This window comes from Streptomyces sp. NPDC054849 (assembly GCF_053610945.1).
In genome coordinates this window covers 1-43,954 of record NZ_JBSGZI010000067.1, presented here as the reverse complement: position 1 = coordinate 43,954, position 43,954 = coordinate 1, and the positions used below count along the sequence as shown (strand labels likewise).

41 protein-coding genes are annotated in these 43,954 nt (G+C 72.8%); 11 read left to right on the top strand and 30 right to left on the bottom strand.

Going from position 1 to position 43,954, the window contains the following annotated elements:
* A partial coding sequence (locus ACWGIF_RS25535; protein ID WP_453500827.1) for a hypothetical protein occupies positions 1 to 210 on the top strand: 210 nt, incomplete at its 5' end.
* Between the two features lie 171 nt (positions 211 to 381).
* Here the strand turns inward: ACWGIF_RS25535 and ACWGIF_RS25530 are convergent.
* Complete coding sequence (locus ACWGIF_RS25530; RefSeq protein ID WP_453500826.1) at positions 382 to 1,110, bottom strand: LysM peptidoglycan-binding domain-containing protein; 729 nt, start codon at positions 1,108 to 1,110, stop codon at positions 382 to 384.
* 296 nt (positions 1,111 to 1,406) lie between these two features.
* Between ACWGIF_RS25530 and ACWGIF_RS25525 the strand changes: the two genes are divergently transcribed.
* Both ACWGIF_RS25525 and ACWGIF_RS25520 read left to right on the top strand, forming a co-directional pair.
* Positions 1,407 to 2,222, top strand: coding sequence for a hypothetical protein (locus ACWGIF_RS25525; protein ID WP_453500825.1), 816 nt, complete (start codon positions 1,407 to 1,409; stop codon positions 2,220 to 2,222).
* 155 nt (positions 2,223 to 2,377) lie between these two features.
* The gene (locus ACWGIF_RS25520; RefSeq protein ID WP_453500824.1) at positions 2,378 to 2,809 is read left to right on the top strand and encodes a hypothetical protein; all 432 of its coding nucleotides are present in this window, start codon (positions 2,378 to 2,380) and stop codon (positions 2,807 to 2,809) included.
* A gap of 22 nt (positions 2,810 to 2,831) precedes the next feature.
* Here the strand turns inward: ACWGIF_RS25520 and der are convergent, their stop codons facing one another.
* The 4 genes from der to ACWGIF_RS25500 form a co-directional block, all read right to left on the bottom strand.
* Positions 2,832 to 4,295 carry a ribosome biogenesis GTPase Der gene (gene der, locus ACWGIF_RS25515; RefSeq protein WP_453500823.1) on the bottom strand — a complete coding sequence of 488 codons (1,464 nt, stop codon included), beginning with the start codon at positions 4,293 to 4,295 and terminating at the stop codon, positions 2,832 to 2,834.
* Positions 4,296 to 4,370: 75 nt separating this feature from the next.
* On the bottom strand, positions 4,371 to 4,958 hold the full coding sequence (locus ACWGIF_RS25510; RefSeq protein WP_453500833.1) for a lysophospholipid acyltransferase family protein: 588 nt from the start codon (positions 4,956 to 4,958) through the stop codon (positions 4,371 to 4,373).
* A 56-nt stretch (positions 4,959 to 5,014) separates the two neighbouring features.
* The gene (gene cmk, locus ACWGIF_RS25505; RefSeq protein WP_453500822.1) at positions 5,015 to 5,722 is read right to left on the bottom strand and encodes a (d)CMP kinase; all 708 of its coding nucleotides are present in this window, start codon (positions 5,720 to 5,722) and stop codon (positions 5,015 to 5,017) included.
* A gap of 244 nt (positions 5,723 to 5,966) precedes the next feature.
* Positions 5,967 to 7,055: a prephenate dehydrogenase gene (locus tag ACWGIF_RS25500; RefSeq protein WP_453500821.1), complete on the bottom strand. Its 1,089-nt coding sequence runs from the start codon at positions 7,053 to 7,055 to the stop codon at positions 5,967 to 5,969.
* Positions 7,056 to 7,360: 305 nt separating this feature from the next.
* Between ACWGIF_RS25500 and ACWGIF_RS25495 the strand changes: the two genes are divergently transcribed.
* The 3 genes from ACWGIF_RS25495 (at position 7,361) to ACWGIF_RS25485 (ending at position 8,967) form a co-directional block, all read left to right on the top strand.
* Entirely contained in the window at positions 7,361 to 7,702 is a 342-nt protein-coding gene (locus tag ACWGIF_RS25495; RefSeq protein WP_453500820.1) for a DUF952 domain-containing protein, read from the top strand.
* Positions 7,703 to 7,787: 85 nt separating this feature from the next.
* The gene (locus ACWGIF_RS25490; RefSeq protein WP_453500819.1) at positions 7,788 to 8,258 is read left to right on the top strand and encodes a Rieske (2Fe-2S) protein; all 471 of its coding nucleotides are present in this window, start codon (positions 7,788 to 7,790) and stop codon (positions 8,256 to 8,258) included.
* 28 nt (positions 8,259 to 8,286) lie between these two features.
* A complete protein-coding gene (locus tag ACWGIF_RS25485) occupies positions 8,287 to 8,967 on the top strand; it encodes a nucleotidyltransferase domain-containing protein (RefSeq protein WP_453500818.1) in 681 nt (226 codons plus the stop codon).
* On the opposite strand, the gene ACWGIF_RS25480 is transcribed toward ACWGIF_RS25485, so the two are convergent.
* The 14 genes from ACWGIF_RS25480 to ACWGIF_RS25415 all read right to left on the bottom strand — a co-directional run bounded on the left by ACWGIF_RS25480 (position 8,956) and on the right by ACWGIF_RS25415 (position 24,614).
* Complete coding sequence (locus tag ACWGIF_RS25480; protein WP_453500817.1) at positions 8,956 to 9,714, bottom strand: nucleotidyltransferase domain-containing protein; 759 nt, start codon at positions 9,712 to 9,714, stop codon at positions 8,956 to 8,958. The genes ACWGIF_RS25485 and ACWGIF_RS25480 overlap by 12 nt on opposite strands.
* 3 nt (positions 9,715 to 9,717) lie before the next feature.
* Entirely contained in the window at positions 9,718 to 10,737 is a 1,020-nt protein-coding gene (locus ACWGIF_RS25475; RefSeq protein WP_453500816.1) for an ADP-ribosylglycohydrolase family protein, read from the bottom strand.
* On the bottom strand, positions 10,734 to 11,474 hold the full coding sequence (locus ACWGIF_RS25470) for an NUDIX hydrolase (protein ID WP_453500815.1): 741 nt from the start codon (positions 11,472 to 11,474) through the stop codon (positions 10,734 to 10,736). The genes ACWGIF_RS25475 and ACWGIF_RS25470 overlap by 4 nt, the downstream gene beginning before the upstream one ends.
* Positions 11,471 to 12,550, bottom strand: a complete 1,080-nt coding sequence (locus tag ACWGIF_RS25465) for an AAA family ATPase (RefSeq protein WP_453500814.1) — start codon at positions 12,548 to 12,550, stop codon at positions 11,471 to 11,473. The genes ACWGIF_RS25470 and ACWGIF_RS25465 overlap by 4 nt, the downstream gene beginning before the upstream one ends.
* Positions 12,547 to 13,143 (bottom strand): nicotinamide riboside transporter PnuC, encoded by a 597-nt coding sequence (gene pnuC, locus ACWGIF_RS25460; protein WP_453500813.1) that lies wholly within the window; start codon positions 13,141 to 13,143, stop codon positions 12,547 to 12,549. Before pnuC ends, ACWGIF_RS25465 begins: the two co-directional genes overlap by 4 nt.
* Positions 13,144 to 13,263: 120 nt before the next feature.
* Positions 13,264 to 14,691 (bottom strand): pseudouridine synthase, encoded by a 1,428-nt coding sequence (locus ACWGIF_RS25455; RefSeq protein WP_453500812.1) that lies wholly within the window; start codon positions 14,689 to 14,691, stop codon positions 13,264 to 13,266.
* Complete coding sequence (scpB, locus tag ACWGIF_RS25450; RefSeq protein WP_453500811.1) at positions 14,691 to 15,323, bottom strand: SMC-Scp complex subunit ScpB; 633 nt, start codon at positions 15,321 to 15,323, stop codon at positions 14,691 to 14,693. The genes ACWGIF_RS25455 and scpB overlap by 1 nt, the downstream gene beginning before the upstream one ends.
* Positions 15,320 to 16,384, bottom strand: a complete 1,065-nt coding sequence (locus ACWGIF_RS25445) for a segregation/condensation protein A (RefSeq protein ID WP_453500832.1) — start codon at positions 16,382 to 16,384, stop codon at positions 15,320 to 15,322. Before ACWGIF_RS25445 ends, scpB begins: the two co-directional genes overlap by 4 nt.
* 367 nt (positions 16,385 to 16,751) lie before the next feature.
* A complete protein-coding gene (locus ACWGIF_RS25440) occupies positions 16,752 to 17,291 on the bottom strand; it encodes a hypothetical protein (protein ID WP_453500810.1) in 540 nt (179 codons plus the stop codon).
* Positions 17,276 to 18,394: a ParA family protein gene (locus tag ACWGIF_RS25435; protein WP_453500809.1), complete on the bottom strand. Its 1,119-nt coding sequence runs from the start codon at positions 18,392 to 18,394 to the stop codon at positions 17,276 to 17,278. The genes ACWGIF_RS25440 and ACWGIF_RS25435 overlap by 16 nt, the downstream gene beginning before the upstream one ends.
* A gap of 369 nt (positions 18,395 to 18,763) precedes the next feature.
* Positions 18,764 to 19,879 (bottom strand): alanine dehydrogenase, encoded by a 1,116-nt coding sequence (gene ald / locus ACWGIF_RS25430; protein ID WP_453500808.1) that lies wholly within the window; start codon positions 19,877 to 19,879, stop codon positions 18,764 to 18,766.
* A 152-nt stretch (positions 19,880 to 20,031) separates the two neighbouring features.
* Complete coding sequence (locus ACWGIF_RS25425) at positions 20,032 to 21,996, bottom strand: tetratricopeptide repeat protein (protein ID WP_453500807.1); 1,965 nt, start codon at positions 21,994 to 21,996, stop codon at positions 20,032 to 20,034.
* Positions 21,997 to 22,242: 246 nt separating this feature from the next.
* Positions 22,243 to 22,881, bottom strand: a complete 639-nt coding sequence (locus ACWGIF_RS25420; protein WP_453500806.1) for an NUDIX domain-containing protein — start codon at positions 22,879 to 22,881, stop codon at positions 22,243 to 22,245.
* 80 nt (positions 22,882 to 22,961) lie between these two features.
* A complete protein-coding gene (locus ACWGIF_RS25415) occupies positions 22,962 to 24,614 on the bottom strand; it encodes a CTP synthase (RefSeq protein ID WP_453500805.1) in 1,653 nt (550 codons plus the stop codon).
* 464 nt (positions 24,615 to 25,078) lie between these two features.
* Between ACWGIF_RS25415 and ACWGIF_RS25410 the strand changes: the two genes are divergently transcribed.
* From ACWGIF_RS25410 to ACWGIF_RS25400, 3 genes are all read left to right on the top strand, one after another.
* Complete coding sequence (locus ACWGIF_RS25410; protein WP_453500831.1) at positions 25,079 to 26,890, top strand: glycoside hydrolase family 15 protein; 1,812 nt, start codon at positions 25,079 to 25,081, stop codon at positions 26,888 to 26,890.
* Between the two features lie 124 nt (positions 26,891 to 27,014).
* A complete protein-coding gene (locus ACWGIF_RS25405; protein WP_453500804.1) occupies positions 27,015 to 28,397 on the top strand; it encodes an FAD-binding protein in 1,383 nt (460 codons plus the stop codon).
* Between the two features lie 156 nt (positions 28,398 to 28,553).
* Complete coding sequence (locus ACWGIF_RS25400) at positions 28,554 to 30,185, top strand: PucR family transcriptional regulator (RefSeq protein ID WP_453500803.1); 1,632 nt, start codon at positions 28,554 to 28,556, stop codon at positions 30,183 to 30,185.
* A gap of 119 nt (positions 30,186 to 30,304) precedes the next feature.
* On the opposite strand, the gene ACWGIF_RS25395 is transcribed toward ACWGIF_RS25400, so the two are convergent.
* The 5 genes from ACWGIF_RS25395 to ACWGIF_RS25375 all read right to left on the bottom strand — a co-directional run bounded on the left by ACWGIF_RS25395 (position 30,305) and on the right by ACWGIF_RS25375 (position 35,685).
* Positions 30,305 to 31,426 carry a glycosyltransferase family 4 protein gene (locus tag ACWGIF_RS25395; RefSeq protein WP_453500802.1) on the bottom strand — a complete coding sequence of 374 codons (1,122 nt, stop codon included), beginning with the start codon at positions 31,424 to 31,426 and terminating at the stop codon, positions 30,305 to 30,307.
* Positions 31,427 to 31,823: 397 nt separating this feature from the next.
* Positions 31,824 to 33,548 (bottom strand): DNA repair protein RecN, encoded by a 1,725-nt coding sequence (gene recN / locus ACWGIF_RS25390; protein WP_453500830.1) that lies wholly within the window; start codon positions 33,546 to 33,548, stop codon positions 31,824 to 31,826.
* Between the two features lie 82 nt (positions 33,549 to 33,630).
* Positions 33,631 to 34,575: an NAD kinase gene (locus tag ACWGIF_RS25385; protein ID WP_453500801.1), complete on the bottom strand. Its 945-nt coding sequence runs from the start codon at positions 34,573 to 34,575 to the stop codon at positions 33,631 to 33,633.
* The gene (locus ACWGIF_RS25380) at positions 34,572 to 35,387 is read right to left on the bottom strand and encodes a TlyA family RNA methyltransferase (protein WP_453500800.1); all 816 of its coding nucleotides are present in this window, start codon (positions 35,385 to 35,387) and stop codon (positions 34,572 to 34,574) included. The genes ACWGIF_RS25385 and ACWGIF_RS25380 overlap by 4 nt, the downstream gene beginning before the upstream one ends.
* A 7-nt stretch (positions 35,388 to 35,394) precedes the next feature.
* A complete protein-coding gene (locus ACWGIF_RS25375; RefSeq protein WP_453500799.1) occupies positions 35,395 to 35,685 on the bottom strand; it encodes a hypothetical protein in 291 nt (96 codons plus the stop codon).
* A gap of 64 nt (positions 35,686 to 35,749) precedes the next feature.
* On the opposite strand from ACWGIF_RS25375, the gene ACWGIF_RS25370 reads away from it, so the two are divergent.
* Complete coding sequence (locus ACWGIF_RS25370) at positions 35,750 to 36,097, top strand: SCP2 sterol-binding domain-containing protein (RefSeq protein WP_453500829.1); 348 nt, start codon at positions 35,750 to 35,752, stop codon at positions 36,095 to 36,097.
* Positions 36,098 to 36,337: 240 nt separating this feature from the next.
* Here ACWGIF_RS25370 and ACWGIF_RS25365 read toward each other — a convergent pair whose 3' ends face one another.
* The 4 genes from ACWGIF_RS25365 to ACWGIF_RS25350 are packed head-to-tail and all read right to left on the bottom strand — an operon-like array spanning position 36,338 to position 40,483.
* Positions 36,338 to 37,198, bottom strand: a complete 861-nt coding sequence (locus tag ACWGIF_RS25365) for an ABC transporter ATP-binding protein (RefSeq protein WP_453500798.1) — start codon at positions 37,196 to 37,198, stop codon at positions 36,338 to 36,340.
* A complete protein-coding gene (locus tag ACWGIF_RS25360) occupies positions 37,195 to 38,262 on the bottom strand; it encodes a FecCD family ABC transporter permease (protein ID WP_453500828.1) in 1,068 nt (355 codons plus the stop codon). Before ACWGIF_RS25360 ends, ACWGIF_RS25365 begins: the two co-directional genes overlap by 4 nt.
* Positions 38,263 to 38,282: 20 nt before the next feature.
* Positions 38,283 to 39,350: a FecCD family ABC transporter permease gene (locus ACWGIF_RS25355; protein ID WP_453500797.1), complete on the bottom strand. Its 1,068-nt coding sequence runs from the start codon at positions 39,348 to 39,350 to the stop codon at positions 38,283 to 38,285.
* A gap of 50 nt (positions 39,351 to 39,400) precedes the next feature.
* Positions 39,401 to 40,483, bottom strand: coding sequence for an HAD-IIA family hydrolase (locus ACWGIF_RS25350; RefSeq protein ID WP_453500796.1), 1,083 nt, complete (start codon positions 40,481 to 40,483; stop codon positions 39,401 to 39,403).
* Between the two features lie 84 nt (positions 40,484 to 40,567).
* Here ACWGIF_RS25350 and ACWGIF_RS25345 point away from each other — a divergent pair, with 84 nt between their 5' ends.
* Positions 40,568 to 41,848, top strand: a complete 1,281-nt coding sequence (locus tag ACWGIF_RS25345; protein ID WP_453500795.1) for a DUF1015 family protein — start codon at positions 40,568 to 40,570, stop codon at positions 41,846 to 41,848.
* 68 nt (positions 41,849 to 41,916) lie between these two features.
* On the opposite strand, the gene ACWGIF_RS25340 is transcribed toward ACWGIF_RS25345, so the two are convergent.
* A complete protein-coding gene (locus ACWGIF_RS25340; protein WP_453500794.1) occupies positions 41,917 to 42,756 on the bottom strand; it encodes a tetratricopeptide repeat protein in 840 nt (279 codons plus the stop codon).
* A complete protein-coding gene (locus ACWGIF_RS25335; protein WP_453500793.1) occupies positions 42,738 to 43,763 on the bottom strand; it encodes a hypothetical protein in 1,026 nt (341 codons plus the stop codon). Before ACWGIF_RS25335 ends, ACWGIF_RS25340 begins: the two co-directional genes overlap by 19 nt.
* Positions 43,764 to 43,954: the final 191 nt, after the last annotated feature.

The following is a 43,954-nucleotide window of genomic DNA, read 5'->3' as shown; positions in this document are numbered from 1 at the left end:
GTCATCGACCCGGCCCGCCTTCGCCGTTCGTCAGCGCCACGCCCGGACGTTCGTCCGTCCCGGGTCACGCTTGTGTCACAGAATATCTACAGCCGCGAATTGTTTTCCGGCCCGCGACACGCCCGGCGCACAAGCGGTTTGGAATGGGTACGGAGTACCGCAGAATTTCTGCCGGAGATTGTCTCGACCACCCTGGACCAGACCAGCTGAATCCCCCTCAGGACCCCTACATTTCCTTCACTTCTCCTGGTTCCACGGCCCTGCCCAGGAGATCCCGCGCCGCCCTGATCCGATCGGCCGGCTCCGGCGGATCGACCCTTCGAACTCACAGCCGAGCAGCATGATGTGAATCATCAGAACGTCCAGGTTCACGGCCCCGGTTCAGCCGGAAGGTGACGACGCGGCCGGCTTCGGGGCGGGAGCCGGGGATGGGGACGGGGATGGAGCCGGCGGAGGCGTCGGCTCGTCGGGGAACGGCGGGTTCGGCCCGGGCGGTACCGGCGCAGCGGGAGGCTCCGGCGTCGGGATCACCAGCAGCATGCCCACCGCGAGCGCCGCCGGGCTCGGCCCGATCAGCTCCCGGTTCGCCTCGTACAGCGCCTGCGGGCCGCCCCGGATCCCGCGCCTGCGGGCGATCGACACCAGCGTTTCCCCGGCCCGTACGGCGTGCATCCGCCCCTCCAGCCCGTACCGCTTCGAGCACACCGGCCACGCGTTCCAGCCCTGCGTGCCGATGACGTCCTCGGCGACCCGGATCTGCTGTTCGCGGCTCGCCAGGTCGGCCCGCTTCGCGAACGCCGACCCGCCGTACTCCTCCCACGTCGGCTGCCAGAACTGCAGCCCGCCGTAGAAGCCGTTGCCGGTGTTGACCGCCCACCGACCGCCGCTCTCGCAGTCGGCCACGCAGTCCCAGGGCCACTCCCCGCCCGGCCCGCAGTCCCCCGGCCCGTCCCCGATCACGCCCGGCGAGCCCGGGTGCGCCGCCCCGGCCGGCCCGGGCGCGGGTGGCGGAGGCGCCGCGGCCCGTGCACCGCAGGGGAGCGCGAGCACCAGCACGGCAGCGGCTGCGGAGGCGGCACCGGCGGCCCGGAGGATCCGGAGGTTGGGCATCGGGTCACGCTACGCATCCGCCCACAGCGCCCTCCGGCCCGCCACGCGGCAGGTCACCGCACCCCACCCGGTCGGCCGACCCGCCACAATGAGCCAAGCGGCCATACCCGGCCACCAACTGCACACAACCAGAAAACAGTTGGCACGAAAACAAAGCACCGGTCGGACGGTTCACTCTTTCGGGGGCCCGGTTCGAATCCGTTCCCTCCAATGGCGTGACCCCGGCCGCCGCTCCCCCGTTGAGCCCGGCGAGCCGGGAGCCCCCCGGCCCCGCACCTATGCCGAGGAGTCACCCCGTGCCGCGCATGCTCGACGTCAGTGATGAGGTACGTGCCGAGATCGGTGACGAAGAAGCCGACAGGCTGCTCGTCGGCGACGACGCGCCGCGCAGTTACGACTGCACCTCCTGCCGCACCCCCGGCGACCCCGAGAACGACCGCACCAGCACGGTGCTGTTCGTCGGAGAGGAGACCGCCGTCCTCGCCTTCGCCCACGCCGCCTGCATCCCCTCGCAGGTCGTCACCGTCTCCGAGGAGCAGCTCCAGGGCGCCGTCCGCAGCATCACCGGTGACGGCCCGGCCCCCGCCGTGCCCGCCGCCGTCGGGAACGCCCCGCAGAACGTGCCCGGCGGTCAGGCCGTCCTCGGCATCACCAGCGGCCTGATCCTGATCGGCGGCGAGCTGCACCCCGCGCTGGTCGTCGAGCCGACCGCGCCGATCGCCCGGCCCGGCAGCGACGGCCCCGGCGACGACTTCCTGCCGCTCCTCATCGAGCAGGGCTTCATCCCGGTGACCGACACGGCCGAGCTCCCCACCCTCCTGGGCGGCTGGTCGGTCCTGCTCGCCGCCGGCCAGCTGCACGCAGTACTGCAGCCGGGCACCGAGGGCGGCGGCCAGGTCGCCTGGTGGCAGGCGCACCAGGCGCTGTCGGTCACCGACGGCTGGCGGGCCGCCGTCAACAAGACCCAGCGCGTGCTCATCTACGCCGCCCCGGTCGGCTCCATCGGCCAGCAGCCCCGTGAGGACCTGCTGCGCGACGCGCTGGACAAGGCCGCCGCCGCGGGCAAGCTCGTGGCCGCCGCGATGCCGCTGGCGGGTGCGCCCGGCGCCTGATCCCCGGTCGGCACCGGAACGGCCGCCCAGCCCCCGCCGAGGGGGCCGGCCGGCGTGCGCCGGGGGTGTGCGGTCCGTCCCGCACACCCCCGGCGATCTGTGTTTTCTGCCCCGTCACCCCGCATCCGCAGAGCGCCGTTTTCGTTGGCTGGTACGTGCATTCATACGACTCCTCCCGCGCCCCGTCCTATTCGAGCACCGTCCCCGCGATCCTTCCCGCACGGAACCGGGACAGCTCTCCGGCCGTCTCGCACACCCCGATCTACGACACGCTGTACTCGGAGTACCTGCGCGCCTTCCGGGCGCTGCCGGGCGACCGTACGGGCGAGGAGGACCTCGGGTTCACGGCCTTCTCCTACGGGGGCGCGTACACCGTCGGCAGCACCTACCGGAGCGGCGGCTGGAGCGGTTCCGGGTGGCAGCGGGTGGACGACTGGCAGCCCTCGTACACCCCACAGCCGCAGCAACAGCCGCAGCCGGCGTACTCGTACGCCGGCAGTCCCGGACACACCGGCGGGCGGCAGCACCAGACCGGGATGACGCACATCCCGGCGGCCCTGCCGCCCGCTCCGCGCCGGGGCCACTGACCCCTGGAGGTCTCCCGCCCGGCTACTTCTTCTTCTTGTGCTGGGCGCCGCGCTTCTCGCGCACCCGCACCGAGATGTGGATCGGGGTGCCCTCGAAGCCGAACTCCTCGCGCAGCCGGCGCTCGACGAAGCGCCGGTAGCCGTGCTCCAGGAAGCCGGAGGCGAAGAGGACGAACCGCGGCGGCTTGCTGCCCGCCTGGGTACCGAACAGGATGCGGGGCTGCTTGCCGCCGCGGATCGGGTGCGGGTGCGCGGCGACGACCTCGCCGAGGAAGGCGTTCAGCCGACCGGTGGGGACGCGCGTCTCCCAGCCCGCGAGGGCGGTCTCGATCGCCGGGACCAGCTTCTCCATGTGACGGCCGGTGAGCGCCGAGACGTTCACCCGGGGCGCCCAGGCGACCTGCTGCATCTCGGTCTCGATCTCGCGCTCGAGGTAGTAGCGGCGCTCCTCGTCGAGCTCGTCCCACTTGTTGTACGCGATCACGATCGCGCGGCCCGCCTCGACGGCCATGGTGATGATGCGCTGGTCCTGGACGCTGATGGTCTCGGTGGTGTCGATGAGGATCACCGCGACCTCCGCCTTCTCGACGGCGGCGGCCGTGCGCAGGGAGGCGTAGTAGTCGGCGCCCTGCTGGAGGTGGACCTTCTTGCGGATGCCGGCCGTGTCGACGAACTTCCAGGTGACGCCGCCGAGTTCGATCAGCTCGTCGACCGGGTCGCGGGTGGTGCCGGCCAGCTCGTTGACGACGACGCGGTCTTCCTTGGCCACCTTGTTGAGCAGCGAGGACTTGCCGACGTTCGGGCGGCCGATCAGCGCGATGCGGCGCGGGCCGCCGGGGGCGGCGCCGCCGAAGGTCTGCGCGGGCGCCTCCGGCAGGGCCTCCAGGACGGCGTCGAGCATGTCGCCGGTCCCGCGGCCGTGCAGCGAGGAGACCGGGTGCGGCATGCCGAGGCCGAGCGACCACAGGGAGGCCGCGTCGGACTCGCCGCTCTGGCCGTCGACCTTGTTGGCGCACAGGACGACGGGCTTCTTCGCCCTGCGCAGCAGGCGTACGACGGCCTCGTCGGTGTCGGTGGCGCCGACCTTGGCGTCGACGACGAAGACGACCGCGTCGGCGGCCTCGATCGCGTACTCGGCCTGGGCCGCGACGGAGGCGTCGATGCCGAGGACGTCCTGCTCCCAGCCGCCGGTGTCGACGACCTTGAAGCGGCGGCCGGCCCACTCGGCCTCGTAGGTGACGCGGTCGCGGGTGACGCCGGGCTTGTCCTCGACGACTGCCTCACGGCGGCCGATGATCCGGTTCACCAGGGTCGACTTGCCGACGTTCGGGCGGCCGACGACGGCGAGGACGGGCAGCGGTCCGTGGCCCGCCGCCTCGATCGCGCCTTCGACGTCCTCGAGGTCGAAGCCCTCTTCCGCGGCGAGCTCCATGAACTCCGCGTACTCGGCATCGCCAAGTGCTCCGTGGTCGTGCTGGTCGTTCATGAAGTCCGTTCCTCGTCGTTCGTGGTGATCGGTGGTGCCCGCGCAGCGCGGTTCCACTACTAGGTCAAGTCTCGCTCAGCGCCCGGTGAGGCGCTTGGCATCGGCCAGGTGGGCGGTCAGCCGGTTCTGGATGCGTACGGTGGCCTCGTCCAGCGCGGTACGGGTCCGGCGGCCACTGCCGTCCCCCGCGTCGAAGGCCGAGCCGAAGACGACGTCGACCCGGCTCTTGAAGGCCGGCAGCCCCGGGATCAGCTTGCCGCGGTTCTCGGTGCTGCCGAGGACGGCGACGGGCACGACGGGTGCGCCGCTGCGGACCGCGAAGTACGCGAGGCCCGCGCGCAGCGAGGCGAAGTCTCCCTCGCCCCGGCTTCCCTCGGGAAATATCCCCAGGGCCCCTCCATTGTCGAGTACGCCGAGGGCGCGGCCTATCGCCGTGCGGTCGGTGCCGCCGCGGTCGACCTTGACCTGCCCGATCCCTTCGAGGAAGGGGCCGAGCGGGCCCACGTACGCCTCCTTCTTGATCAGGAAGTGCAGCGGACGCGGGGCGGTGCCCATGACCATCGGGCCGTCGATGTTGTGCGAGTGGTTCACGGCGAGGATGACGGGGCCCGAGACGGGCACCTTCCAGGCCCCCAGCACGCGCGGCTTCCACAGCCCGTACATGAGCCCGATGCCGATGCGCCTGCCGACCGCCGCACCCTTGAGGGAGGGCGCTTCGCTCACTTGCGGCCCGCCCGCTTCTCTTCCACCAGGGTCACGACACACTCGATGACCTGGTCGAGCGTGAGCTCGGTGGTGTCCACCTCGACGGCGTCGCCGGCCTTGGCCAGCGGGGAGGTCTTGCGGCCGGAGTCCGCCGCGTCGCGCTTGATCAGCGCCTCCCTGGTGGCCGCGAGGTCGGCGGCCTCCTTGCCGCGGAGCTCTCCGCTGCGCCGGGCGGCGCGGGCCTCGGCGGAGGCGGTCAGGAAGATCTTGAGGTCGGCGTCGGGCAGGACGGTGGTGCCGATGTCCCGCCCCTCGACGACGATCCCGTCGGCCGCCCGGGCCGCCTCGGCGGCGATGGAGCGCTGCAGCTCGGTGATGAGGGTGCGTACCTCGGGGACGGCGCTGACGGCGCTGACCTTGGAGGTGACCTCCTGGGTCCGGATGGGACCGGCGGCGTCGAGGCCGTCCACGGTGATGGTGGGCGCGCCCGGATCGGTGCCGGAGACGATCGACGGCTTCCCCGCGGCGACCGCGATCGCGTGCGGGTCGTCGGTGTCGACGCCGTTGGTGATCATCCACCAGGTGATGGCCCGGTACTGGGCACCGGTGTCCAGGTAGCGCAGCCCGAGCTTGGCGGCCACGGCCTTGGAGGTGCTGGACTTGCCCGTGCCGGAGGGACCGTCGATGGCGACGATCACGGCGGACGGAGCTGCGGTTTCCACGGTGCGGGCACCTTCCTGGTTGCGCGTACGTGTCCGGGCGCGGCAAAGCGCCCCTCCCCAAGGTTACCGGCCCCCGGCCACCCCCGGCCCCGCCCTTGTTCTCCCGGCGAATCCAGCCCGGCACATCAGGCCCCCCGGCGCTTGAGGCGCGGGGGTCCGGGGCGGAGTCCCGCTCTCTCCAGCCCCGCCGGCGCTTGAAGCGCGGGGGTCCGGGGGCAGCGCCCCCGGCAGCCGGCCCGCACAGCTACTGCTGCCGCAGCGCCCAGCCCCGCTCCCGCAGCTCGGCGGTCAGCCCCGCCACCGCCCGCGGCTCCACCATCAGCTGCACGAGCCCCGCCTGCTGCCCCGTCGCATGTTCGATCCGCACGTCCTCGATGTTGACCCCGGCCCGCCCCGCATCGGCGAAGATCCGCGCCAGCTCCCCCGGCTGGTCACTGATGAGCACGGCCACCGTCTCGTAGACCATCGGCGCCGCGCCGTGCTTGCCCGGCACCCGCACCCGCCCCGCGTTCCCGCGGCGCAGCACGTCCTCGATGCCCGCCGCGCCGCCGCGCCTCTTCTCCACATCGGCCGACTGGAGGCCTCGCAGCGCCTCCACGGTCTCCTCCAGATCGGCCGCGATCCCGGCGAGGACGTCGGCGACCGGCCCCGGGTTGGCCGACAGGATCTCCACCCACATCCGCGGATCGGAGGCCGCGATCCGGGTCACGTCCCGGATGCCCTGCCCGCACAGCCGCACCGCCGTCTCGTCCGCTTCCTCCAGCCGGGCCGCGACCATGCTGGAGACCAGCTGCGGGGTGTGCGAGACCAGCGCCACCGCCCGGTCGTGCGCGTCGGCGTCCATCACGACCGGTACGGCCCGGCACAGGGCCACCAGCTCCAGCGCGAGGTTCAGCACCTCGTGGTCCGTGTCGCGGGTCGGGGTCAGCACCCACGGGCGGCCCTCGAAGAGGTCCGCCGTGGCGGCGAGCGGCCCCGACTGCTCCTTGCCGGCCATCGGGTGGGTCCCGATGTACGCGGTGACGTCCACGCCGAGCGCCTCCAGCTCGCGCCGCGGCCCGCCCTTGACGCTGGCCACGTCCACGTACGCGCGCGCCACCCCGCGCCCGATCAGGTCGGCCAGGGTCGCGGCCACGTGGGCGGGCGGTACGGCGACGATCGCGAGGTCGACCTGGTCCTGCGGGGCCTCGTCGGTGCCGGCCCCGAGGGCGGCCGCCGTCCGGGCCTGGGCCGGGTCGTGGTCGGCGAGGTGCACGGTGATCCCGCGGGCGGACAGGGCGAGCGCCGCGGAGGTGCCGATCAGTCCGGTTCCGATGACGACGGCGGTTCTCACGGGGCGCTCCAGGGGTGCGTACGGCATGGCGACGGGACTGCCCGGCCAGGGTAGCCAGAGCGGACCGCACGAGGGCCCGGCGGTCCGTCCGGTGGGACGGCGGCCGGACCCTCGTGAGCCGCGACGGCGGCGGTCGGATGTTCCGCGCCCTGATGACGTCCTCCGTCGAACCGAAGGTCACTGCCCCGCTCGGGCCGCGCGGACAGCGCCGTACCCGGCTTCGGGACACGGATCCATGTCACCCGGACCGGATGGTGCCGCCACCCGGCGCACACCTGCGGGGCCGCTGCGGTAGAACGATCGGCATGACCTTCCATATCGTCCCGCTCGCCGACTGGACCGCGACCCCCGACCTCGCGTACGCCCCGCCCTCGCTGCTCTCCGAGGGTTTCGTGCACTGTTCGGCGGACCGCCCGACGGCGCTGGAGATCGCCGACGCGCACTACCGCGCGGTGCCCGGCACCCTGCTCGCGGTGGAGATCGACGAAGGGGCGCTGACCGCGGAGGTCCGTCGGGAGGGTGAATCGGGCGGCCGCTATCCGCATGTTCACGGCCCGTTGAACCGGGACGCCGTGATCCACGTGTGGGAGGTCGTACGCACACCCGGCAGCCCCGCCTCACTGGTCCCATGGCAGCCGGGCTCATGAAACGGCGCGGCGGACCTTCACCCGAGGCCCGCCGCAGGCCAGGATGCTGCACGCCCCCATCCGGCCACGAAGCGAGGAGAGACTCATGAGCGACCCCACGCGCACCGCCCGGCGCACGGTACTGGCAGCAGGCGCGGCCGCCCTGGCCGGCGGCGCGCTGACCGCCTGCGGCAGTGACGGCGAGAAGACCACCCCGGGCGAGGCGAGTGGCGCGGCCACCTCGCCCGCCTCGCCCTCCGCCACCGCGAACACCGGCGCGGGGGGCGGCACGGCCATCACCAAGACGGCCGACGTGCCCAAGGGCGGTGGCACGGTCCTCAAGGCGGAGAAGCTCGTGGTGACCCAGCCCACGGCCGGGTCCTTCCGCTGCTTCACCGCCGTCTGCCCCCACCAGGGCTGCCTGGTGAACAAGGTGGAGAACGGGACCATCGACTGCCCGTGCCACGGCAGCAAGTTCGCGATCGCGGACGGCGCCGTGACCAAGGGTCCGGCCACCAAGGGGCTGGCAGAGAAGCAGATCACGGTCGCCTCGGACGGGAGTATCTCGCTCGCGTAGCGGCAGGTCACGTGCCTACGCTCCCCTGATGGACGATCTGACGCTGGTACGCGACCACACGGTCTACCGGTGTGTGATGGGCTCCCGGGCGTTCGGGCTGGCGACGGAGGCGAGCGACACCGACCGGCGCGGTGTCTACCTCGCCCCGACGCCGCTGTTCTGGCGGTTCGAGAAGCCCCCCACGCACGTGGAGGGGCCGCGGGACGAGGAGTTCTCCTGGGAGCTGGAGCGCTTCTGCGAACTCGCCCTGCGGGCCAACCCGAACATCCTGGAGTGCCTCCACTCCCCGCTGGTGGATCTCATCACCCCGGTCGGCGAGGAGCTGCTCTCCCTGCGCGAAGCCTTCCTCTCCCGCCGGGCCCACACCAGCTTCAGCCGGTACGCGGCCTCCCAGCGCGGCAGACTCCTCGCCGACGTCCGCGTCCACGGTGCCCCGCGCTGGAAGCACGCCATGCACCTGCTGCGCCTGCTGCTGTCCTGCCGCGACCTCCTGCGCACCGGCCGTCTGTCCGTCGACGCCGGCCCGCACCGGGACCGCCTCCTGGCGGTTCGCCGCGGGGAACTCACCTGGGACGAGGTCGACGCCTGGATGGCCCGCCTGCAGGAGGAGACCGAGTCGGCTCTCGCGACCACACCGCTGCCCGCGGAGCCGGACCACGCCAGGGTGCAGGACTTCCTCGTCCGCACCCGCCGCGCGTCAGCCGTGTAGCGTCCGCCGCCTGACGACGAACTCGTCGAGCGCGTCGTACGCCGACCCGTGCTCCGGCAGCGCGGAGCCGGACTGCGCGGCGTCGAGCACCGCGTGCAGCGTCTCGAAGTCAGCCCGTACGCCGTCGAGGGCCGGGCCCTCGTAGCCTCCGTGTTCGGCGGCCACCTTGGCCTCGATCAGGGCCCCCAGGTACGCGGGCGCCTGCGGCACCTCGTCCAGCAGGGTCGGCAGGTGCGCCTGCACCCGGCCCGACCGCATCAGGTGGATGCCGGTGAGCAGCGCCCGGAACGCGTAGAGCAGCGGCTTGAGTTCGGCGGCCTTCTCGAAGAGCCGCCACTGGGTGTTGGCGAACCCCCGGTAGTGGTGGGCGTGGTGGGAGGTCAGGACGCCGGGGGCCAGCGCGATCAGTTCCTCGTGCGCCGGAGTCGTGTGGACCACGAGCGGGGAGAGCAGCTGCTCCAGGACGTAGCCGTTGCGGTTGAGCATCAGCCGGACGAACTTGCGCAGGTCGTGCGTGACGAGGTCCATCTCCACGTCGTCCCGGTCCCACATGCGGGTGCGGGTCTCCTCCGGTTCGCGCAGGCCGAGGAGGGCCTGCGCCGGGAGGAGGTGGGCGCCCCGCAGGTCGATGTCCGAGTCCCGGGACGGGAATCCGTACAGGTGGGCGCCCGAGACCGTGGCGAAGAGCAGCGGATCGGGCTGCTCCGCCACGACGGGGGTCAGGTCGATGCTCAGTGCATCCAGCATGGATCAAGCATCCCAGAGGGCGCCGAAGGCCAGCAGTTCGTCCCGGTACTCGATGCGGCCCTCCCACTCGCGGGGCCAGACGTCCGCGCCGAGGTGGGCTCCGGCGAAGGCGCCGGCGAGGCAGGCGAGGGAGTCCGAGTCGCCCCTCGTGCAGGCCGCGCGGCGCAGAGCCAGCAGCGGCTCGTCGGGGAAAAGCAGGAAGCACTGCAGGGCGGTGGCGAGGGCCTCCTCGGCGATCCAGCCGTCGCCCGTGGTCAGGCAGGGGTCGGTCTCCGGGGAGGGGGACCGCAGGGCGGCCGCCAGGCGGTCCAGGATTTCCAGGCACTCGTCCCAGCCCCGCGCGATGAAGGATTCCGGCGAGGCGTCGGAGGCGGTCCGCATCCACAGGTCCCCGAGCCAGCGCTCGTGGTAGCGGGTCCGGTTCTCCAGGGCGTACGAGCGCAGCCGCCCGACCAGGCCGGTCACCTCGGTGCCCGCGGCCAGCAGGTGCACTGCGCGCGCCGTCAGGTCGGAGGCCGCGAGCGCCGTCGGGTGGCCGTGGGTGAGGGCCGACTGGAGCTGGGCCGCGCCCGCCCGTTCCTCCTCCGTCCAGCCCGGCACCAGTCCGACCGGGACCACCCGCATGTTCGCCCCGCAGCCCTTGGAGCCGATCTGGCTGGCGTCGCGCCAGTCCCGGTCCGGCGTGTTCAGCAGCGAGCAGGCCCGCAGGCAGGTGTTGCCCGGGGCTCGGTTGTTCTCCGGCGAGTGGTACCAGTCGACGAACTCCTCCCGGACCGGTCGGGCGAGGCGCGTCGGTCCCACCGGGCCCCCGTCCGTCGCGGTCCGGATGCCGCGGGCCAGGGCGAGGGTCATCTGGGTGTCGTCCGTGACGATCGCCGGGCTGGGCAGGCGCATCTCGCGCCACGGGCCGGTCTTGGCCAGGATCGAGGGCACGTCGTTGAACTCGGTCGGGAAGCCGAGGGCGTCGCCCAGGGCCAGGCCGATCAGGGCTCCCGTCGCGGCTCGCTTCGTCGTCGAGGTCATCGGGGTGGTCCTTCCGGTCGGAGCAGAGGGGGATGGAGGGTGGTGGCGGGGCCGGGCCGGTAGAGGGCGGCCGGTTTGCCGCGGCCGCCGGTCAGCCGGGCCGCGCCGGGTACGGCCTCGACGAAGCCGGGCGTCGCCAGGACCTTGCGGCGGAAGTTGGGCCGGTCGAGGACCGCGTCCCAGACGGTCTCGTAGACGGCCTGGAGCTCCCCGAGGGTGAACTCGGGCGGGCAGAAGGCGGTGGCCAGGCAGGTGTACTCGAGCTTGGAGCAGATCCGCTCGCGCGCGTCGTCGAGGATCAGCCCGTGGTCGAAGGCCAGGCCCGCCGCCTCCGCCACCGGCACCCAGCGGGCCTGGGCCGCGTCACCGCCGCCCTCGGCCGCCGGCTCCGGCATGTCCGGGACCAGGGCGGTGAAGGCCACCGAGACCACCCGCATCCGGGGGTCGCGGCCCGGTTCGCTGTAGGTGCGCAGCTGCTCCAGGTGGAGCGCCGCCACGACCCGCTCCGACAGGCCGGTCTCCTCGGCCAGTTCACGGCGGGCGGCCGCCTCGGCGGATTCCCGGGGCAGGACGAAGCCGCCGGGGAGCGCCCAGGCCCCCGCGTACGGCTCCTGCCCGCGCCGGATGAGCAGGACGTGCAGCCGGCCGCCCCGTACGGTGAACACCGCGAGGTCGACGGTCACCGCGAACGGCGCGAAGGCGTACGGGTCGTAGCCCGCCGGCAGCGCCCCGCTCATCGGGTCTCCGGGAGCGGCTCGGCGAAGTACCAGCCCTCGGCGAGGAGTTCGTCCACGGCCCGGGCCGCCGTTTCCAGCCGCTCCTCTGGGTTGCCCCGGACGAGGAGGAAGCGCCTCCCGGTGGCTTCGAGCTCCTCGCAGAACCGCCCGGTCATCCAGGGCCGCAGGTGCGGGCCGTCCCGCAGCCCGTCGTCCTCGAAGGGCACGTCCGCGTGGTCCGTGAGCAGGTACAGGTCCCGACGGGTCAGGGCGGCGGTCCTCTCGACCTCTTCACTGCGGCCGCCCGTGTACCGCTCGTGCCAGATGCCGGTCGCGAAGGAGTCGGTGTCGCAGAACAGCACCGGCGAGCCCGTCCGGGCCGCCCGCTCCTCCTCCGCGTCCTGGCGCCGCGCGATGACGGGGAATTCCGCCGGGGCGAAGGAGATGTCCGCCCAGGTGGCCGCCGGGTCCGCCGCGCGGGCGGCCGCCAGCTTCTCCTCGCTGTACCGGCGCCCGTACTCGGCGACCCAGCCCGTGCGGGCCCAGACCCCGCCGCGCCGCCGGTAGTGGGCGGCGAGTGCCCGCGAGAGCGTGGTGGTCCCGGTGGACTCGGCCCCGAGGACGACGACCCGCCGCGTCAGGGCGGCGCGTACGGCCGGTCCCAGGAAGTCCCAGCAGCCGGCGGGGTCCGCCCGTACGGCCGTCCCGGACACCGGGAACAGGGTCCGGGCGGGGTCCACGCAGACCTCCTCGGCGCCGAACCGCCGGGCGAGTTCGGTTCCGTACTCCTCCGAGGTGAAGACGGCGTCCACCGGCCCGTCGACCGCGGCCCGGAAGATCGCCATGTGCGCCTCCCAGACGGCCGGGTCGTGCAGGTCGACGGGGACGTCGTCGACCGCGCCGACGACGTCCGCTTCCGGGTGCGCCTCGCGCATCCACGCGACCCGGTCGGCGAGCGGGACCGATTCCACCGAGGCAGCACAGACCAGTACGGTCAGCCGCTCGCACCGGTCCTGGGCGGTGCGCACCAGGTGGTGGTGGCCGGCGTGCGGCGGGTAGAACTTGCCCAGCACCAGGCCGTGGCCGAAGCGCCTCATGCCCGCACCTCCCGCTCCGTACGGCTGCCCTCCGCGGGGAGCGTCCGCCGCCAGCCGGCCAGGCCGGCCACGCACAGGGCGAGGAAGCCGACGTAGAGGGCGGAGGTCAGGTAGAGGCCCTTGTGCGCGTAGAGCGGGATGTAGACGAGGTCGGCGGCGATCCACAGCCACCAGGACTCGACGAGCTTGCGGCACTGTCCATAGGTGGCCGCGAGGGAGAGCCCGGTCGTCAGGGCGTCCCAGAAGGGGACGGTGGAGTCGGTGGCCCTGGCGAGCAGCAGGGTGAGGACGAGCACCCCCACCGCCCCCGCTGCGGCCAGCCAGGCCCATTCGGTGCGCGTGGTGCGGCGCACGGGCAGGGCCTCGGTGGTTCCTGGTCCACCCCCGTGGGTCCAGGACCACCAGCCGTACGCGGCTAGGGCGATGAAGACGATCTGGAGCCCGGCGTCGGCGTAGAGGCCGGCCTGGGTGAAGAGCACGATGAAGAAGACGTTGTTGGCGATGCCGATCGGCCAGTTGGCGATGTGCTGCCGGGCGACGAGCCAGACGCACAGGGCACCAGTGGCGAATCCGAGTACCTCGGTCCAGCTCATGACAACCCCCTTTAATAGTCAGGTTGACTATAAACAGGGAGGCGGTGGCAGGGCAAGGGAAAAGCCCGCAGCGCCGTGGGGCACTGCGGGCTTCTCTCAGCCGGGAAGGGGCGGGCGGTCCTACAGACCGACCTCGCGCATCAGCATGCCGACCTCGGTGTTGGTGAGGCGGCGCAGCCATCCGGACTTCTGGTCGCCCAGCTCGATCGGCCCGAACGAGGTCCGTACGAGCTTCTCGACCGGGAAGCCGGCCTCCGCCATCATGCGGCGGACGATGTGCTTGCGGCCCTCGTGGAGGGTGACCTCGACCAGGTAGTTCTTGCCGACCTGGTCGACGACGCGGAAGTGGTCGGCGCGGGCGTAGCCGTCCTCCAGCTCGATGCCGTCCTTGAGCCGCTTGCCGATCTCACGCGGCAGCGGGCCGGTGATGGCCGCCACGTAGGTCTTCTTCACGCCGTACTTCGGGTGCGTGAGGCGGTGGGCGAGCTCACCGTGGTTGGTGAGCAGGATGATGCCCTCGGTCTCGGTGTCGAGCCGGCCGACGTGGAAGAGACGCGTCTCACGGTTGGTGACGTAGTCGCCCAGGCACTGGCGGCCGTCCGGGTCCTCCATGGTGGAGACGACGCCGGCGGGCTTGTTCAGCGCGAAGAACAGGTACGACTGGGTGGCGACGGTCAGGCCGTCCACCTTGATCTCGTCCTTCGGCAGGACGCGCTTGCCCTGCTCCAGCACGATCTCGCCGTTGACCTCGACACGGGCCTGCTCGATGAGCTCCTCGCAGGCGCGGCGCGAACCCATGCCGGCGCGGGCGAGCACCTTCTGCAGACGCTCACCCTCCTCCTCGGCACCCGGGAAGGTCTTGGGGGTCTTGATCACGGGCTTGTCGGCGTACCGGTCGCGCACGCGCTCCTCGATGCGCGCGTCCAGCTCGCGCGGACGGGACTGGCCGCTGCGGCTGCCCGGACCGCGGCGCGGGCCGCCGGCCCCGCCGATGCCGGGGGTCTTGGAGGTCTTGGGGCCACCCTTGGCCCCACCGCGCGCGGCGGCGCCACGGGCACCCGAGCCGCCCCGGTTGCCGTCGGCCGCGCCGCGGGCACCGCCACCGCCGGCCTTGGCACCGCCGCGGCCGTTGCGCTCACCCTCGGGGCCCACGTCGTAGCGGCGCTCCTCGGGGCGCGGGTTGCGGATACGGGGGGCCTGCTCGCGGTCGCGCGAGTCGGAGCCGCCACCCTGGTAGCCACCACCGGAGCCGCCACCCTGGTAGCCGCCGCCCTGGTAGCCGCCACCGGAGCCGCCGCTGCGGTAGCCGCCGCCGGAGCCGGAGCCGCCACCACTGCGGTAGCCGCCGCCGGAGCCGCCTCCGCGGGCGCCACCACCGCTGGAGCCGCCTCCGCGGGCGCCACCACCGCTGGAGCTGCCGCCACCGGAGCCGCCGCGGTAGCCACCGCCGCCGCCGGAGCCGCCGCCACGGGCGCCACCACGCCCGCCGCCGCCACCGCCGCCGCCGCTGTTCCTGTTGCCACCGTTGCCGTTGCCGCTGCTTCGCATCAAAGTTCCGTCGTCTTGTCGTCTTCATCGGTGTCCGGTGCGTCCGGATCGAACGACGGCACACCTTCTTGCGTCTCGGCTTCGATCGCGTCCGCCTCGGGGAGGAAGGGCGCGAGCTCCGGGAGCTCGTCCAGGCCGCGCAGGCCCATCCGCTCCAGAAAGTAGTTCGTCGTCCTGTATAGGATCGCACCTGTTTCGGGTTCCGTCCCCGCCTCCTCCACCAGACCGCGCTGGAGGAGGGTCCGCATGACCCCGTCGCAGTTGACTCCGCGGACCGCCGAGACCCGCGATCGGCTCACCGGCTGGCGGTACGCGACCACCGCCAGCGTCTCCAGGGCCGCCTGCGTGAGCCGGGCCTGCTGGCCGTCGAGTACGAAGCCCTCGACCGCCGGTGCGTACTGCGCGCGCGTGTAGAACCGCCACCCGCCGGCGACGAGCCGCAGCTCGAAACCCCTGCGCGCGGCCGTGTACTCGTCGGCGAGCTCGCGCAGCGCGTCCGCGACCTCGCGCGGGGTGCGCTCCAGCACCTTGGCGAGGTGCGCCTCGGTCGCCGGCTCGTCCACGACCATGAGCACGGCCTCCAGGGCCGGCTTCAGCTCCAGCGCGGCCACCGGGCTCACATCGTCGCTCAATTCTTCGCCTCCACGATCTGGTCGAACTCGTCGGTCACGGTCGGCATCCCGTCGCCGTCCCCGCCGCTCCAGCGCACGGTGAGCGTCTTCAGCGCCTCCTCCTGGTCGAGGACGACCGCCTTCTCCCGGTACAGCTCCAGGAGGGCCAGGAAGCGCGCCACGACGGTGAGGGTGTCCCCGGCGTCCTCGGTGAGCTCCTGGAAGGTGGCCTCCCCGCGGGCCTTCAGCATCCGCACCACGAGCCCGGCCTGCTCGCGCACGCTGACGAGGGGTGCGTGGATGTGGTCCACGTACACCTGGGGCTTCGCCTTCGGCTGCATGGCCTTCACCGCGAGGCGGGCGAACCCCTCCGGCCCGATGCTGATGACGACCTCGGGCAGCAGATCGGCGTGGTGCGGCTCCAGGCCCACCGTCCGGGGGTAGCGCCTGCCCTCGGCCTCCGCGCGCCCCTCGAAGATCTCGGCGATCTGTTTGTACGCGCGGTACTGCAGCAGGCGCGCGAAGAGCAGGTCCCGGGCCTCCAGCAGGGCGAGGTCCCCCTCGTCCTCGACCTCGGCCGCCGGCAGCAGCCGGGCGGCCTTGAGGTCGAGCAGGGTGGCCGCGACGACGAGGAACTCGGTGGTCTGGTCGAGGTCCCAGTCGGGCCCCATGGCCCGGATGTGGGCCATGAACTCGTCGGTGACCCGGGACAGCGCGACCTCGGTGACGTCGAGCTTGTGCCGCGAGATCAGCTGGAGCAGCAGGTCGAAGGGCCCCTCGAAGTTGGCGAGCCGCAGGGTGAACCGTCCGTCGCCCACGGCGGGGGCGCCTGCGGCGAGCTCAGCGGTGTCGGCGGCCTCGCGAGCCTCGGGAGGGTGCGGACGGCCGTCCCGGCGCTCAGCGGGCCCCTCAGGGGGCCCGGAGGGCTGCCGGGGCTCCGTTCCGCCCTCCACCGGCGCGTGCCGCACCGCGGGCGCCTCAGCGCCTTCGGGAGCCTGTTCCCCGTCCGCCGCGTCGGGTGCAGCGGGCCCGCGCCCCAGCAGTCGCCGGGGCGGTCGGCCTGATTCGGCGGGGAGGGGCATCGCGGTCCAGGTGGCACGGAGGGTCGGCGTGGGGGCCGGGTGCGATGACGCGGCCACGAGCAGCCTAGGGGGTGTCTTGCCCATCGGGCCGTACCCGCCGGTCGCGACAGGACGGGTGGGTGCCCGGGCGCTTCCCGTCGGGGCGCCGAACGCGCTGCCGGCCGGCCCTTCGACCTCCGGGTCCGTGCGGCGTCCGAGGAGACACCCCGGCGACCGCTCCCGGCGCTGCCGACCCGCTCACGGCCCCGGCGGTATGTGCGGCGGCCCGCAGTCGGAGCACGGGTATCTGCGGCACCCCGCAGCCGGAGTACGGATCCCTCGGCGGCATGGAACACGGCCGGGGACCCGGGAGCCCGCCGCAGGCGGGTCAGCGGCCGCGAAGCCGCCGTACGAGGATGCTCGCGTCACCGCGGGACTCGAGGTCGGCGAGGACGACCGCCACCGCCTCCCGGACGATACGGCCCCGGTCGACCGCGAGCCCGTGCTCCCCGCGCAGCACCAGCCGCGCGTGTTCCAGGTCCATGAGCTCCTCGGCGGAGACGTAGACCGTGATCTTCTCGTCGTGCCGCTCGCGGCCGCTGGGCCGCCGGTTCGCTCCCCGGCCCTGCCCCTTGCCCCGGCGGGTCGGGCCGGACGGGCCGGATCCCACGCCGCCGGCCGGGCCGGCCGGGCTGACAGAACCTTCCTGCGGTCGCCGCGGCTGCCCCACGACGGGCCCGCCGGCCTCGCCACCGGCCCCGGCCTCCCGGCTGCGGCCCTCCCCCGCCGTGCCCTCGGCCGACGAGGCCGAGTGTTCCGCGGCGGGTGTCTCCTCGACCCCGCGCCGCGGCGAGGACGACTGGAGCGCCATCCCCCCGGTCGTACGGAACAGTTCGTCGGCTCCGGGCAGACTCACTCGGCGTGACACCGGGCGAGCACCTCCCTGGCCAGCTGGCGGTAGGCGGCGGCGCCGACGGAGTTGGAGGCGTACGTCGTGATCGGCTCACCGGCGACCGTGGTCTCCGGGAAGCGCACCGTGCGGCCGATGACCGTGTGGTACACGTGGTCGTCGAAGGCCTCGACGACGCGCGCCAGCACCTCACGGCTGTGCACCGTACGGGAGTCGTACATCGTGGCGAGGATGCCGTCGAGCTCCAGCTCGGGGTTGAGCCGCTCCTGCACCTTCTCGATGGTCTCGGTCAGCAGCGCCACGCCGCGCAGTGCGAAGAACTCGCACTCCAGCGGGACGATGACCTTGTGAGCCGCCGTCAGGGCGTTCACGGTCAGCAGACCGAGCGAGGGCTGACAGTCGATCACGATGTAGTCGTAGTCGGCCATCAGGGGCTTCAGGGCCCGCTGCAGGGTGGATTCGCGCGCGACCTCGCTGACCAACTGCACTTCCGCAGCGGACAGGTCGATGTTGCTCGGCAGCAGGTCCATGTTGGGGACCGCCGTCTTGAGCAGCACCTCGTCGGCCGACATGCCCCGCTCCATGAGCAGGTTGTAGACCGTCAGGTCGAGCTCCATCGGATTCACGCCGAGACCCACGGACAGCGCGCCCTGGGGGTCGAAGTCGACGAGCAGCACGCGGCGCCCGTACTCGGCGAGCGCGGCACCCAGGTTGATGGTCGACGTGGTCTTGCCCACGCCGCCCTTCTGGTTGCACATCGCGATGATCTTCGCCGGACCGTGGTCGGTCAGCGGACCCGGGATCGGGAAGTACGGGAGCGGGCGTCCGGTCGGGCCGATCCGCTCACGGCGCTGACGGGCAGCGTCGGGGGCGAGGGTGGCCGCGTACTCGGGGTCCGGTTCGTACTCCGCGTCGGGGTCGTAGAAGTGCCCCTCGGGCACATTGTCGTAGTCGGCGAAACCAGTGGGCTTTTCGCCGCTCCGGTCGCCGGCCCTGGAGTTCACGTCTAGGCCGTCCATGCTCTTTTGGGGCGTCGTCATGTGCTGGTGGTTTGCGAAGGTGCGTACTGCGACGGAGCCGACGGCTTCGAGCCCGGTAGGGCCTTGGCCCCGCTCAGGCATCCCTGCTCGACCACCCCCAGGAGCAAATGTCGACTCATTCACAAGTCGTCTTACCTCCTCGGACGTGACCAGGACACTTATCGATAGGTCAGCGTGGCACCATGCCGACGGTTGGCGACTCTATGGCGTGTCACCACTCAGCGGCAACACAATCCGCCGGACCCGGCACGATGTGTCGGCAACCGAACACCACTCTGTCAAGGGCGTGCGAGCTGTCGCTGCGAAGTTTCGCGGGTGTGCGAAAGGGTTAAAGGGTTACGTTCGAGGCGAGTTGAGCGGGGTGCCGGGGCATGCCTCAAACGCATCCGGCCGGACCTCGGGGGGCAAGGTCCGGCCGCATACGTGAGATTGACGTCAGTCGTTGACGTGTCAGCCGAGCAGCGTGCTCAGCTCGAGGGTCCGCAGACCGTGGGCCTCGGCGACCGGACCGTAAACGACCTGGCCGTCATGGGTGTTGAGGCCCAGCGCGAGCGCGGGGTCACGACGCAGCGCCTCGACCCAGCCGAGGTTCGCGAGCTGCACGATGTAGGGCAGCGTGGCGTTCGTCAGGGCGTAGGTGGAGGTGTTCGGCACCGCGCCCGGCATGTTGGCGACGCAGTAGAAGACCGAGTTATGGACCTGGAAGGTCGGCTCGGCGTGCGTGGTCGGACGGGAGTCCTCGAAGCAGCCGCCCTGGTCGATCGCAATGTCGACAAGGACACTTCCGGGCTTCATCTTGGCGACGAGCTCGTTGGTGACCAGCTTCGGGGCCTTCGCACCCGGGATCAGCACGGCGCCGATGACGAGGTCGGCCTCGACGACGGCCTTCTCCAGCTCGAAGGCGTTGGAGACGATCGTCTTGATCTTCGTGCCGAAGATCTTGTCGGCCTCGCGGAGCTTGTTGATGTCGCGGTCGAGCAGGGTCACGTGGAAGCCCATGCCGATGGCGATCTGCGCGGCGTTCCAGCCGGAGACGCCGCCGCCGATGACGACGCACTCGCCGGCGTGGGTGCCGGGGACACCACCCGGGAGGACGCCGCGGCCGCCGGCCGAGCGCATCAGGTGGTAGGCGCCGACCTGCGGGGCCAGGCGGCCCGCGACCTCGGACATCGGGGCGAGCAGCGGAAGCGCGCGGTTGGCGAGCTCGACCGTCTCGTACGCGATGGCGGTGGTCCCGGACTCCAGCAGGGCGTCCGTGCACTCGCGGGAGGCCGCCAGGTGCAGGTAGGTGAAGAGGGTCTGGTCCTTGCGGAGGCGGTGGTACTCCTCCGCGATCGGCTCCTTGACCTTCAGCAGCAGGTCGGCGGTGGCCCAGACCTCATCGGCGGTGCCGAGGATCTCGGCGCCGGCCGAGACGTACTCGGCGTCCGTGATCGAAGAGCCGACACCGGCGTTCTGCTCGACGAAGACCTGGTGGCCGTTACGGACCAGCTCATGCACGCCGGCGGGCGTGATGGCGACCCGGAACTCGTTGTTCTTGACCTCGCGGGGGATGCCGACCTTCATCGTCGATCACGGTCCTTGGCTCAGGGGATTTTAGGGGGCACTTCCATACATACCCGCCCACAAGAACGCGCAACGGGATGCACCACAGGATGACGTGGTGAAGCCAGTCTAATGAAGGATGAGTCGCTGTCTAGCCTTGCAAACGAATAATCTCAGTCGGAAGTACTGCGGATTTCGCAGGCAGCGGGGTCATCTCCCAGCAATCTGTCGGCTGCGGAGCGGTGCAGCCTCGCGGCGGCGGGGTCCCCCAGCCGGTCCAGCGTGTCGGCCAGCCTGACCTGCAGCGCGGCTTGAAGTCGCTGGTCGCCGGCCTTGCGCGCAAGCTCCACCGCCTCGCGGCAGGTGTGCAGCGATTCCTCCGGCCGTCCGGCGTACTCCTGGACCCGCGCCATCTCGCTCAACGCCTTTGCCTGACCCGGGACATCGGCCAGCTTCCGGTAGCCCGCGGCGGCGGCCCGCCAGCTGCGCAGCGCGTCCCCGTACCGGCCCGCGTACGTGTGCACGTTCCCGAGCCGCCCGTACAGCCGGGCCTCGTCCGCGCGCTCCCCCCGCGCGAGCGCCTGGGAGAGCGCCCGGCCGAACCAGTCGGAGGCCCGGTGCCAGTCGGCCAGCTCCTGGTACGCGCCGCCTACGGATTCCATCGCGCGGCCGGTCGCGTACGGGTCGTTCGCCGCCCTTCCGGCGTCCAGCGCGGCCCGGTAGCGCTCCAGGGCCTCCTGGGTCCGGCCGGTCTCGGCGTCCAGGTCGGCCAGGTTCAGCAGGGCGGCGGCCTGCTCCCGGTGCAGGTCGCGCCGCTCGGCCACGTCCAGGACCAGGCGGTGCAGCCCGTACAGCTCGGGGGCGGCCTCGGCGGTGCCACGGTGCGCGGCGAGGGCCCGTACGAGCGCCGCGACCAGCCGGCGGGCCAGGGTGTCCAGCTCCCCGTCGGCCACGGCCAGGGAGGCCGCCGCGGAGAGTGCGGGCAGCCGGGTGTCCAGCCAGGTCTCGGCGGCCCGCCGGTCGGGGAAGCGCAGCGCGCGCGGCAGCCCGTCCAGCAGCTCCTGCAGCCCGTCCTCGTCGGTCGCGGCCATGGCCCGGCAGGAGTGCAGCAGCCGTACGGTGCGCTCCAGCATGCGGGCCCGGGCCAGCTGGACCTCGGCCGGGCGCTCCTTGGACTCCAGCAGGGCCCGGAGCATCGGTACGAGGCAGCCCGGCAGCAGGTACAGGCCGTCCTGAGCATGGTGCAGGAGCCCCAGCCCGGCGAAGTCGTCCAGCGTGGACTGGGCGGCGGCCACGGAGCAGCCGGCGAGGGCCGAGGCGGTGTGCGAGTCGACGATGCCGGCGGGGGCGAGCGGCAGCAGCCGCAGGGTCCGCTGGGCGGGCTGCGGCAGGGACTCGTAGACGAGCCGGAATCCCCGGGCGAGCGGGCCGCCGGCGCCGGCCGGCAGGTCGTGCAGCTGCTTGGCCACGTCGGCGACCGACGCCTTGGGGCGGGCGGCGAGCCATCCGCCGACGAGGACGAGCGCGGCGGGCTGGCCCCCGCACTCCTCGGCGAGGGCCTCGGCGGCCCGCGGGTCGGTTGTGACGCGGGTGTCGCCGATGCGCTGCGCGAGCAGCTCCACGGCGGAGGGCGTGTCCAGGCCGCCGAGGGTGCAGGGCCGCACATCGGGGATCCCCGTGAGCGGCCCCTCGGCGGTGACCACGACGAGGCATTCGGGGGTGTCCGGCAGCAGGGCGTCCACCTGCTGCGGGTCGGCGGCGTCGTCGACCAGGATGATCGCCCGCCGCCCGTCGAGCGCGGTGCGCAGAGCAGAACTCAGCTCGTCCTCGCCGGCGCCCGGCGGGGTGGCCTGCCCCAGCCCCTCCAGCAGACCGCGGACGGCCCGCTCGGTGGCGACGGTCTCCCCGCCGGGAGAGGTGAGCCGGGTCCGGAGCACGCCGTCGGGATACTGCGGGGCGACCTCGTGCACGAACGCCTCCGCCAGGGCGGTGCGCCCGGACCCCGGCCGCCCGGCGACGAGCAGCACCCGCGCACGGGGCGCCTTGGCCTTCCGGCCGGAGAGGGTGTCGAGCCCGGTCCGCGCGATGTCCTCGCGGAGCTCCTTGAGCTCACGCCGCCGCCCGACGAAATCCGTCACGGATTCGCTCCTCTCCCTGCCTTCGGATGGCGAGCGTAGTTCACGCAGAGCGACGACCCGGGTGGAGCGCGGCGGACAAATCCCCCAATCGGATCAGCGGATGGTCCTTTTTTCACGCCCCGCTCGCCCGGCTCGGCCCCGGCGGCTGCGCTCCGCTGCGCCGGACTCCGTCCGTCGCCCTGTGGGGCCCGGCCCCGAACCCCCTCACCGGGGGCCGGCCCCCGGCGGCGGCGCCCCGTCCGGCGGCTACGCCTCGTACGGCCGGGCGGGCCACGGCGCGAGAGCCGGGCGGAGGGTGTCGAGGCCCTCGCCCGCCAGCGCGGCGGACACGGCCAGCACCCCCGTCACCAGCCCCGGATTGCCCAGCTCGCCCGCCAGGACCCCGCGGACCAGGTCGTCGAGGGGAACACGGGCGATCTCCATGTCCGCCTCCTCGTCGGAGCTCTCGAACCGCTTCCCCTCCGCCTCCGCCAGGTCCCGCGCCAAGAAGACCCGGACCGCCTCGTCGGACCCGCCCGGCGAGGAGAAGAAGTCGGCCAGCACCCGCCAGTCCCCCGCCTTGACGTGCGCCTCCTCGTACAGCTCCCGCTGAGCCGCGTGCAGCGGGTTCTCCCCCACCACGTCCAGCAGCCCCGCCGGCAGCTCCCACAGCCGGTGCCGCACCGGGTGGCGGAACTGCTTCAGGATCAGCACCCGCTGCTGCTCGTCGAGGGCGAGCACGCACACCGAACCCGGGTGCACCTGGTAGTCACGGCGGACCACCGCCGAGTCCGGCATCCGGACCTGGTCCGACCGTACGGATGTCTTCGCACCTTCGAACGGAGTGCGCGAGGCGACGACCTCCCACGACTCCGGAGTGTCCACGATGTCGTTGCCCTTGGTCATGACCCGTACCTTCCCGAGAAACGCGACAGCCGGGATACGGATCTCCGTACCCCGGCTGTCTACGTTATGCGGTCAGGCGCTCACTTCGCGGACTGCTGCCGCTCCACGGCCGCCTTGACCAGACCCGCGAAGAGCGGGTGCGGGCGCGTCGGGCGCGAACGCAGCTCCGGGTGGGCCTGGGTGGCCACCAGGTAGGGGTGCACCTCGCGCGGGTACTCGACGTACTCGACCAGCTTGTTGTCCGGGGAGGTGCCGGAGAAGACCAGACCGGCCTTCTTCTCCAGCTCGCCCCGATAGGAGTTGTTGACCTCGTAGCGGTGACGGTGGCGCTCGTCCACGTACGCCTGGTCGCCGTAGACCTCGCGCACGATGGAACCCTCGGCGAGCTTCGCCGGGTACATGCCCAGGCGCATGGTGCCGCCCAGGTCGCCCGCGCCCTCGACGAAGGCCAGCTGCTCCTCCATGGTCGAGATGACCGGGTGCGGGGTGGAGGCGTCGAACTCGGTGGAGTTCGCGTCCTCGATGCCCGCCAGGTTCCGCGCGGCCTCGATGACCACGCACTGCAGACCCAGGCACAGGCCGAGCAGCGGGATCTTGTTCTCGCGGGCGAAGGTGATCGCGCCGACCTTGCCGTTGACGCCGCGGTCGCCGAAGCCGCCGGGCACGCAGATCGCGTCCACGTCGGCCAGCTGCGCCGCCGCGCCCGCCGGGGTCTTGCAGTCGTCGGAGGCGACCCACTTGATCTGGACCCGGGCCTTGTTGGCGAACCCGCCGGCGCGCAGCGCCTCGGTCACCGACAGGTAGGCGTCGGGCAGGTCGATGTACTTGCCGACGAGCGCGACCTTGACCTCGTGGTCGGGGTTGTGGACGCGGTCGAGCAGGTCCTCCCACACCGTCCAGTCGACGTCGCGGAAGGGCAGGTCGAGCTTGCGGACGACGTACGCGTCCAGGCCCTCGGTGTGCAGCACCTTCGGGATGTCGTAGATCGACTTGGCGTCGATCGCCGCGACCACGGCGGCCTCGTCCACGTCGCACATCAGCGAGATCTTGCGCTTGATGGAGATGGGGACGTCGCGGTCGGCGCGCAGCACGATGGCGTCGGGCTGGATGCCGATGTTGCGCAGGGCCGCGACCGAGTGCTGGGTCGGCTTGGTCTTGAGCTCGCCGGAGGGGCCGATGTAGGGCAGCAGCGAGATGTGCACGACGAAGACGTTGTCGCGGCCGACCTCGTGACGGACCTGGCGGACGGTCTCCAGGAAGGGCAGCGACTCGATGTCGCCGACGGTGCCGCCGACCTCGGTGATGACGACGTCGACGTCCTCGGTCGCCATGCGGCGGATGCGGTGCTTGATCTCGTTGGTGATGTGCGGGATGACCTGCACAGTGTCACCGAGGTACTCGCCGCGCCGCTCCTTGGCGATGACCTGCGAATAGACCTGGCCGGTGGTGACGTTGGCCGAGCCGTCGAGGTCGACGTCCAGGAAGCGCTCGTAGTGGCCGATGTCCAGGTCGGTCTCGGCGCCGTCGTTGGTGACGAACACCTCGCCGTGCTGGAACGGGTTCATCGTGCCGGGGTCGACGTTCAGGTACGGGTCGAGCTTCTGCATCGTGACCCGAAGACCGCGCGCCTTCAGCAGCGCCCCCAGGCTGGAGGCCGTGAGGCCCTTGCCGAGGGAGGAAGCGACACCCCCGGTGACGAAGATGTGCTTGGTCGTCATGGATTTGGGCGGCATCGCCAAGAGGGGGCTCCCGTGGTCGCGAAGTGAGGTGCGTCCGGCGCCGGCCACCGTCGAACCGGAAGGTCTCTGGGGGCGCCGAAGCTGCGGTTTCGGGGTGCCTGATTCGCACAGGCAGACCACCGGTCCACGGGGTACCAGCCTATCAGCGCCCGGGCCGGTCCGCCTCCGGCCACGCGGCGCGGGCACCCGCCGCGAGCGCGCCGAAGTGCGCCGGGGCCGCGTACCGCCTGCTCACCCGTTCGGCCGAACGCCATTCTCCCGCGGCTTACGGAGATCACTAGGGTGCCGACATATCCTGCTCGGATATTGCACACATCACCGCCGGGCAGTCCGTCAGACGGCCTAACCGAGCCGATATACGGAATCATGGGCTCAACGCGGAGATCCCTGCACACAGGAGACCGCTCAACCGCGCAATGCAAGCGCCCTTCGGGGCGGACGTGGCCGTTCGACTGGAGATGCACGTGTCCGGGCGCATCGAGGATTACGCACTGATCGGGGACATGCAGACCGCGGCGTTGGTCTGCCGGGACGGGGCGGTGGACTGGTTGTGCCTGCCCCGCTTCGACTCCCATGCCGTGTTCGCGAGCATTCTCGGCACCGAGGATCACGGGTTCTGGCGGATCGGCCCGGCGTTCCCGGCGGGCTCCGAGGCTCCGCGTGCCACCCGCCGCCGCTACCGCGGTGAGTCGCTGGTGCTGGAGTCGGAGTGGGAGACCCCGCGCGGTACCGTCCGCGTGATCGACTTCATGCCGCCCCGCGAGGATCACGCGCCGCAGCTGATCCGCATCGTGGAGGGCGTCAGCGGGCGCGTCCCGATGCGCTCGGCCCTGCGCATGCGCTTCAGCTACGGGCGGGTCGTGCCCTGGGTGCACAAGGTCGACGGGCGGACCGTCGCCGTCGCCGGTCCCGACTCGGTCTGGCTGGACACCGACGCGCAGACCTACGGCAAGGACCTGACGACGTACTCCGACTTCACCGTCGGACCCGGCGACCGCAGGGCCTTCAGCATCAGCTGGCAGCCCTCGCACAAGGGCGCGCCGCAGGCCCCGGACGCCGAGGCGGCCCTGGAGTCGACCGCCGAGTTCTGGCGCGAGTGGGTCGACCAGTGCACCTACCACGGGCCCTACCGGGAGGCCGTGGTGCGCTCCCTGATCACGCTCAAGGCGCTCACGTACGGCCCCACGGGCGGGATCGTCGCCGCGCCGACCACCTCCCTCCCGGAGGAGATCGGCGGGGTACGCAACTGGGACTACCGCTACACCTGGTTGCGGGACGCGGCCATCACCCTCTCCTCGCTGCTGCGCACCGGCTACCGCGAGGAGGCCCGCGCATGGCGCGAGTGGCTGCTGCGCGCGGTGGCCGGCGACCCGGAGAACCTCCAGATCATGTACGGGATCGCGGGCGAGCGGGAACTCGGCGAGACCGAGCTGGACTGGCTGCCGGGCTACGAGGGTTCCCGCCCCGTCCGCGTCGGCAACGGCGCCGCGGGCCAGCTCCAGCTCGACGTGTACGGCGAGGTCACCGAGGCCCTGCACCTGGGCCACATGACCGGCCTCGCCCGCAGCGACTACGCCTCGCTGCTCCAGCTCAAGCTGATCCGCTACCTGGAGACCCATTGGGACCAGCCGGACGAGGGCATCTGGGAGGTGCGCGGCCCGCGCCGCCACTTCGTGCACTCGAAGGTGATGGCCTGGGTGGCCGTGGACCGCACGATCAAGCTGATCGAGAGCGGGGACGCGGACGGCCCGCTGGAGCGGTGGCGCGAACTGCGCGACGAGATCCACCAGGACGTGTGCGAGAAGGGCTACGACAAGGAGCGCAACACCTTCACCCAGTCGTACGGGTCGAGGGAGCTGGACGCCTCCCTGCTGCTGATCCCGCAGATGGGCTTCCTCCCGCCGGACGACAAGCGGGTCATCGGCACCATCGAGGCGATCCAGCGCGAGCTGTCCACGCCCGACGGTTTCATCCTGCGCTACCCGACGGCGGGCCAGGAGGCCGGCGTGGACGGCCTGGAGGGCGACGAGGGGGCCTTCCTCGCCTGTTCGTTCTGGATGGCCGACGACCTGGCGATGATCGGCCGGGTGGACGAGGCGCGGCGGCTCTTCGAGCGGCTGCTGTCGCTGCGCAACGACCTGGGACTCCTGGCGGAGGAGTGGGACCCCCGGCTCCAGCGGCAGGTCGGGAACTTCCCTCAGGCCTTCAGCCACGTTCCGCTGATCGACACGGCGCTGCGGCTGACGGCCAGTGGGGCGTACGGCGGTTAGACGCTCCGTCCGGATCGCCGGGGCCGGCCGCCTGCGCACGCGCGGCCGGCCCGCCGCGCCCCGGTGATCCCCTCCGCCTACGCTGGAAGGGTCCGATGCCCTCCCTCCGGTGGAAGGGGCAGCCATGGATCCCCACTCGAAGGCGGGCGCGGCGCTGACCGCGCTCCGCGAGGATCTGTCCGGCGACGTGTTCACTCCGGAGGATCCGGGCTACGACGGGGCCCGGACCCTCTTCAACGCGATGATCGACCGCAGGCCGGCCGTCATCGCCCAGTGCGAGAGCGCCGAGGACGTGGTGACCGCCGTGCGTTTCGCGCGGGACCTGGACCTGAAGATCGCCGTGCGCGGCGGCGGGCACAGCGTGGCCGGGATGTCCCTCAACGACGGCGGTCTCGTCGTGGACCTGCGCCGGATGCACGAGGTGACGGTCCACCCGGCGGCCAGGGCCGCGCATATCCAGGGCGGGGCCACGATGAGCCACCTGGACCGCGCCTGCGAGCCGTACGCGCTGGCGACCACCGGCGGGCGGGCCTCGACCACCGGCGTGGGCGGCTACGTGCTGGGCGGCGGCAGCGGCTGGCTCGACCGGAAGTTCGGCCTGGCGGTGGACAACCTGCTGGGCGTGGACCTGGTCACCGCCGAGGGCGAGATGGTCCACGCGACCGCGGAGGACCATCCGGAGCTGTTCTGGGGGCTGCACGGCGGCGGCGGGAACTTCGGCATCGCCACCTCCCTGACCCTGCGGCTGCACGAACTGCCCGCCATGTCGATCGCGTTCCTGCTGTACCTGCCGGAGCGCGGGCCCGAGGTGGTCCGTACGTACCGGGACGTCATCGAGGCCGCACCACCGGAGGCCTCCGGCGCCGCCCTCTACGTGACCGGCCCGCCCGAGGAGTTCGTCCCGCCGCACCTGGTCGGCCTGCTGCTGGCCGGCGCCCTGCTGACGTATGCGGGCCCCGAGGAGGAGATGCGCAGACTGGCCGCGCCCCTGCTGGCGATCCCGCACGAGTCCGAGATCGTCACGGCCATCCCCTACGCCGAGCTGCAGTGCATGATCGACGACCCGCCCGGCATGCGGAACTACTGGTCGGCGGAGTACCTCAGCAGTGCCCCGGACGCGTTCGTGGACGTCTTCTGCGCCCGCGCCGAGTCCATGCCGGTGCCGACCGGCACCCAGCACCTGGTCTTCCCCCAGGGCGGCGCCATCGCCTCCGGACCGGCGGATTATCCCGTGCCGTACCGCGACGCACCCTGGGCGGTGCACCCGTTCGGGATCTGGGAGGACGAGGCCGACGACGACCGGTGCCGGCAGTGGGTCAAGGACGTCCGTACCGACGTCCAGCCGTGGAGCACCGGCGCGGTCTACCTCAACTTCACCGGGGACGAGGGCCGCGACCGGGTGGTCTCGGGCCTCGGCGACGAGAACATGCAGCGGCTGGGCGCGCTGAAGCGCCGGTACGACCCCGACAACGTCTTCCGGTTCAACCACAACATCCAGCCCGCCTGAGCGGGTACCGGCCTCCCCATGACGCACGCCACGGCCGACAGATGGTCCGATCATCTCCCTTTCCGGGCGGCGGGTCGTCGGCCGGACGGGGGCACGAGGGCCCCCTGAGGGGGGAGTGATGTGATCGGAGCAGGCCGCCCGGTACCGTCCCGCGATATGGAAAACCAGGGCGGGATCACGGTTCAGCGGGCACTGGAGCTGCCGGGGCTGCGCAGCGGGCTGCCGGAGGTGATGGCCTGCGCCGACCGCCTGGGCCGGACAGTCCGCTGGGTGCACGCGGGCGAGGTGCCGAACATCGCCTCCCTGCTCAAGGGCGGCGAGCTGCTGCTGACCACCGGCCTCGGCCTCGGCACGCGGCCCGCCGAGCAGCGTGCCTTCGTACGCCGCCTCGCCGACCGGGGGATCGCCGCGCTGGTGGTCGAGCTGGGCCCGCGCTTCACGCGGCTGCCGGCGACGATCGTGGAGACGGCGCGCTCGGCGGGTCTGCCCCTGGTCCAGCTCCACCGCGAGGTCCCCTTCGTCACGGTGACGGAGGAGGTCCACACCGAGATCGTCAACCACCACTACGCGCTGCTGCAGCGGGCCGAGGAGGTCCACCGGCGCTGCACGGAGGCCCTGTTGGGCGGCGGCGGCATCCCGCAGGTGCTGCGGATCCTGGCCGACTTCACGGGCAACCCCGTCTTCCTGGAGACCCCGGACGGGCAGTTGCTGTACGCGGCCGGCAGCTCGGCCGGGGATGCCGGCGCGGACCCGCTTCAGGTCTGGGAAGGCCTTCGGGGCCAGCGTGAGGCCGAGCCCTCGGCGAACACGGTGGTGGTCGACGTACCGGGCGGGGGCCACGGCACGGGCTCGGTCCGGGCCCGGGTCGTCCTCGTCGGGGTCTCGTCCCCACTGCTCCCGGTGCACAAGATGGCGGCCGAGCGCACGGCCGGCGTGCTGGCCGTCGTCCTGATGCAGGCACGGCAGGAGGAGGAGCTGGCGGCCCGCGGCCGCGGCGACTTCCTGACCGACCTGGCGGAGGGCCGCATCTCGGCGGAAGACGCCCCGGCGCAGGCCCGCGTCCTGGGCTTCAAGCCGGGCGGGGGTCCGCTGCTGCCGGTGGTGATGCGGCTGTCCACTGACCTCGGCCCGTCCGGGAACTGGGCGGTCCTCGCCCGTGCGGTCCTGGAGGAGCTGTCGTCCGTCGGGGTCCCGGTCCTGCTGGGCGTCCGACCGGTGGAAGGCCGCGTCCCCCTGCTCGTGTCCCTGCGGGCCGAGTCGGAGCGCACGGCGGTGGCGGACCGGGTCGCGGCCGCACTGCGGGCGGGCGTCGAACGCGCGGGCCTGGACCGTGCGGCCGCCCCGCCGGCCGTGGTCGTCGGTGTCGCGGGCGGCTGGGCGGCCGCCTCGGCGGGCCTGCGCCACGCCGCGGAGACCGCCACGGCGGCGCACGGCCTGCCCGCCCGGCCCTGGTACGACGCGAGGAGGCTGGACATCGACCTCCTCCTGTGGCGGCTGCGCGAACACCCCGACCTGGCGGCGTTCGTGGACCGCGCGATCGGCCCGCTGCGCGTCCACGACACGGCCTCACGGCCGCCGCTGCTGCCCACGCTGGAGACGTACCTGGCCCACGCGGGCCGCAAGGCGGAGACGGCCCGCGAACTCCACCTGAACCGCCAGACCCTCTACAACCGCCTGGCCCGCATCTCGGAGCTCCTGGGCACGGACCTGGACGACCCCGAAACGGTGCTCTCCCTGAGCCTGGCCCTCCGCGCCCGCCGTCACACGACCACGCCGTCCGCTCCCTGACGGGGCTCCGCCCCCGGATCCCCTACGGCGCTCCGCACCCGCGGGCGGAGCCCCGATCGTTCGGCCCCGACGGCGTGTCAGGCGCGGGATCGGGGCAGGGCAGCCGGCAGTGGCCCGTGCTACGGCCGCCGGCGTTCCATCAACTCGTCGTAGACGGACAGGACCTGCGCGACCGTGTCGTCCTCCGACGGCCACGTCGCAGCCTGCGCCCGCCCCGCCGCGGCCAGCGCACCCCGCCGCTCCGGATCGGCCAGCAACCCGGTCACCGCGGCGGCCAGCGCCCCCGCGTCGCCACACGGCACCAGCACCGCCCCCTCACCCACCAGCTCCGGCACGGCCCCCACCGCCGTGGCCACCAGCGGCACCCCCGCCCGCAGCGCCTCCTGCGCCGGCAGCGCCCGCGCCTCCCACCGGCTCGGCAGCACCGCCAGGTCCGCCGCGGCCAGCAGCTGCGCCGCGTCCCGGCGGCGTCCCAGCAGCCGTACCGGGAGCCCCTCGGTCTCGATCCGCCGGGACAGTTCGGCCCGTAGCGGCCCTTCACCGGCGATCACAAGCAGCGGTGCGGGTTCCAGCGTCCGCCACTCCCGTGCCGCGTCGAGCAGTACGGAGTACCCCCGGTGCGGCACCAGGCTCCCGACGGCGATCAGCAACGGCCGCTCCACCACGCCCAGTTCCGCCCGGACCTTGCCGGGATCCACGGCCGCCTCCAGGCCTCCAGGGACCGCCGGGACCGCCACGGGTGCCAGCCGTGCGTCCCTGGCGCCGCGCCGCCGCGCGTGGTCGACCTGGTTCGAGGAGGCCCCGAGCACCACCGCCGCGGCCCGCGCCACGTGCCGTTCGAGCATCCGGCTCAGCCGCCCGAGCGCACCGGCGGCCGTCGGGCCGTCGCCGTGCCAGCTCACCACCAGCGGCACCCGGCGCCCCCGCATGGCCACCGCGGCCCGCATCCCGGCCCGCACGCCGTGCGCGTGCACGACGTCGGCTCCGGCGCACGCGGCCCGCAGCACGCTCACCGCGTCGGGCGCGAACTGCGCCCCGGCGCCGGTGAAGTCGTACTCCCCCTCGGCCTGCACGGGCGCGCACACCGTGACCCGGACTCCGCGCGCGGCGAGTCCGGTCGCGAGCGACCGTACGTGGGCGCTGCTGCCCGCGCCGGCGCCGCCGAGTACCTGGACGGTGCGCAGCGGCTGCCTTCCGTAGGGCTGGGCCGGGACGGTGGTGGAGACCGGGGAGCTGCTCACGGGCCGAAGCTCCAGGGTGAGGGAGTCATAGTCGACGCCAAGGATGCCAGTCCGCACGCGCGTTCCGGGACCATACGGGTGCGGATCCCGTACGAGATACCGCCGGACACCCCTCATTCCTCACCCACACGGACTAGGCCGGCTCTTCCGGATCTTGCCTGACCCGCGACGCCTGGCACGGCACCTCGCCGCGTTGTCGCGTCGCGCGAGTACGACGAGTACGAGCTGCGACGCTCCGCCTTGCGATGCACCGCACCAGACGCCGCGGGCTCAACCGGCAAGATCCGAAAGAGACGGCCTGATGCCGCGACACCCCGGCGACTGTGCCCACCGACGCGCGGACACGGCGAAGGGCCCGGAACGCCGTACGTCCCGGTCCTGCCTCGCACGTGTCGTCTCAGCCGTCCGCGCGCGCCGCGGCCAGCAGCTCCTCGGCGTGCGCACGCGCCGAGGCCGAGTCCTCGTGGCCGGCCAGCATGCGCGAGAGCTCGCGGATGCGGTCCTCGCCCTCCAGGACGGTGACCCCGCTGCGGGTGACCGAGCCGTCGCTGGTCTTCTCGACCAGCAGCTGCCGGTCCGCGAAGGCCGCCACCTGCGGCAGGTGCGTGACGACCACGACCTGCGCCGACTTGGCCAGCTTCGCCAGCCGCCGGCCCACCTCGACCGCCGCCTTGCCGCCGACTCCCGCGTCCACCTCGTCGAAAAGGTAAGTGGGCACCGGGTCGGAGCCCGCGAAGACGACCTCGACGGCCAGCATCACCCGGGACAGCTCACCGCCCGAGGCGCCCTTGGCGATCGGCCGCGGCTGGGCCCCGGGGTGCGGGGCCAGCAGCAGTTCGACCTCGTCCGCGCCGGACGGGCCGTAGGCGACCGGGCGGCCGTCCACTTCCACGCCGTCGGGGTCCTCGGTCTGGCGGACGTCGATCGTCACGCGGGCGTGCGGCATCGCCAGCGAGGCCAGCTCCTCCGTCACCGCGGAGGCGAAGCGGGTCGCGGCCTCCACCCGTGCGTCCGTCAACGCCTGGGCCAGCAGGGACAGTTCGGAGCGCAGTCCGTCCCGCTCGGCGGTCAGCTCGGTGATCCGCTCGTCGTCGCCGTCCAGCTCCAGCAGCCGCGCCGCGCCCTGCTCGGCCCACTCCAGTACGGCGTCAACGGTGCCCTCGGAGCCGTACTTGCGCGTCAGCTGGGTCAGGGCCGCCCGCCGCTCCTCCACCGCGGCCAGGCGCAGCGGATCGGCGTCCAGGTCGTCGGCGTAGCCCGCCAGCTCCCCGGCCACGTCGGACAGCAGGATGCCCAGCTCCCCGATCCGCTCGGCGAGAGAGCCGAGCGCCGGGTCGTGCGACCGTACGGATTCCAGCGCCCGGTGGGCGCCGGCGACGAGCATGTTCGCGTCGATGGCCTCCGGGTCCTCGGGGTTGCCCGCGAGCGCGGCGTGCGCCACCTGGGCCGCCGAGGCCAGCGATTCGGCGTGCCCGAGCCGCTCGGCCTCCGCCGCCAGTCCGGTGTCCTCGCCGGCCACCGGTTCCACGGCCGCGATCTCCTCCAGCCCGAAGCGCAGCAGGTCGGCCTCCTGGGCCCGCTCCCGGGCCCGGGTGGTGATCTCCTCCAGCTCGACGGCGACCGCGCGGAGCCGGCGGTAGGCAGAGCCGTACTTCTCCAGCGGGACGGCGACGGCGTCCCCGGCGTACCGGTCGAGGGCCTGCCGCTGCCGGGCCGGGCGCAGCAGCCCCTGCTGGTCGGTCTGCCCGTGTACGGCGACCAGGTCGTCCGCGAGCTCGGCGAGCAGGCCGACGGGTACGGAGCGGCCGCCGACGTGGGCGCGCGAACGCCCCTCGGCGGACACGGTCCGGCTGATCAGCAGGGCGCCGTCGTCGAGCTCGGCGCCGGCCTCCTCGGCGCGTACCGCAGCGGGGGCGTCCGGGCGCATCACGATGCGGCCCTCGACCACCGCCGCCTTGGCGCCGATCCGTACCAGGGCCGGGTCGGCGCGACCGCCGAGCAGCAGCCCGAGGCTGGTGACGACCATCGTCTTGCCCGCGCCGGTCTCGCCGGTCACCGCGGTGAAACCGGGCGACAGCTCGACCACCGCGTCGTCGATGACCCCGAGCGACCGTATCCGCATCTCCTCAAGCACGGGACGACGATACCGAGGTTTCACCGGTGCCATGTGACGTCACCCGCCCCGAGTTCTCCGAACGGATGTGCTATTGAGGCGGCGGGGCCGCCTCCCCGGCACGGTCCTCGTGGGGCGCCCCGCGCCAACCCGACACCGGCAGCGCGAACTTGGCGACGAGCCGGTCCGTGAAGGACGCGTGGTGCAGCCGGGCGAGCCGCACGGGAACGGCCCCCCGCCGGACTTCCACCCTGGCTCCGGCCGGCAGCTCCAGCATGCGGCGACCGTCGCACCACAGCACCCCGTGCGGGGTGCCGTTCTGCACTTCCACCGCCAGCACCGAGTCCGGCGACGTCACCAGCGGCTTCGCGAACAGCGCGTGCGCGCTGATCGGAACCATCAGCAGCGCCTCCACCTCCGGCCAGACCACCGGCCCGCCCGCGGAGAAGGCGTAGGCCGTCGAACCCGTCGGCGTCGCGCACACGATCCCGTCACAGCCGAAGCCGGTCACCGGGCGCCCGTCGATCTCCAGGACCACCTCCAGCATCCGCTCCGGCGACACCTTCTGGACGGCGGCCTCGTTCAGCGCCCAGTCCCGGTGGACCACGTCGCCGTTGGTGCGCACGATCACGTCGAGGGTCATCCGCTCCTCGACCTCGTACGAGCGCGCCACCACCCGGTCCACGACCTTGTCCAGGTCGTCGCGCTCGGCCTCGGCGAGGAAGCCGACCCGGCCCAGGTTGACGCCCAGCATCGGCACCCCCGAGGCGCGCGCGAACTCCGCACCGCGCAGCAGGGTGCCGTCCCCGCCCAGCACGATCAGCAGCTCACACCCGTCGAGCACGTCCGGCGCGGACTCGGTGACCAGCTCCACCTCGGGCGGCAGGGGCAGGTCCACCGCCTCGTGCGTGAAGACGCGTACGCCCAGCCCGCACCGCAGCAGGCCCTTCACGACCAGCTCGGCACTGCGGATGGCCGCCGGCCGTCCGGTGTGCGCGAGCAGGAAGACGGTGCGTTCCCCCGATGAATCTGTCACTGCGGCCCCTCCGCCACTGCTCGGTCAACATCCGCCGGGTCGAGTGCCGGTGCCCCCGCCCGCAGCCACAGAAAGTACTCGACGTTCCCCGACGGGCCCGGCAGCGGGCTCGCGGTCACCCCTACGACCCCCAGCCCCAGCTTCGCCGCCTGCGCCGCGACCTCGCGCACGGCCTCGGCCCTCAGCTCCGGGCTGCGCACCACCCCGCCGCTGCCCAGCCGGTCCTTGCCGACCTCGAACTGCGGCTTGACCATCAGCACCAGGTCCGCGTCCGGCGCGCAGCACCGTACGAGCGCGGGCAGTACCAGCCCGATGGAGATGAAGGACAGATCACCGACGACCAGGTCGACGGGAAGCCCGTCGATCTGCTCGACCGTCAGCTCACGGACGTTCGTCCGGTCCTTGACGGTGACCCGGTCGTCGCTCTGCAGCGACCAGGCGAGCTGCCCGTAGCCGACGTCGACGGCCACGACGTGGGCCACGCCCGCCCGCAGCAGCACGTCGGTGAATCCTCCGGTGGAGGCGCCGGCGTCGAGCGCCCGGCGGCCCTCGACGCGCAGCCCCTGCGGCTGGAAGGCCGCCAGTGCGCCCGCGAGCTTGTGGCCGCCGCGGGAGACGTAGTCGGGGTCGCTGTCGTCCTTGAGGACCACGAGGGCCGCACTGGTCTCGACCTGGGTGGCGGCCTTGGTCGCGGTGGTGCCGCCCACGGTCACCCGGCCCGCGGCGATCAGCTGCGCGGCGTGCTCGCGCGAGCGGGCCATGCTGCGGCGTACCAGTTCGGCGTCCAGGCGGCGGCGTGCCACTCCTGCCACGTTCGGTTCAGCTCCTGTTTTCGTACGGACCAGGGACGGGCGGTGCGTCCAGCGCGGTCAGCGCCTCGCGCAGCCCCCTGTGGACATCCTCGTACACCTCGGCGTGTCCGTCCGCCGCGAGGTGGTCCGCGTCCGCCAGCCGCGCCAGGTGTGCGTCCACTGCGGCGTGCCCGGTGGGCGTGCGGGCGACGCCCAGCGCCACGGGCCGGGCGGCGGCTCCGGCCTCCGCCTCGGCCTCGGCTCCGCCCTCGGCTTCGGCCTCGGCTTCGGCCCGGGTCTCGGCAGCTTCGTCGGTCATGCCCCGACGCTACCGCGAAGCGCCCCGCGACCACGTACGGCTCTGCGGTACGGTCGTGATCACGATGGCTACGATCCAGGAGTGCCGCGAAGCACTCGACCACCTCTCCGGCAACCTCGCACGGGCCGAAGGCGACGTGCGCGGCGCGGCCGCACTCGACCGCTCCCTGAGCTGCCACATCACGGACCTGGACCAGACGTTCACGGGCCGCCTCGACGCAGGCCGGATCCGGGTGGACGCGCTCGCCCCGGGCCCGCCGGCCGCAAAGGCCGAGATCCGCCTCGCGATGACCGGCGACGACCTGGTCGCGCTGGTGGCGGGCGAGCTGAAGTTCGCCAAGGCCTGGGCCACCGGCCGGGTAAAACTGGAAGCCGGGCTCCGCGACCTCCTCCGCCTGAAATCCCTCCTGTAGCCGCCGTCCCATCCCAGCCTCGCCGGTCGATTCCGGCCTCGCCGGCCCATCCCAGCCTCGCCGGCGTTCGAGGCGCGAGGTCCGGGGCGGAGCCCGGTCTTTCACGCCCGCCGGTCGATTCCGGCCTCGCCGGCGTTCGAGGCGCGAGGTCCGGGGCGGAGCCCCGGTCTTTCACCGCCGGGCGGATCCAGCCCCGCCGGCAGGCGCGGGGCAGCGTCCCCGCCGCGGCCCCGCGCCCCACTACACCGCGGCCCCCGCCCCCGCCCGAGCCCTCCGCGCCGCCGGAATCACCAACGGCGTCCCCGTCTCGGGATCGTCGATGATCTGGCAGCGCAGCCCGAACACCGTCTCCACCAGCTCCGCGGTGACCACCTCGGCCGGCGGCCCCTCCGCGACGACCCGCCCGCCCCGCATCGCGATCAGGTGCGTGGCGTAGCGCGCGGCGTGGTTGAGGTCGTGCAGCACCGCGACCAGGGTCCGCCCCTGCTCCTCGTGCAGCTCGGCGCAGAGGTCCAGCACGTCGATCTGGTGCTGGATGTCCAGGTACGTCGTCGGCTCGTCGAGCAGCAGCAGCGGCGTCTGCTGGGCCAGCGCCATCGCGATCCACACCCGCTGCCGCTGCCCGCCCGACAGCTCGTCCACGGCCCGGTCGGCGAGCTCGGCGACCCCGGTCGAGGCCATCGACTCGTTCACGACCCGCTCGTCCTCGGCCGACCACTGCCGCAGCAGCCCCTGATGCGGGTAGCGGCCGCGCGAGACCAGGTCGGCCACCGTGATGCCGTCCGGCGCGATCGAGGACTGCGGGAGCAGGCCCAGCGTCTTCGCGACCTTCTTCGCCGGCATCGTCCCGATGGCCTGCCCGTCCAGCAGAACCCGCCCGGCGGACGGCTTCAGCATCCGCGACAGGGCCCGCAGCAGCGTGGACTTGCCGCACGCGTTGGGGCCGACGATCACCGTGAAGGAGTTGTCGGGGATCTCCACCGACAGGTTCTCGGCGATGACCCGCTGGTCGTAGCCGAGGGTCACGTTCTCCGCGGTCAGCCGCTGCACTTGCGTACTCCTCAGTTCTTGATGCGTCGCGGCCCGGTCGGTCGCGGTCATATACGTCCGGCCTTGCGCTCGGTGACGAGCAGCCAGAGGAGGTAGACACCGCCGACGAGCCCGGTGACCACGCCCACCGGCAGCTGGTCGGCGCCGAAGGCCCGCTGCGAGGCCCAGTCGGACGCCATCAGCAGCACCGCGCCCATCAGCGCGGCGCCCAGCAGGTTCCCGCCGGGCGAGCGGGTCAGCCGCCGGGCCAGCTGCGGCGCGGCCAGCGCGACGAAGCTGATGGGCCCGGCCGCGGCGCTCGCCGCGGTGGTGAGCAGGATCGCCGCGAGCATCAGCAGCAGCCGGGTGCGCTCCACCCGTACCCCGAGGGCGTACGCGGCGTCGTCGCCCATCTCCATCATCCGCAGGGCCCGGCCCTGCCCGAGGACCAGCGGGAAGAGCACCGCGCAGACCGCGAGCAGCGGCCACACCTGCGCCCAGTCCCGGCCGGCCAGCGAGCCGGTGAGCCACACCATGGCGCGGGTGGCCTCGATCATCTGGGCCTTGGTGATCAGGTACTGGATCACGGCGATGAGCATGGCGGAGGCGCCGATGCCGACCAGGACCAGCCGGTAGCCCTGGATGCCCTGCTTGTACGCCAGCAGGTAGACGACGACTCCGGCGAGCAGGCCGCCGGCCAGTGCCCCGACGGCCACCGCGGTGGCGTCGCCCTTGAACAGGATGATGACGACGAGCGCGCCGACCACCGAGCCGTACCCGAAGCCCAGCAGGTCCGGGGAGCCGAGCGGGTTGCGGGAGACGGACTGGAAGACGGCTCCGGCCATCCCGAGGGCGGCGCCGACGAGCAGGGCGACCAGGACCCGCGGCAGCCGCAGGTCGTTGACGATGAATTCGTTGGCGGGGGTGCCGTTGCCCAGCAGGGTCTGTACGACGTCCCACGGTGCGATCTGGAAGTCGCCGGTGCCGATCAGCACGACGGCGAGCGCGAACGCCACGGCGGTGAGCAGGACCCCGACGGCCAGGGCGCGCCGCTCGACGCGCAGCGAGACCCCGCCGGGCAGGTGCAGCGGACGGGGCCCCGACCGGCGCGTGCGGGGTGTGTCGGTCGTGGTCACGGCCGCGGTCGTGGTCGTGGTCACAGCTGGGCCATCCTCTTGCGCCGAACCAGGTAGATGAAGACGGGGCCGCCGATGAGCGCGGTGACCACGCCGACCTGCAGCTCGGCGGGCCGGGTGACGACCCGTCCGACGACGTCGGCGCCGAGCAGCAGGACGGGCGACAGGACCGCGGAGTACGCGAGCACCCAGCGCATGTCGGGACCGGTGAACGCCCGGACGAGGTGCGGGATCATCAGCCCGATGAAGACGATGGGCCCGCACGCGGCGGTCGCCGCACCGCACAGCAGCGTGACGGCGATCATGGCGCCGATGCGCGTCCACGTCAGGTGGGCGCCGAGCGCGCGCGCCGTGTCGTCGCCCATGGCCATCGCGTTGAGCGGCCGGCCGAGCGTCAGCGCGAGCACCGCGCCGACGAGCAGGAAGGGGGCCACCTGGCGGACGGTGTCCATGTTGGCCGAGGCCAGCGAGCCCACCGTCCAGAAGCGCAGCTTGTCCAGCGCCTTGCTGTCCATCAACTGCACCGCGTTGATGTAACCGACGAGGGCGGCGCTGGCCGCCGTACCGGCGAGTGCGAGGCGCACCGGCGTCGCGCTGCGGCTGCCGCCGAGCACGTACACGACGACCGAGACGACGGCGGCGCCGAGGAAGGCCCACCACACGAACTCGCTCAACGAACGCGCGCCGAAGAAGCTGATCGCGGAGACCACGGCGGCCGCGGCGCCGGCGTTGACGCCGAGGATGCCGGGCTCGGCCAGCGGGTTGCGGGTCAGCGCCTGCATCACGGCACCGGACAGGCCGAGTCCGAGCCCGACCATCAGGCCGAGGATCGTGCGCGGGACCCGCAGGTCCCGCACCACCACGTCGGAGGGTGTCCCCGCGTAGGCGAACAGGCCGTGCCAGACCTCGTCCAGGGGCATCGGCTTGGCGCCCACGGCGACGCTCACGACCGCGATCAGTGCCAGCACCCCGAGGGCGGCGAGCAGACCGGCGGCGCGCACGGCATGGCGCGGGCGGACCACGGCGGCGTCGGCGCCCTGCTCGGGCGCCGCGCTCCGTTCGGGTTCAGGGGGACTCTTGACCAACACGCAGGTTAGGTTAGCCTACCCTCCGGCTCGCACAGGCCCCCTGGGTGACCCTAAAGACCCAGCCTGGCCAGCGCCTTCGCCGCGTCCAGCGTGCAGACGCCGTCCCCGGCGGCCGTCCAGGCCGCCGCACACAGCGCGCGCAGACCGTCGACCGGATCGACGTCCACCCCGCCTTCCGCGCCTTCCCCGCCGTCCCGGCCTCCCGCGGCCGCCTCGCGCAGTTCGAGCACACCGCTGTTCAGCGCGACCGCCGTCCAGCCGCCGCAGCCGAAGCCGTCCTCGACCGGCTGCACCTCCGGCTGCCCGGCCAGCAGCCCGCGCAGGTCCCGGTCCACGTACGTCGGCCGGTGCCGCGGCTCGGCCCGCAGCAGCTGCTCCGCGTCCGTCACCCCGGTCAGCACCAGCAGCGAGTCCACCTCCCCGTTGAAGGCGCCCTCGATGTCGGTGTCCAGCCGGTCCCCGACCACGAGCGGCCGCTTCGCCCCGGTCCGCAGCACCGTCTCCCGGTGCATCGGGGGCAGGGGCTTGCCCGCCACCTGCGGCTCCGCGCCCGTGGCGATCCGTACGACCTCCACCGCGGCCCCGTTGCCCGGCGCGATCCCCCGCGCCCCCGGGATCGTCAGGTCGGTGTTCGACGCGAACCACGGCACTCCGCGGTTGATCGCGTACGAGGCCTCCGCGAACCGCCCCCACGCCAGGTCGGGCCCGCCGTACCCCTGGACGACCGCCGCGAGGCCCTCCTCGTCGGCCGACTCCACCGGCACGAGGCCCCGCTCGCGCAACGCGACCCGCAGCCCCTCCCCGCCGATCACCAGCACTTTGGCCCCCGGCGCGACCTGCTCCGCGATCAGCCGCGCCACCGCCTGCGCGGAGGTGATCACCTCGCCCGCCTCCGTCGGGATGCCCAGCTCGCCCAGGTGCTCGGCGACCGCGTCCGGGGTCCGCAGCGCGTTGTTCGTGACGTACGCGAGGTGCATCCCGTCGGCCCGAGCCGAGGCGAGGGACTCCACCGCGTGAGCGATGGCCTCGCCGCCCGCGTACACCACTCCGTCCAGGTCCAGCAGAGCGGTGTCGTACGCCTGGTGCAGACTCTGCTCACACGCCGCGGGACTGGTCCTGATCTGCCGGGTCATCCTTGCCGCTCCTCACTGTCGATCTTGTCCGATTCCGTCTGCCCCGATCATCCCGCATGACGAGACGCGAATTACCATGCACCAATGACCACATCTGGCACCGCGGACCACGGGTTGCGTCTGATCCCGTTCCATGGCCTGCGCTACGTCCCGGAACGTGTCGGCAGCCTCGCCGCCGTCACCTCGCCGCCGTACGACGTGGTCGTGCGCCCCGACGGAGTCGACCACCTCGAATCCGCCGACCCGCACAACATCGTCCGCCTGATCCTCCCTCAGGCGGGCACCCCGGCCGCACGCAACGAACAGGCCGCGCGCACCCTGCACGACTGGCTCGCCGAGGGCATCCTCAGTGCCGACCCCGAGCCCGCGCTCTACGTGTACGAGCAGCGCCGGGCCGGTCTGCTCCAGCGCGGTGTCATCGGCGCACTCGCCCTGTCCACCGCCGACGCCGGCATCGTCCTGCCCCACGAGGACGTCATGCCGGACGTGGTCACCGACCGGGCCGGCCTGATGCGGGCGACCTCCGCGAACCTCGAACCCCTCCTCCTCACCTACCGGGGCGAGGACCCGGGTGCGGGGGCGGCAGCGGTCGTCGAGCGGACCTCCCGGCGCGCTCCCCTCCTGTCGACGACCACCGAGGACGGCTTCCAGCACCGCCTCTGGGCCATCACGGACCCGGACGAGCTCGCCACCGTCACGGCCGATCTCAGCCACCGCCAGGCCCTCATCGCCGACGGCCACCACCGCTGGGCGACCTACCTGCGCCTCCAGGAGGAGCACTCCTCTCCCACCGCTCCCACCGCATGGGACTTCGGCCTGGTCCTCCTCGTGGACACCGCCCGCTACCCGCTCCAGGTCCGCGCCATCCACCGGATGCTGCGCCGCCTCCCGGTCGCCGACGCCCTCGCCGCCCTCGGCGGCCACTTCCGGATCCGCCCGGTCGACGGGCCGCTTCCACTCGCCCTGGACACCCTCGCGGACGCCGCGGAACGCGGCAACGCCTTCCTGATCACCGGCGACGGCACCTTCCACCTGGTCACCGATCCCGACCTGGCCCTCCTCGACCGCACGGTCCGGCACGACCGCCCCGAGGCCTGGCGCCGGCTGGACGCCACCGTCCTGCACGAGACGCTGCTCGACGCCCTCTGGCACGTCCCGGACGCCCCGGACCAGATCACGTACATCCACGACGCAGCGTCCACCGTAGAGATGGCCGAACGCCATGGGGGGACCGCCGTCCTGCTGCACCCCGTACGGGAGGAAGTCGTACGGGACCTGGCCCGCCAGGGCGTCACCATGCCCCGCAAGTCCACCTCCTTCGGCCCGAAGCCGGCGACCGGCCTGGTCCTGCGCGGCCTGGACTGACCTGCTCCGGACATGACGAAGGGCGGTACCCCGACCGGGGTACCGCCCTTCGTTCACTTCACCGTGCCTCAGGCCTTGTCGCGGCCCGTGTCCGGCTCGTCGTCCTCGACGTCGGCGTCGGCCTCGGACTGCTCCAGCGGCTCGTACTCCTCGTCGTCCTCGTCGTAGTACTCGGCGACGTCGGTGGCGCGCTCGGCCGCGGCGATCTCCGCCGCGTCCTCACCCTCGGCCTCGTCCTCGTCCTCGTCCTCAGCGAGGTCGATGTCGGACAGGTCGACGGCGGCGTCGACGAACTCGACGCCGTCGAGCTCGGCGAGGCGGTCGGAGGCGTCGGTGGCCCCGTCCTTGTCCGCTTCGAGGGTCTTGGCGAACCACTCGCGCGCCTCGTCCTCACGACCGGCCGCCAGCAGGGCGTCGGCGTAGGCGTACCGCAGGCGTGCGGTCCAGGGCTGGATGGAGCTGGACGCCAGCTCCGGGCTCTGCAGGGTCACGATGGCCGCTTCGAGCTGCCCCTGATCCCGCCGGGCACCGGCCGCGACGAGACGCATCTCGACCTGACCGGCCTTGTCCAGCTTCTGTACCTCCGGCTCACCGGCCATGGCCAGCGCCCGCTCCGGACGGCCGAGGCCGCGCTCGCAGTCGGCCATGACCGGCCACAGCTCGACCGAGCCGGTCATGCGCTTGGCGGCACGGAACTCCGCGAGGGCCTCGCTGTACTTCTGCGTGGCGTACGCGGCGAAGCCGGCGGCCTCGCGGACGGCGGCGACGCGGGAGGCCAGCCGCAGGGCGATGCGCGAGTACGCGTACGCCTGCTCGGGCTCGTCGTCGATCAGCCGGGCGACCATGACCAGGTTCTTGGAGACTTCTTCGGCCAGACCCTTGGGCAGGCTCAGCAGCTCCTGGCGCACATCGGCATCGATCTCGAGGCCGGTGACGTCGTCGTCGATCGGAAGCCGCTTGACCGGGTCACGGTCGGAGCGGAAGTCACGGTCGCCGCCACGGTCATCGCGACCACGGTAGCCACCACGGTCACCACCCCGATCGTCACGGCCGCCACGGAACCCGCCGCGGTCGCCACCGCGATCGTCACGGCGGGGGTAGGACGGGCGGTCGCCACCACGGTCGTCACGGCCGCCGCGGAAGCCACCGCGCTCGTCGTCCCGACGCGGGTACGACGGACGGTCGCCCCCGCGGTCGTCACGGCGGAAGCCGCCGCCACCACCGGTGGGACGGTCACCCCCGCGGTCGTCACGACGCGGGTAGGACGGACGGTCGCCACCACGGTCATCACGGCGGAAACCGCCGCCACCACCGGTAGGACGGTCACCACGGTCACCACGGTCATCACGACGCGGATACGACGGACGCTCCCCGCCACGGTCATCACGACGCGGGTAGGACGGACGGTCGCCACCACGGTCGTCACGGCCGCCGCGGAAGCCACCGCGCTCGTCGTCCCGACGCGGGTACGACGGACGGTCACCGCCACGGTCGTCACGACGCGGGTAGGACGGACGGTCGCCACCACGGTCATCACGGCGGAAACCGCCGCCACCACCGGTAGGACGGTCACCACGGTCGTCACGGCGGAAACCGCCGCCACCACCAGTGGGACGGTCACCACCGCGGTCATCACGACGCGGGAAGCTCGGACGGTCGCCACCGCGGTCGTCGCGGCGGAAACCGCCGCCACCGCCGCCGGCACCGCCGGAGGGACGGCCACCACGGTCGTCGTCACGGCGCGGGTAGCTGGGGCGGTCGCCACCGCGGTCGTCACGGCGGAAACCGCCGCCACCGCCACCGGCCGGGCGACCACCACGGTCGTCACGACGGAAACCGCCGCCACCGCTACCGGCCGGGCGACCACCACGGTCGTCACGACGGAACGGCGGACGGTCGCCACCACGGTCGTCACGGCCCCCGCGGTAGCCGCCCCTGTCACCGCCGTCGTTGCGCCGAGGCTCGCGCTCCGGACGATCGTCGGGAGAGTTGGACATGGGTGTGACTCCTGTCTTCGGGGTACCGCTAGTCATTCTCGCGCAACCAACCCATGGCCGCGCTTCGGCGTAAAAAGGTGCAAACAAAAAAGGACCCTTGGTCCAGCGT

What these genes read in the sequence shown, in the direction of transcription:
- ACWGIF_RS25530 (WP_453500826.1), bottom strand. Translation starts at nt 1,110, where the DNA reads ATGCCCAACCTCCGGATCCTCCGGGCCGCCGGTGCCGCCTCCGCAGCC.
- der (WP_453500823.1), bottom strand. Translation starts at nt 4,295, where the DNA reads ATGAACGACCAGCACGACCACGGAGCACTTGGCGATGCCGAGTACGCG.
- ACWGIF_RS25510 (WP_453500833.1), bottom strand. Translation starts at nt 4,958, where the DNA reads ATGTACGGGCTGTGGAAGCCGCGCGTGCTGGGGGCCTGGAAGGTGCCC.
- ACWGIF_RS25495 (WP_453500820.1), top strand. Translation starts at nt 7,361, where the DNA reads ATGACCTTCCATATCGTCCCGCTCGCCGACTGGACCGCGACCCCCGAC.
- ACWGIF_RS25490 (WP_453500819.1), top strand. Translation starts at nt 7,788, where the DNA reads ATGAGCGACCCCACGCGCACCGCCCGGCGCACGGTACTGGCAGCAGGC.
- ACWGIF_RS25485 (WP_453500818.1), top strand. Translation starts at nt 8,287, where the DNA reads ATGGACGATCTGACGCTGGTACGCGACCACACGGTCTACCGGTGTGTG.
- ACWGIF_RS25480 (WP_453500817.1), bottom strand. Translation starts at nt 9,714, where the DNA reads ATGCTGGATGCACTGAGCATCGACCTGACCCCCGTCGTGGCGGAGCAG.
- ACWGIF_RS25475 (WP_453500816.1), bottom strand. Translation starts at nt 10,737, where the DNA reads ATGACCTCGACGACGAAGCGAGCCGCGACGGGAGCCCTGATCGGCCTG.
- ACWGIF_RS25470 (WP_453500815.1), bottom strand. Translation starts at nt 11,474, where the DNA reads ATGAGCGGGGCGCTGCCGGCGGGCTACGACCCGTACGCCTTCGCGCCG.
- ACWGIF_RS25465 (WP_453500814.1), bottom strand. Translation starts at nt 12,550, where the DNA reads ATGAGGCGCTTCGGCCACGGCCTGGTGCTGGGCAAGTTCTACCCGCCG.
- pnuC (WP_453500813.1), bottom strand. Translation starts at nt 13,143, where the DNA reads ATGAGCTGGACCGAGGTACTCGGATTCGCCACTGGTGCCCTGTGCGTC.
- ACWGIF_RS25455 (WP_453500812.1), bottom strand. Translation starts at nt 14,691, where the DNA reads ATGCGAAGCAGCGGCAACGGCAACGGTGGCAACAGGAACAGCGGCGGC.
- ACWGIF_RS25445 (WP_453500832.1), bottom strand. Translation starts at nt 16,384, where the DNA reads ATGCCCCTCCCCGCCGAATCAGGCCGACCGCCCCGGCGACTGCTGGGG.
- ACWGIF_RS25435 (WP_453500809.1), bottom strand. Translation starts at nt 18,394, where the DNA reads ATGCCTGAGCGGGGCCAAGGCCCTACCGGGCTCGAAGCCGTCGGCTCC.
- ald (WP_453500808.1), bottom strand. Translation starts at nt 19,879, where the DNA reads ATGAAGGTCGGCATCCCCCGCGAGGTCAAGAACAACGAGTTCCGGGTC.
- ACWGIF_RS25420 (WP_453500806.1), bottom strand. Translation starts at nt 22,881, where the DNA reads ATGACCAAGGGCAACGACATCGTGGACACTCCGGAGTCGTGGGAGGTC.
- ACWGIF_RS25415 (WP_453500805.1), bottom strand. Translation starts at nt 24,614, where the DNA reads ATGCCGCCCAAATCCATGACGACCAAGCACATCTTCGTCACCGGGGGT.
- ACWGIF_RS25410 (WP_453500831.1), top strand. Translation starts at nt 25,079, where the DNA reads ATGCACGTGTCCGGGCGCATCGAGGATTACGCACTGATCGGGGACATG.
- ACWGIF_RS25405 (WP_453500804.1), top strand. Translation starts at nt 27,015, where the DNA reads ATGGATCCCCACTCGAAGGCGGGCGCGGCGCTGACCGCGCTCCGCGAG.
- ACWGIF_RS25400 (WP_453500803.1), top strand. Translation starts at nt 28,554, where the DNA reads ATGGAAAACCAGGGCGGGATCACGGTTCAGCGGGCACTGGAGCTGCCG.
- recN (WP_453500830.1), bottom strand. Translation starts at nt 33,548, where the DNA reads ATGCGGATACGGTCGCTCGGGGTCATCGACGACGCGGTGGTCGAGCTG.
- ACWGIF_RS25375 (WP_453500799.1), bottom strand. Translation starts at nt 35,685, where the DNA reads ATGACCGACGAAGCTGCCGAGACCCGGGCCGAAGCCGAGGCCGAAGCC.
- ACWGIF_RS25370 (WP_453500829.1), top strand. Translation starts at nt 35,750, where the DNA reads ATGGCTACGATCCAGGAGTGCCGCGAAGCACTCGACCACCTCTCCGGC.
- ACWGIF_RS25365 (WP_453500798.1), bottom strand. Translation starts at nt 37,198, where the DNA reads ATGACCGCGACCGACCGGGCCGCGACGCATCAAGAACTGAGGAGTACG.
- ACWGIF_RS25350 (WP_453500796.1), bottom strand. Translation starts at nt 40,483, where the DNA reads ATGACCCGGCAGATCAGGACCAGTCCCGCGGCGTGTGAGCAGAGTCTG.
- ACWGIF_RS25345 (WP_453500795.1), top strand. Translation starts at nt 40,568, where the DNA reads ATGACCACATCTGGCACCGCGGACCACGGGTTGCGTCTGATCCCGTTC.